At 46.0% G+C, this 57434-nt stretch carries 55 protein-coding genes, 1 tRNA gene and 1 pseudogene (2 of these 57 running past the window's edge); 26 read left to right on the top strand and 31 right to left on the bottom strand.

The genetic code is table 11. The features are described from left to right. From ilvB to ACNOGP_RS21510, 5 genes are all read left to right on the top strand, one after another. Window positions 1–612: the final stretch of a biosynthetic-type acetolactate synthase large subunit gene (gene ilvB, locus ACNOGP_RS21530; protein ID WP_055278377.1), read on the top strand. 1086 nt of this gene lie to the left of the window's left edge; only the last 612 of its 1698 coding nucleotides appear in the window; its start codon lies beyond the left edge, outside the window; it ends in the stop codon at window positions 610–612. 34 nt (window positions 613–646) lie between these two features. Next, window positions 647–1213, top strand: coding sequence for an acetolactate synthase small subunit (gene ilvN / locus ACNOGP_RS21525; RefSeq protein WP_195474993.1), 567 nt, complete (start codon window positions 647–649; stop codon window positions 1211–1213). Further along, the gene (locus ACNOGP_RS21520; RefSeq protein WP_195532692.1) at window positions 1210–1953 is read left to right on the top strand and encodes an acyl-[acyl-carrier-protein] thioesterase; all 744 of its coding nucleotides are present in this window, start codon (window positions 1210–1212) and stop codon (window positions 1951–1953) included. Before ilvN ends, ACNOGP_RS21520 begins: the two co-directional genes overlap by 4 nt. A 65-nt stretch (window positions 1954–2018) precedes the next feature. Further along, entirely contained in the window at window positions 2019–3062 is a 1044-nt protein-coding gene (gene ilvC / locus ACNOGP_RS21515; RefSeq protein ID WP_007766808.1) for a ketol-acid reductoisomerase, read from the top strand. Between the two features lie 193 nt (window positions 3063–3255). Continuing rightward, complete coding sequence (locus ACNOGP_RS21510) at window positions 3256–5139, top strand: LruC domain-containing protein (protein ID WP_418213688.1); 1884 nt, start codon at window positions 3256–3258, stop codon at window positions 5137–5139. Between the two features lie 85 nt (window positions 5140–5224). Here ACNOGP_RS21510 and ACNOGP_RS21505 read toward each other — a convergent pair whose 3' ends face one another. After that, window positions 5225–7111 carry an AAA domain-containing protein gene (locus tag ACNOGP_RS21505; protein WP_418213687.1) on the bottom strand — a complete coding sequence of 629 codons (1887 nt, stop codon included), beginning with the start codon at window positions 7109–7111 and terminating at the stop codon, window positions 5225–5227. Window positions 7112–7228: 117 nt separating this feature from the next. Between ACNOGP_RS21505 and ACNOGP_RS21500 the strand changes: the two genes are divergently transcribed. The 7 genes from ACNOGP_RS21500 (at window position 7229) to ACNOGP_RS21470 (ending at window position 17198) form a co-directional block, all read left to right on the top strand. Next, window positions 7229–9472, top strand: a complete 2244-nt coding sequence (locus ACNOGP_RS21500) for an aconitate hydratase (RefSeq protein WP_418213686.1) — start codon at window positions 7229–7231, stop codon at window positions 9470–9472. 28 nt (window positions 9473–9500) lie between these two features. Continuing rightward, window positions 9501–10691, top strand: a complete 1191-nt coding sequence (gene icd / locus ACNOGP_RS21495; protein WP_418213685.1) for an NADP-dependent isocitrate dehydrogenase — start codon at window positions 9501–9503, stop codon at window positions 10689–10691. A gap of 24 nt (window positions 10692–10715) precedes the next feature. Then, window positions 10716–12059 carry a citrate/2-methylcitrate synthase gene (locus ACNOGP_RS21490; protein ID WP_007751677.1) on the top strand — a complete coding sequence of 448 codons (1344 nt, stop codon included), beginning with the start codon at window positions 10716–10718 and terminating at the stop codon, window positions 12057–12059. Between the two features lie 167 nt (window positions 12060–12226). Continuing rightward, window positions 12227–13960: an ATP-binding protein gene (locus ACNOGP_RS21485; RefSeq protein WP_418213684.1), complete on the top strand. Its 1734-nt coding sequence runs from the start codon at window positions 12227–12229 to the stop codon at window positions 13958–13960. Window positions 13961–14298: 338 nt separating this feature from the next. Continuing rightward, window positions 14299–15060 (top strand): DUF1295 domain-containing protein, encoded by a 762-nt coding sequence (locus ACNOGP_RS21480; protein WP_418213683.1) that lies wholly within the window; start codon window positions 14299–14301, stop codon window positions 15058–15060. A gap of 63 nt (window positions 15061–15123) precedes the next feature. Continuing rightward, window positions 15124–16347, top strand: a complete 1224-nt coding sequence (locus ACNOGP_RS21475; RefSeq protein ID WP_418213682.1) for an NADH:flavin oxidoreductase — start codon at window positions 15124–15126, stop codon at window positions 16345–16347. Further along, window positions 16344–17198 (top strand): SDR family oxidoreductase, encoded by an 855-nt coding sequence (locus tag ACNOGP_RS21470; RefSeq protein WP_418213681.1) that lies wholly within the window; start codon window positions 16344–16346, stop codon window positions 17196–17198. The genes ACNOGP_RS21475 and ACNOGP_RS21470 overlap by 4 nt, the downstream gene beginning before the upstream one ends. A gap of 103 nt (window positions 17199–17301) precedes the next feature. Here the strand turns inward: ACNOGP_RS21470 and pfkA are convergent, their stop codons facing one another. The 3 genes from pfkA to cmk all read right to left on the bottom strand — a co-directional run bounded on the left by pfkA (window position 17302) and on the right by cmk (window position 19992). Further along, window positions 17302–18282: a 6-phosphofructokinase gene (gene pfkA / locus ACNOGP_RS21465; protein ID WP_007766801.1), complete on the bottom strand. Its 981-nt coding sequence runs from the start codon at window positions 18280–18282 to the stop codon at window positions 17302–17304. Between the two features lie 116 nt (window positions 18283–18398). Then, on the bottom strand, window positions 18399–19277 hold the full coding sequence (locus tag ACNOGP_RS21460) for a 4-hydroxy-3-methylbut-2-enyl diphosphate reductase (RefSeq protein ID WP_418213680.1): 879 nt from the start codon (window positions 19275–19277) through the stop codon (window positions 18399–18401). Window positions 19278–19299: 22 nt separating this feature from the next. Next, window positions 19300–19992, bottom strand: a complete 693-nt coding sequence (cmk, locus tag ACNOGP_RS21455; RefSeq protein ID WP_418213679.1) for a (d)CMP kinase — start codon at window positions 19990–19992, stop codon at window positions 19300–19302. Window positions 19993–20211: 219 nt separating this feature from the next. On the opposite strand from cmk, the gene ACNOGP_RS21450 reads away from it, so the two are divergent. From ACNOGP_RS21450 to ACNOGP_RS21410, 9 genes are all read left to right on the top strand, one after another. Next, window positions 20212–20895 carry an energy transducer TonB gene (locus ACNOGP_RS21450; RefSeq protein ID WP_007766787.1) on the top strand — a complete coding sequence of 228 codons (684 nt, stop codon included), beginning with the start codon at window positions 20212–20214 and terminating at the stop codon, window positions 20893–20895. Window positions 20896–20967: 72 nt separating this feature from the next. After that, window positions 20968–21942: a polyprenyl synthetase family protein gene (locus tag ACNOGP_RS21445; protein WP_186967399.1), complete on the top strand. Its 975-nt coding sequence runs from the start codon at window positions 20968–20970 to the stop codon at window positions 21940–21942. Window positions 21943–21957: 15 nt separating this feature from the next. Then, a complete protein-coding gene (locus ACNOGP_RS21440) occupies window positions 21958–22662 on the top strand; it encodes a hypothetical protein (RefSeq protein WP_007751639.1) in 705 nt (234 codons plus the stop codon). A gap of 5 nt (window positions 22663–22667) precedes the next feature. Then, window positions 22668–23444: a TatD family hydrolase gene (locus ACNOGP_RS21435; protein ID WP_418213678.1), complete on the top strand. Its 777-nt coding sequence runs from the start codon at window positions 22668–22670 to the stop codon at window positions 23442–23444. 120 nt (window positions 23445–23564) lie between these two features. After that, window positions 23565–23652 (top strand) — tRNA-Ser (locus ACNOGP_RS21430). A 75-nt stretch (window positions 23653–23727) separates the two neighbouring features. Beyond that, window positions 23728–24531 carry a MotA/TolQ/ExbB proton channel family protein gene (locus ACNOGP_RS21425; RefSeq protein WP_007751637.1) on the top strand — a complete coding sequence of 268 codons (804 nt, stop codon included), beginning with the start codon at window positions 23728–23730 and terminating at the stop codon, window positions 24529–24531. 6 nt (window positions 24532–24537) lie between these two features. Then, window positions 24538–25023 carry a hypothetical protein gene (locus tag ACNOGP_RS21420; RefSeq protein WP_007766780.1) on the top strand — a complete coding sequence of 162 codons (486 nt, stop codon included), beginning with the start codon at window positions 24538–24540 and terminating at the stop codon, window positions 25021–25023. A gap of 34 nt (window positions 25024–25057) precedes the next feature. Next, a complete protein-coding gene (locus ACNOGP_RS21415; protein ID WP_007766779.1) occupies window positions 25058–25651 on the top strand; it encodes an ExbD/TolR family protein in 594 nt (197 codons plus the stop codon). Between the two features lie 3 nt (window positions 25652–25654). Then, window positions 25655–26125, top strand: coding sequence for an ExbD/TolR family protein (locus ACNOGP_RS21410; RefSeq protein WP_005678886.1), 471 nt, complete (start codon window positions 25655–25657; stop codon window positions 26123–26125). A gap of 79 nt (window positions 26126–26204) precedes the next feature. On the opposite strand, the gene ACNOGP_RS21405 is transcribed toward ACNOGP_RS21410, so the two are convergent. Continuing rightward, window positions 26205–26741, bottom strand: coding sequence for a GNAT family N-acetyltransferase (locus ACNOGP_RS21405; RefSeq protein ID WP_007766778.1), 537 nt, complete (start codon window positions 26739–26741; stop codon window positions 26205–26207). A 61-nt stretch (window positions 26742–26802) separates the two neighbouring features. Further along, a complete protein-coding gene (locus ACNOGP_RS21400; RefSeq protein ID WP_186967396.1) occupies window positions 26803–28080 on the bottom strand; it encodes an IgA Peptidase M64 in 1278 nt (425 codons plus the stop codon). Between the two features lie 151 nt (window positions 28081–28231). Here ACNOGP_RS21400 and ACNOGP_RS21395 point away from each other — a divergent pair, with 151 nt between their 5' ends. Next, window positions 28232–28711, top strand: a complete 480-nt coding sequence (locus ACNOGP_RS21395; RefSeq protein WP_007766776.1) for an Lrp/AsnC family transcriptional regulator — start codon at window positions 28232–28234, stop codon at window positions 28709–28711. Between the two features lie 64 nt (window positions 28712–28775). On the opposite strand, the gene ACNOGP_RS21390 is transcribed toward ACNOGP_RS21395, so the two are convergent. From ACNOGP_RS21390 to ACNOGP_RS21365, 6 genes are all read right to left on the bottom strand, one after another. Then, window positions 28776–29270, bottom strand: a complete 495-nt coding sequence (locus tag ACNOGP_RS21390) for a dihydrofolate reductase (RefSeq protein WP_143865020.1) — start codon at window positions 29268–29270, stop codon at window positions 28776–28778. A gap of 4 nt (window positions 29271–29274) precedes the next feature. Then, window positions 29275–30069, bottom strand: coding sequence for a thymidylate synthase (locus ACNOGP_RS21385; RefSeq protein WP_418213677.1), 795 nt, complete (start codon window positions 30067–30069; stop codon window positions 29275–29277). Window positions 30070–30152: 83 nt separating this feature from the next. Further along, window positions 30153–31424 (bottom strand): cardiolipin synthase, encoded by a 1272-nt coding sequence (cls, locus tag ACNOGP_RS21380; RefSeq protein WP_007766774.1) that lies wholly within the window; start codon window positions 31422–31424, stop codon window positions 30153–30155. Between the two features lie 167 nt (window positions 31425–31591). Then, a complete protein-coding gene (locus ACNOGP_RS21375) occupies window positions 31592–31924 on the bottom strand; it encodes a DUF5056 domain-containing protein (protein WP_418213676.1) in 333 nt (110 codons plus the stop codon). Continuing rightward, a complete protein-coding gene (locus tag ACNOGP_RS21370; RefSeq protein ID WP_143865022.1) occupies window positions 31911–32456 on the bottom strand; it encodes an RNA polymerase sigma factor in 546 nt (181 codons plus the stop codon). The genes ACNOGP_RS21375 and ACNOGP_RS21370 overlap by 14 nt, the downstream gene beginning before the upstream one ends. Then, entirely contained in the window at window positions 32453–33028 is a 576-nt protein-coding gene (locus ACNOGP_RS21365; protein WP_143865023.1) for a DUF6249 domain-containing protein, read from the bottom strand. Before ACNOGP_RS21365 ends, ACNOGP_RS21370 begins: the two co-directional genes overlap by 4 nt. Before the next feature lie 109 nt (window positions 33029–33137). Between ACNOGP_RS21365 and ACNOGP_RS21360 the strand changes: the two genes are divergently transcribed. Further along, window positions 33138–34655: a methyltransferase RsmF C-terminal domain-like protein gene (locus tag ACNOGP_RS21360; RefSeq protein ID WP_418213675.1), complete on the top strand. Its 1518-nt coding sequence runs from the start codon at window positions 33138–33140 to the stop codon at window positions 34653–34655. A 32-nt stretch (window positions 34656–34687) separates the two neighbouring features. Here ACNOGP_RS21360 and ACNOGP_RS21355 read toward each other — a convergent pair whose 3' ends face one another. From ACNOGP_RS21355 to ACNOGP_RS21320, 8 genes are all read right to left on the bottom strand, one after another. Further along, window positions 34688–35500, bottom strand: a complete 813-nt coding sequence (locus ACNOGP_RS21355; protein ID WP_418213674.1) for a hypothetical protein — start codon at window positions 35498–35500, stop codon at window positions 34688–34690. 263 nt (window positions 35501–35763) lie between these two features. Further along, complete coding sequence (locus ACNOGP_RS21350) at window positions 35764–36144, bottom strand: DUF86 domain-containing protein (protein ID WP_007766758.1); 381 nt, start codon at window positions 36142–36144, stop codon at window positions 35764–35766. After that, window positions 36137–36430: a nucleotidyltransferase family protein gene (locus ACNOGP_RS21345; RefSeq protein ID WP_195474973.1), complete on the bottom strand. Its 294-nt coding sequence runs from the start codon at window positions 36428–36430 to the stop codon at window positions 36137–36139. The genes ACNOGP_RS21350 and ACNOGP_RS21345 overlap by 8 nt, the downstream gene beginning before the upstream one ends. Window positions 36431–36491: 61 nt before the next feature. Continuing rightward, window positions 36492–37676, bottom strand: a complete 1185-nt coding sequence (locus ACNOGP_RS21340) for a TolC family protein (RefSeq protein WP_143865026.1) — start codon at window positions 37674–37676, stop codon at window positions 36492–36494. 31 nt (window positions 37677–37707) lie between these two features. Further along, entirely contained in the window at window positions 37708–40806 is a 3099-nt protein-coding gene (locus ACNOGP_RS21335; RefSeq protein ID WP_418213673.1) for an efflux RND transporter permease subunit, read from the bottom strand. A gap of 59 nt (window positions 40807–40865) precedes the next feature. Then, a complete protein-coding gene (locus tag ACNOGP_RS21330) occupies window positions 40866–42101 on the bottom strand; it encodes an efflux RND transporter periplasmic adaptor subunit (protein WP_418213672.1) in 1236 nt (411 codons plus the stop codon). Between the two features lie 167 nt (window positions 42102–42268). Next, a complete protein-coding gene (locus ACNOGP_RS21325) occupies window positions 42269–42676 on the bottom strand; it encodes a DUF6769 family protein (protein WP_195474969.1) in 408 nt (135 codons plus the stop codon). Window positions 42677–42739: 63 nt separating this feature from the next. Then, window positions 42740–44377 (bottom strand): ABC-F family ATP-binding cassette domain-containing protein, encoded by a 1638-nt coding sequence (locus tag ACNOGP_RS21320; RefSeq protein ID WP_418213671.1) that lies wholly within the window; start codon window positions 44375–44377, stop codon window positions 42740–42742. A gap of 170 nt (window positions 44378–44547) precedes the next feature. Between ACNOGP_RS21320 and ACNOGP_RS21315 the strand changes: the two genes are divergently transcribed. Continuing rightward, the gene (locus ACNOGP_RS21315; protein ID WP_195475049.1) at window positions 44548–44946 is read left to right on the top strand and encodes a response regulator; all 399 of its coding nucleotides are present in this window, start codon (window positions 44548–44550) and stop codon (window positions 44944–44946) included. A 219-nt stretch (window positions 44947–45165) separates the two neighbouring features. On the opposite strand, the gene ACNOGP_RS21310 is transcribed toward ACNOGP_RS21315, so the two are convergent. The 8 genes and pseudogenes from ACNOGP_RS21310 to ACNOGP_RS21275 all read right to left on the bottom strand — a co-directional run bounded on the left by ACNOGP_RS21310 (window position 45166) and on the right by ACNOGP_RS21275 (window position 53724). Continuing rightward, window positions 45166–45750 carry a lipid-binding protein gene (locus ACNOGP_RS21310; protein ID WP_418213670.1) on the bottom strand — a complete coding sequence of 195 codons (585 nt, stop codon included), beginning with the start codon at window positions 45748–45750 and terminating at the stop codon, window positions 45166–45168. Window positions 45751–45786: 36 nt separating this feature from the next. Next, the gene (locus tag ACNOGP_RS21305; protein WP_418213669.1) at window positions 45787–47280 is read right to left on the bottom strand and encodes a SusD/RagB family nutrient-binding outer membrane lipoprotein; all 1494 of its coding nucleotides are present in this window, start codon (window positions 47278–47280) and stop codon (window positions 45787–45789) included. 15 nt (window positions 47281–47295) lie between these two features. Continuing rightward, window positions 47296–50502 (bottom strand): SusC/RagA family TonB-linked outer membrane protein, encoded by a 3207-nt coding sequence (locus ACNOGP_RS21300; RefSeq protein WP_143865032.1) that lies wholly within the window; start codon window positions 50500–50502, stop codon window positions 47296–47298. Between the two features lie 276 nt (window positions 50503–50778). Further along, complete coding sequence (locus ACNOGP_RS21295) at window positions 50779–51801, bottom strand: DUF4373 domain-containing protein (RefSeq protein ID WP_418213668.1); 1023 nt, start codon at window positions 51799–51801, stop codon at window positions 50779–50781. Between the two features lie 37 nt (window positions 51802–51838). Continuing rightward, window positions 51839–52279, bottom strand: coding sequence for an N-acetylmuramoyl-L-alanine amidase (locus ACNOGP_RS21290; RefSeq protein ID WP_007766717.1), 441 nt, complete (start codon window positions 52277–52279; stop codon window positions 51839–51841). Next, the gene (locus ACNOGP_RS21285; protein ID WP_195474964.1) at window positions 52276–53055 is read right to left on the bottom strand and encodes an HNH endonuclease; all 780 of its coding nucleotides are present in this window, start codon (window positions 53053–53055) and stop codon (window positions 52276–52278) included. The genes ACNOGP_RS21290 and ACNOGP_RS21285 overlap by 4 nt, the downstream gene beginning before the upstream one ends. Before the next feature lie 151 nt (window positions 53056–53206). After that, window positions 53207–53356: pseudogene (locus ACNOGP_RS21280) on the bottom strand (molecular chaperone DnaJ); the annotation flags it as partial. Beyond that, a complete protein-coding gene (locus tag ACNOGP_RS21275; RefSeq protein ID WP_336314532.1) occupies window positions 53353–53724 on the bottom strand; it encodes an SH3 beta-barrel fold-containing protein in 372 nt (123 codons plus the stop codon). The pseudogene ACNOGP_RS21280 and the gene ACNOGP_RS21275, both read right to left, overlap by 4 nt. Window positions 53725–53895: 171 nt before the next feature. Between ACNOGP_RS21275 and ACNOGP_RS21270 the strand changes: the two genes are divergently transcribed. After that, a complete protein-coding gene (locus ACNOGP_RS21270; RefSeq protein WP_418213667.1) occupies window positions 53896–54390 on the top strand; it encodes a hypothetical protein in 495 nt (164 codons plus the stop codon). A gap of 292 nt (window positions 54391–54682) precedes the next feature. On the opposite strand, the gene ACNOGP_RS21265 is transcribed toward ACNOGP_RS21270, so the two are convergent. Together ACNOGP_RS21265 and ACNOGP_RS21260 are read right to left on the bottom strand one after the other, a co-directional pair. Continuing rightward, a complete protein-coding gene (locus tag ACNOGP_RS21265) occupies window positions 54683–55897 on the bottom strand; it encodes an IS256 family transposase (protein ID WP_121765586.1) in 1215 nt (404 codons plus the stop codon). Between the two features lie 199 nt (window positions 55898–56096). Then, window positions 56097–56330, bottom strand: a complete 234-nt coding sequence (locus tag ACNOGP_RS21260) for a DUF4248 domain-containing protein (protein WP_007751567.1) — start codon at window positions 56328–56330, stop codon at window positions 56097–56099. Window positions 56331–56579: 249 nt separating this feature from the next. On the opposite strand from ACNOGP_RS21260, the gene ACNOGP_RS21255 reads away from it, so the two are divergent. Then, a complete protein-coding gene (locus tag ACNOGP_RS21255) occupies window positions 56580–57098 on the top strand; it encodes an HU family DNA-binding protein (protein WP_007766705.1) in 519 nt (172 codons plus the stop codon). 288 nt (window positions 57099–57386) lie between these two features. On the opposite strand, the gene ACNOGP_RS21250 is transcribed toward ACNOGP_RS21255, so the two are convergent. Then, on the bottom strand, window positions 57387–57434 hold the final stretch of the coding sequence (locus ACNOGP_RS21250) for an inorganic phosphate transporter (RefSeq protein ID WP_195474960.1). 2196 nt of this gene lie beyond the right edge of the window; only the last 48 of its 2244 coding nucleotides appear in the window; its start codon lies off the right edge, out of view; the stop codon is at window positions 57387–57389.

The raw sequence follows: 57434 nt of genomic DNA, 5'->3' as shown, positions 1-57434 counted from the left end.
GAGCTTCATCCTGCCACCGACTCGTTGAGCATGGGTGAGGTGGTACGTGCGGTAAGTGACGCTACCCGCCACGAAGCAGTTCTGGTGACAGATGTAGGACAAAATCAAATGATGTCCGCACGTTACTTTAAATATACGAAAGAACGCAGTATCATTACTTCCGGCGGGCTCGGAACAATGGGCTTCGGCCTTCCCGCCGCTATCGGAGCTACTTTCGGAGCACCGGAACGTACCGTATGTGTATTTATGGGAGACGGTGGATTGCAGATGAATCTTCAGGAACTGGGTACGGTTATGGAGCAGAAGGCTCCGGTGAAGATTATCTGCCTGAACAATAACTTTTTGGGCAACGTGCGCCAATGGCAGGCTATGTTCTTCAATCGCCGTTATTCATTCACTCCGATGTTGAATCCGGACTACATGAAAATTGCTTCGGCGTACGAGATTCCTTCCAAACGTGTCTTTTCTCGTGAAGAGCTGGCGGACGCTATCCGTGAAATGTTGGCAACAGACGGTCCGTTCCTGCTCGAAGCCTGTGTAGTAGAAGAAGGTAATGTACTACCGATGACTCCTCCGGGAGGCTCTGTCAATCAGATGTTGCTGGAGTGCTAGGAGAAGTTGAGAGTTGAAAGTTAAATTAAGGATTATGAGTGAAAAGACATTATATACTATCATTGTTCATTCGGAAAATATAGCCGGATTGCTGAATCAGGTTACGGCTGTTTTTACCCGTCGGCAGATAAATATCGAGAGTCTGAATGTATCTGCTTCTTCCATCAAGGGGGTGCATAAGTATACCATTACCGCTTGGACTGATAAAGATACGATTGAAAAAGTGGTGAAGCAAATAGAAAAGAAGATTGATGTAATTCAGGCGCACTACTTTACGGAAGATGAGATCTACTTCCATGAGATTGCTTTATATAAGGTGTCTACCCCCGAATTTCAAGAGACACCGGAGGCCTCTAAGGTGATACGTAAATATAACGCCCGCATAGTGGAAGTAAATCCGGTATTTTCTATTGTCGAGAAGAATGGAATGAGTGAAGAGATTACCTCGCTTTACGGTGAACTGAAGGCTTTGAATTGTGTTTTGCAATTTGTACGTTCGGGGCGGGTAGCGATTACCACCAGTTGTTTTGAACGGGTGAATGAGTTTCTTGACGGACGGGAAGCCCGTTATAACCAAAATAAAAAACAGCAGGAAGAATGAGCGAATCAAATAAAATAGGAACTTATAAGTTTGTTGCAGAACCGTTTCATGTTGATTTCAACGGTCGCCTGACAATGGGGGTACTAGGCAATCATTTGCTGAATTGCGCAGGTTTTCATGCCAGCGATCGTGGCTTTGGCATTGCATCTCTGAATGAGGACAATTATACGTGGGTACTTTCCCGCCTGGCAATCGAATTGGATGAAATGCCTTATCAGTATGAGGACTTTTCGGTTCAGACTTGGGTGGAAAATGTTTATCGCCTGTTCACCGATCGTAATTTTGCCATTATGAATAAAGAAGGCAAGAAAATCGGTTACGCTCGTTCCGTGTGGGCGATGATCAGTTTGAATACTCGTAAACCGGCTGACCTGTTGGCATTGCACGGGGGAAGCATTGTAGACTATGTATGCGATGAGCCTTGTCCGATAGAGAAGCCTTCGCGTATCAAAGTGACTAATACACAACCGTTGGCCACGCTGACTGCGAAATACAGTGATATTGATATTAACGGTCATGTGAATAGTATCCGTTACATCGAGCACATACTCGATTTGTTTCCGATCGATTTGTATAAAACCAAGCGCATTCGTCGTTTTGAGATGGCGTATGTGGCCGAAAGTTATTATGGAGACGAACTGACTTTCTTCTGTGATGAAGCCAATGAAAATGAGTTTCACGTAGAGGTGAAGAAGAACGGCAGCGAAGTGGTTTGCCGGTCGAAAGTGATATTTGAATAAAATAGAATATAAAATCAATTAATAACGGATGGCGTAAGCCATCAAAACTAAAAACAAAAAGAAAAATGGCACAGTTGAATTTTGGCGGTACTATTGAAAATGTAGTGATCCGTGATGAATTTCCATTGGAGAAAGCTCGTGAAGTATTGAAAAATGAAACAATCGCTGTAATCGGTTACGGCGTTCAGGGTCCCGGACAAGCATTGAATTTGCGTGATAACGGTTTCAACGTGATCGTTGGTCAGCGTCAGGGAAAGACATATGATAAAGCAGTAGCTGACGGATGGGTTCCGGGGGAAACTTTGTTCGGAATCGAAGAAGCTTGCGAAAAAGGTACAATCATCATGTGTCTGTTGTCTGATGCGGCTGTTATGTCTGTATGGCCGACAATGAAACCTTACCTGACTGCCGGAAAGGCTCTTTATTTCTCTCATGGTTTTGCTATCACTTGGCATGATCGTACAGGGGTGGTTCCTCCTGCTGATATTGATGTTATCATGGTTGCTCCTAAAGGTTCGGGTACTTCATTGCGTACCATGTTCCTCGAAGGTCGTGGCTTGAACTCTTCTTACGCTATCTATCAGGACGCTACGGGTAAGGCTTACGATAGAACAATTGCTTTGGGTATCGGTATCGGTTCAGGGTATCTGTTTGAAACAACTTTCCAACGTGAAGCAACTTCCGACCTGACAGGTGAACGCGGTTCGTTGATGGGTGCTATTCAAGGTCTGTTGTTGGCACAGTATGAGGTGTTGCGTGAAAACGGTCATTCACCTTCCGAAGCCTTCAATGAAACAGTAGAGGAACTGACTCAGTCGCTAATGCCGTTGTTTGCAAAGAACGGTATGGACTGGATGTATGCGAACTGTTCTACTACTGCTCAACGCGGTGCTCTCGACTGGATGGGCCCGTTCCATGACGCTATCAAACCGGTAGTTGAAAAACTGTATCACAGTGTGAAGACCGGTAACGAAGCACAAATTTCTATTGACAGTAACTCACAGCCGGATTATCGTGAGAAACTGAACGAAGAACTCCGCCAGTTGCGTGAAAGCGAAATGTGGCAAACTGCTGTTACTGTACGCAAACTTCGTCCGGAGAACAATTGATTTGATAGGATTATACAAGTTTGATACAAAAGGGGAAAGGTTAACTTTCCCCTTTTATTTTGCTGAAAAGTCTTTCTTAGGTTAGTGCTAAGGGGTGCTTTTAATCAGATCTTCTAAAAATTATCAATAGAAAGGATAAAATATACAAGTTTTTGTTTATCTTTGCACCCAGTAAGTTGAAACAAATAATAAAATGAAAGCTATTTTATCTACCTCTAAATTATTTATGGCACTGGGTATCTGTACTCTTAGTGCTTGTGTGATGATTGGTTGTGTTGATAAGGATAAAGATTATTCACAACCAAGTGATGGCTCAAATCTGAATTCTTTTACTTTTAGTACGACCCAAGAAATTCAGTTGGCTGTAAAGTATGCAATTCCCGCTAAGGATTATCAAGTGCTTTTCGAGGTTTATTTTGAAAATCCTTTTGAAAACAAGGATGGACAAATTGTGAAGCGTAGTGATGTTGAACCTAAGGTAATAAGAATGACTGATGGCAACGGTAACTATGCTGGTAAGGAAGTTCTTCCCGGTTATTTATTGAATGAAGGAGAAGAAGTCTATATTTACACTTCATATATCGGAGTGCCTACTTTATATAAGACGACTGTACAAGGAAATATGATCCGGGCTGATATCAATTGGGATACAATGTATGATTTGAATCCTAAATCTCAGACACGTGCAGGAGGTAGCTTTGCAATTCCTGATGGTTTTATGACATTAGGTGAGTGGAATATAAAAGGCCGTCCGAATTATTTAGATGATGGAGGTGCAATGGAATTGTCGGAATCACTATTGAGAACAATTAATAAAGTTATTCCTGAAGGGGGAAGTTGTCCGAGACAATATCGTCAGTCTGTTGATTTTGAGATAAAGGAAAAGGCTAATGTGAGAGTTCGTTTTATTGGTGGAACAAGTTCGGCAGCCAGTACTTTCGGATATTATTGCTATAAAGAAGGAGATTCTTCGGAAAAAATAGAAAAAGCAAAGAAATACATTATATTTCCTAATACAAAAACCGGACAAGGTATAAAAGGCGGTGAGTGTGTACAATTGCATTATATTGATGAAAATGGTGAAGACCGAGGAGTTGATTTTCCTGCTGGAGTAAGAATCGGTTGGTTTATTAGAAATGATGCGTTTAAAAATGGAAATATAGATAAAGGGTATGGAATGTTTTACTCTACCACACATTTGAATAAAGATAGACGCACGCATACTGCTGCTTTTAAGGTGAGTGAATTTATTGTTTTATCTTTTGAAGATTGGACTGAAGACGATGACTATAATGATGTGATGTTCAACGTTTGGTCGAATCCGGTACAGGCTATACCTGATGTTCCGGAAGTTCCGGATAAAGGAGATGATTCTTCTGTCGCTTATAAGATGTCATATAAAGGAATTGTGGCATTTGAAGACAATTGGCCATCTAAAGGAGATTATGACTTGAATGATGCTATAGTGAAATATAAATCTGAATTGAGCTACAATACAAAGAATGAGGTGCTTGCTGCGAAAGATGAGTTTACTGCAGAGTGGGCAGGAGCGGCCTATTTGAATAGTTTTATATATCAGTTGAATACAGGACGTGCCAATGTAGAGTGTACAAAAGATGAGAAACCGTATTCGTTAGACAATGATTTGTCTCTGGCTACTATTACAGTTTTTGATGATATGAAGGAAGCTACAGGAGACAATAGGAAAACTACCACAGTGACGATTTCTAACAAATTTAAAACACCGGTTGATCACGAAGTATTTGGGGTAGCTCCTTATAATCCGTTTATCAGTGTGTTTAAAAAGACAGGTTATAATCGTACAGAAGTACATTTTATTAATTATAAGCCGACAGAAAAGGCTGATAAAGCATTATTCCATACAGAATCCGATTTGTCTGATTTAAGTAAGGGCATTTATTATGTATCGAATTCTAGTTATCCTTTTGCTATCCATTTGGCCGATGCGCAACGTTTCTCAACAACGGAAGGTGAATCTGTAGATAAGACATTCCCTAAATTTGCCTCTTGGGCTGAGTCTAAAGGAACAAAGGATAAAGATTGGTATTTGAAATAGTATAAAAATATTGTTTGTTTTGTTTGTGTTAAAAAAACGGAGTTCGGTTTCGTGAGAAAGGGGACTCCATAAAAGGAGGATTATTTTAATCCTCCTTTTTTATGAATGCCATAAGTCTTTTGTAAAAAGGATGTTTGGTAAGTGTGGCGGCTTCTCCCAGAATCACCAGTTTCATGCGTGCTCGTGTGATCGCTACATTCATTCGTCTTAAATCATTCAGAAATCCGATTTGCCCTTCCTCGTTGGCGCGGACGAGACTGATAAAAACGACATCACGTTCCTGTCCTTGAAAACCGTCCACTGTATTTACTGTGATGAGGCTTCGGAGAGGGCGCAAGAAACTGCTTCCTTTAATTTTGCTTCTCAAATATTGCACTTGTGCTTTGTAGGGTGAAATCAGTCCGAAATCAATCCTTTCCTCTAAAATTCGTTCCTTTCCGATCCGGTTGATATAGGCTTCCAGCTCCTCCAAGAGCAGATTAGCCTCCTGCTTGTTGATGCGTCCGAAACTTTCGCCTACAAATTCCTCGTGAAATTCCATTTCAGAAGTGTCAATCCAACTCATGGGGCTGTCGAAATCAAGGATTCCCCGATAACGTACCTCCGGAGCAGCCTCCAGTTCTCCCTGATAAAACCAGTCGGAAGGGAACTGCATGATAGCTTCGTTCATTCTATATTGCACTTTCAGTAACGAGATAGAGGACGGTTTTTGCCGAACCACCTTCTCCATTAATGTATATTCCAATCCTCCACGAGCGGCTTCTATACATTTTATGGTAGGCGGAAGCTGGCAATGATCTCCGGCGAGAACCACCCGGTCTGCTTTTCGGATGGCTATCCAGCAGGCAGCTTCGAGTGCTTGCGCAGCTTCGTCGATAAATAAAGTCGGGAAACGGCGGCCATTGAGCAGGCGATGGTTGCTACTGACTAAGGTCGAGGCAATCACGCGGGCACTGTCGAAGAGGTCGGCGTTAATTTGAATCTCAAGTTCGGTAGCACGGTCGCGTAGACGGCTCATACGACTGCGCATCCCTTCCCGTTCCTCATAACTTCCCCGCCGCATTCGTCCTCCCATTTCGCGGATGGACTTGCGGATTCCCCAAAGTTCCGGATACGCCGGATGGCTCTCAAACCAGCGTTCGTAGGTGAAGGATAACATTTTGTCATTTACGCGGGTAGGATTTCCAATGCGGAGCACCGGAACACCCCGATCTACAAGTTTCTCGCAAATCCAGTCGACGGCAGTATTACTTTGAGCGCACACCATCACTTGTGGTTCGCGGTGCAGTGTCTCATAAATCGCTTCGACAAGTGTTGTTGTCTTTCCCGTTCCCGGAGGACCGTGCACAATAGAGACATCACGTGCGCAAAGCACTTTATTGACAGCCGTCTCCTGCGTACTGTTCAACCAAGGAAAACGTACGGGGTATAATTCGCGAAATCCGGGCTTTAGCGTTCCCAGCAACGTGTCGCGCAGTTCGGCAAGGCGATTGCCTTTGGCACGGATCACGTCCTCCAGTGCTTCAAACATAGCGCGATAGGAAGTCTCATCAAAGTAAAGCTGTACGCCCAGCACACCGTCGGTTTGTAGTTCCATCAATGCCCCTGCTCCGGGGAGCACGACTACCATTCGTTCTTCGTCTGCATAACTGACGGTTGCGGTGAAATTCAGATATTTCACTTTTCCGTCGAATGACTGGTGGAAAAAGGAAACGGGACGGCCGAATTCAAAAGAGTGTTCTATCTCTTTATTTTCGCTTCTTGTAATATCTACAACAAATTGATTTAGAGAATTATAGTAACTTCGGCCGAGAGAGACAGGATACCAGCAAAGACCGCGTTTCACTTTTCGGGCAATACCCATCGTTTCAGTCTGCCGTTTGAATTCCTCTTTCTCATATTCGTACTCCATCCGTAAGAGGAGTTGTTGTTGCTGAAGGTCGGCTATCGGATTTTTCGGATTATTATTCATAATAGGCGCAAAGGTAACAATTCTTCTTCCCGAGACGAAAATTTATTTCATTTTGTTAAACATTACTCGAACGTCATTCGTTATTTTAATAGATAGACTAAAAAAACAAAAAGTGATATGGTATACGATGCAACTATGTTAGAAGCTTTCTACACTGCTTATAAAGGAAAGGTAGAACACGTACGGGCTATATTGAAACGTCCTTTGACGTTGGCCGAAAAAATACTGTATGCCCATTTGTATGATGTGGCTGATGTGAAAGATTACCAGAGAGGGGAAGATTATGTGAATTTTCGTCCCGACCGTGTTGCGATGCAGGATGCGACAGCCCAGATGGCTCTGCTTCAATTTATGAATGCGGGCAAAGATCAAGTTGCTGTGCCTTCTACGGTGCATTGTGACCATTTGATACAAGCGTATAAAGGTGCAAAAGAAGATATTGCCACTGCAAGGCTGACCAATGAAGAAGTGTACGATTTCCTTCGTGACGTATCTTCCCGCTACGGAATCGGTTTCTGGAAACCGGGAGCCGGAATTATCCATCAGGTTGTACTCGAGAACTATGCTTTTCCCGGTGGAATGATGGTAGGGACCGACTCGCACACGCCAAATGCGGGTGGACTGGGCATGGTTGCTATCGGGGTTGGCGGTGCGGATGCGGTGGACGTCATGACCGGTATGGAGTGGGAACTCAAAATGCCGAAAATCATCGGTGTCCGCCTGACCGGAAAACTGAACGGCTGGGCTTCTCCGAAAGATGTGATTTTGAAACTTGCCGGAATTCTTACCGTAAAAGGGGGAACGAACGCCATTATCGAATACTTTGGTCCAGGAACCGAATCGCTCTCGGCTACCGGGAAGGCGACCATTTGTAACATGGGGGCCGAAGTGGGGGCTACCACCTCATTGTTCCCGTTTGACGAGCGCATGGCCACCTATTTGAAAGCTACCGGAAGAGAGCGGGTGGTTGAATTGGCAGAGACCGTTGCCGCCGACCTTCGTGCTGACGATGAAGTGGCTGAGGAACCGACTAAGTATTACGACCGCGTCATTGAAATAGACCTGTCTGAACTCGAGCCTTATATAAACGGTCCTTTCACACCGGACGCTGCCACTCCTATTTCCAAGTTTGCGGAGAAGGTGTTGTTGAACGGTTACCCGCGTAAGATGGAAGTGGGATTGATCGGTTCGTGTACCAATTCGTCCTATCAGGACTTGAGCCGTGCCGCTTCTCTGGCGAAGCAGGTTGCCGAAAAGAACCTGAGTGTAGCCGCTCTGTTGATTGTGAATCCGGGTTCGGAGCAGATTCGTGCCACTGCCGAGAGGGATGGAATGATAGAAGCTTTTGAACAGATAGGAGCTACAATTATGGCAAATGCCTGTGGCCCTTGTATTGGGCAGTGGAAACGTGAGACGGATGATCCGACGCGGAAAAATTCAATTGTCACTTCCTTCAACCGTAACTTTGCCAAACGTGCCGACGGCAATCCGAATACATACGCTTTTGTCGCTTCTCCGGAACTGACGATGGCACTGACAATTGCGGGTGACCTCTGTTTCAATCCTTTGAAAGACAGACTGGTGAATCATGACGGCGAGAAGGTGAAGCTGTCCGAACCGGTGGGAGATGAACTTCCTTTGAACGGCTTTGCGCAAGGAAACGAGGGTTACGTTGCTCCTCATGGAGGAGAGACGGAAATCAGGGTGAAGCCGGATTCACAACGCTTGCAACTGTTGGCTCCTTTCCCAGCTTGGGATGGTCAAGATTTATTGAATATGCCTTTATTGATCAAAGCGCAAGGCAAATGTACTACTGATCATATTTCGATGGCAGGTCCGTGGCTCCGTTTCCGGGGACATCTGGAAAATATTTCGGATAACATGTTGATGGGAGCTGTCAATGCCTTCAACGGTGAGACGAACAAGGTTTGGAACCGTTCTACCAACACTTACGGAACTGTTTCCGGTACGGCAAAAATGTATAAGTCCGAAGGAGTGCCGTCTATTGTCGTGGCCGAAGAAAATTACGGTGAAGGCTCTAGTCGTGAGCATGCGGCTATGGAACCGCGTTTTCTGAATGTACGTGTCATTCTCGCCAAGAGTTTTGCCCGTATTCATGAAACGAATCTGAAGAAACAGGGTATGCTTGCCCTCACTTTTGTAGACAAAGCCGATTATGATAAGATTCGTGAACACGACCTTTTGTCCGTGCTTGGTTTGGTGGACTTCGCTCCGGGACGCAATCTGACTGTCGTTCTCCATCACGAAGACGGGACGAAAGAGAGCTTTGAAGTGCAACACACTTATAATGAACAGCAGATAGCTTGGTTCCGTGCCGGTTCTGCCTTGAATGCCAGATAATTTAAAAAAGACAAGAAAAATAAAAATCATGAGCAAAATAATTATGCAAGCAGATGGTATGCTGTCAGTGCCCGATGTGCCTACCGTACCTTATATTACCGGTGATGGAGTGGGAGCGGAAGTTACTCCCTCCATGCAAGCCGTAGTCAATGCAGCTGTTCAGAAAGCGTACGGTGGCAAACGCCGTATCGAGTGGAAAGAAGTGTTGGCGGGAGAACGTGCCTTTAATGCGACAGGTTCTTGGCTACCGGAGGAGACGATGAAGGCATTTCAGGAGTATCTGATTGGTATTAAAGGTCCGTTGACGACGCCTGTCGGAGGCGGTATCCGTTCGTTGAATGTGGCGTTACGCCAGACGCTTGATTTATACGTCTGTCTTCGTCCCGTCCGTTGGTATCCGGGAGTACAGTCGCCGGTGAAAGCACCCGAAAAAGTAAATATGTGCGTGTTCCGTGAAAATACGGAAGACATTTATGCAGGTATTGAATGGGAAGCAGGCACTCCGGAAGCGGAAAAGTTTTATAAATTCCTGAAAGACGAGATGGGTGTGACAAAGGTACGTTTCCCGGAGAGCTCCTCTTTCGGTGTGAAACCGGTTTCGCGGGAAGGTACGGAACGTCTCGTGCGTGCTGCTTGCCAATACGCGTTAGACCATCATCTGCCCTCCGTCACGTTGGTTCACAAGGGAAATATAATGAAGTTCACCGAAGGCGGTTTCAAGAAATGGGGCTACGAATTGGCGCAGCGTGAATTTGCCGACGCGTTGGCAGACGGACGATTGGTGATTAAGGATTGCATTGCCGACGCTTTCCTGCAAAATACGCTTCTGAGCCCTGAAGATTACTCGGTCATAGCCACTCTGAACCTTAATGGAGACTACGTTTCTGATCAATTGGCGGCAATGGTGGGTGGTATCGGGATTGCTCCCGGAGCCAACATCAATTATAAAACGGGGCATGCCATCTTTGAAGCTACGCATGGAACAGCGCCTACTATTGCGGGCAAGGATGTGGTGAATCCTTGCTCTATCATACTTTCGGCAGTCATGATGCTTGAGTATTTGGGTTGGAAAGAAGCGGCAACTCTTATCGAGAAAGCTTTGGAACAGAGTTTCTTGGATGCGCGTGCCACCCATGACCTCGCCCGTTTCATGCCGAATGGAGTCTCCCTCTCCACTTCCGCTTTCACCCGTGAAATCGTGGAAAGAATAGAAAAATAGAAGTAACGAATAAAGACAAAGAAAATGAAGAAAGAGTACTTGATTTACAAGCTTTCCGAAGAGATGAAGGAAGCTACCCGGATTGACAATGAATTGTTCCCCAAATTTGACGTGAAGCGCGGACTGCGTAACGAAGACGGCACAGGAGTTCTGGTAGGTCTGACTAAAATCGGTAACGTGGTTGGTTACGAACGTGTTCCGGGAGGCGGATTGAAGCCTATACCGGGAAAATTGTTCTATCGCGGTTATGACGTGGAAGATATTTCTCATGCCATTATCAAGGAGAAACGTTTCGGCTTTGAGGAAGTGGCCTACCTGCTGCTTTCGGGACGCTTGCCGGACAAGGAAGAACTGCTTTCTTTCCGTGAACTGATCAACGACAACATGCCGTTGGAGCAGAAGACGAAAATGAATATTATTGAGTTGGAGGGAAGTAATATTATGAATATTTTGTCGCGCAGCGTGCTCGAGATGTACCGTTTTGATGCGAATGCGGACGATACCTCCAGAGACAACCTGATGCGCCAAAGTATTGAGCTGATTTCGAAGTTTCCCACTATCATTGCATACGCTTATAATATGCTTCGTCATGCTACTTTCGGGCGTTCTCTGCATATCCGCCATCCGCAGGAAAAGCTTTCTATTGCCGAAAATTTCTTATATATGCTGAAGAAGGACTATACCGAATTGGATGCTCGCACACTCGACTTGTTATTGATTCTTCAGGCAGAGCACGGTGGAGGTAACAACTCTACCTTTACGGTCCGTGTCACTTCCTCTACCGGAACGGATACCTACTCGGCCATCGCTGCCGGTATCGGTTCGTTGAAAGGTCCGCTTCATGGAGGAGCGAATATCCAAGTGGCGGATATGTTCCACCACTTGAAAGAAAATATCAAAGATTGGACGAATGTGGATGAAATAGATACTTATTTCACTCGTATGTTGAACAAGGAAGTGTACAATAAAACCGGACTTATCTATGGTATCGGTCATGCTGTCTACACCATTTCCGATCCACGTGCACTTCTGCTGAAGGAACTTGCCCGTGACCTTGCCCGTGAGAAGGGCAGAGAGAGTGAGTTTGCTTTCCTCGAACTGCTGGAAGAACGTGCTATCGCTACTTTCGGACGTGTGAAGAACAATGGAAAGACAGTATCCAGCAATATTGATTTCTATTCCGGTTTTGTGTACGAAATGATCGGACTGCCGCAGGAAATTTTCACTCCTTTGTTCGCAATGGCTCGTATTGTCGGCTGGTGTGCACACCGTAATGAGGAACTGACCTTTGACGGAAAACGTATTATTCGTCCTGCTTATAAGAACGTTCTTGAGGAACTGGCCTATGTTCCGATCAAGAAACGCTGATCCGCATCGATCCTTTTTCTATATAATGTAAAATGTTCCCCGAATAGATATTGAGTCTCGATTCTGTTCGGGGAACAGTGTGAATGAAAACAATACTTCCGCTAACGTTGTTTTATTCGGTAGAATAGATTAACTTTGCCAATACATCTATAAAAGTCAGTCGGATTATGAGTCAAGTGAAAAGAATACCTTACGGAATATCGGATTTTAACCAATTGAGAAGTGATAATTGTTATTTGGTAGATAAGACCAGGTATCTGCCGCTGATTGAGCAAATGCCCAATTATTTGTTTCTTATTCGTCCGAGACGATTCGGGAAAAGTCTTTTCTTAAGCATGATGCGTACTTATTACGATATATTGCAGCGGGACAACTTCGACAAGTATTTTGGCGATTTATGGATTGGCACGCATCCCACTGAAGAACGCAATCGTTTTCAGGTTCTTTATTTCGATTTTTCCAAAGCCGGTTGTTCAGGCGTAGGCGACGGGTTGATGACGAGTTTTAATGAGTATTGCGGTTTGGTCATTGATAAGTTTGCCCAGCAATATGCCTCATTCTACAATGATGATTTTGAATCGAGAGTATTGAGCATTGAGAATCCGAAAGCTAAATTGGCTTATATTGAATTGGAAGCAAAGGAAAAGGGATATCCTTTGTATCTGATAATTGACGAATATGATAACTTCACGAATGTCATATTGAGCGAACACGGTCAGAAAATGTTTCATGATCTGACACACGCCAGTGGATTTTATCGGGAATATTTCAAGCAATATAAGGGAATGTTCAACCGCATTTTCCTGATGGGAGTTAGCCCGGTCACACTGGACGACTTGTCTAGTGGATATAATATAGATTGGAATATATCGACTGATTCTCGCTTCAATGCAATGATGGGATTCAGTGAAACGGAAGTGCGTGAGATGTTTACTTATTATAAATCAAATGGTTTGTTGACCGGTGAGGTGGAAGCGATGATATCGGAGATGAAGCCGTGGTATGATAATTATTGCTTTGCACGGATGAGCTTGAATGATGATAGAGTTTTTAATTGCGACATGACGTTATACTATTTGCGTAGCCAGATTGACTTTCATCGTTCTCCCGAAGACATGGTAGATAAAAATATTCGTACCGATTACAGTAAACTGAAGATGCTTGCCCGTATCGATCATGACAGTAGCCGTGAAGGAAGTCGTATGAGCACGATTGAGGAGATTGCTGCAAAAGGAGAGATTCTGGTGAACCTTCACACTTCATTTCCGGCGGAGAGGATAGTGGATATTGATAATTTTCGTAGCCTGCTCTATTATTACGGATTGCTTACAATTTGTGGCACACGTGGTGACCGGCTGCGGATGTGCATCCCCAATCATTGTGTACGCGAGCAATATTTCGGATTCCTGCGTGATTATTATCAACAGATTCATCCGTTAAATCTTTCTCATTTGAAAGACCAGATAGACGATTTGGTTTACGACGGTCATTGGAAACCGTTCTTTGAGTCCATAGCCAGTGCTTATCATGAGAATTCCTCTATACGTGACGGAATGGAAGGGGAAAGAAACCTGCAAGGTTTCCTCAAGGCCTATCTGGCACTCGCTTCCTATTATCTGGTAGAGCCTGAGCTGGAGATGAATTATGGTTACTGTGACTTTTTCCTTCTGCCTGACAAGCAGCGTTATCCAGATATAGAGCACAGCTATATTCTGGAGTTGAAATACGCGGCACGTACTGCTACCGATGCGGAACTTGCGGCACAAGCAGAGGAAGGGCGCAGGCAGTTGCATCAATATAGTGAAGATAAAATAGCTCGCCAATTGGCGAAAGGCACAACTCTTCATCGTTTACTTCTTCAATTCCGGGGATGGGAGATGCTGAGATGCGAGGAAATATAAAATTGGAAATAATAACATAATTAACATTTCGAATAGCTCCCTCGTCTCCTCTTATGGAGAAAAGAGCGTTCTTGGTGTCAAGGAAAGGCGGTTTCTGCCTACCAAGAAAGGCGTTTTAACATCGTGTTAAAACGCCTTTTCTCTATTTGATAACTTGCCCTTTGTATACTGGTGTAAATCAGTGAATTATGTGCAATCGTTGCCCGCGAGTCCTTCGATGGTAAATTCTTGAATCCAAAGTGTAGTTGTTATTTTGGTAAGTTTAATATTTAAAAGACATTTTGTGTGGCTATTATTTTCATTTTTGCTATTTTTGTGCATTACAAAAGAACTTCAATATGAATTTAGCAGCTTTTAATCTGTTTTTGGGTGTAATGAGCTTGATTGCCCTGATTGTTTTTGTCGCTCTCTACTTCGTGAAAGCAGGATACGGAATCTTCCGCACGTCTTCGTGGGGAGCGGCTATTTCAAACAAACTGGCTTGGATACTGATGGAAGCTCCGGTCTTCCTCGTGATGTGCGTGATGTGGATGTATTCGGAACGCCGCTTTGAGCCGGTGATATTGACCTTCTTTTTATTCTTCCAACTGCATTATTTTCAACGGGCTTTCATTTTCCCTTTGTTATTGAAAGGAAAAAGTAAAATGCCGTTGGCCATCATGTCAATGGGAATCCTTTTCAATCTGTTGAATGGATATATGCAAGGAGAATGGATTTTCTACCTTGCCCCCGCAACGATGTACCAGTCCGATTGGTTCATCTCCCCGTACTTTATAATAGGTACTTTGCTGTTTTTCACGGGTATGCTGGTGAACTGGTCGTCCGATTATATCATCCGCCATTTGCGTAAACCGGGAGACACACGGCATTATCTGCCACAGAAAGGCATGTACCGCTATGTGACTTCCGCCAATTATTTCGGTGAAATCGTAGAATGGGCAGGCTGGGCAATTCTTACCTGTTCGCTTTCCGGACTTGTTTTCCTTTGGTGGACGATTGCAAACCTCGTTCCGCGAGCCGACGCCATCTGGAAACGTTATCGCGAGGAATTCGGCGACGCGGTAGGCACACGGAAGCGGGTGTTTCCTTTTCTCTACTAGGAGATTTTTTTATCACGAATTGAATTAAGACTAGAATTAAGACTTGAATAAATATAAACTACTATGGAATCTAAACTTTTCACTCCGGTCACTTTCGGCCCTTTGACGTTGCGGAACAGGACGATACGTTCGGCAGCGTTTGAAAGTATGTGTCCGGGCAATACTCCCTCGCAGATGCTATTGGATTACCACCGCTCGGTTGCTGCGGGAGGAGTGGGGATGACGACCGTAGCTTATGCCGCCGTGACGCAAAGCGGGCTCTCTTTCGATCGTCAGTTATGGATGCGTCCGTCCATAATTTCCCGTTTGAATGAATTGACAAAAGCCGTGCACGACGAGGGTGCTGCGGTAGGTATCCAGATAGGGCATTGCGGAAATATGTCCCACAAAAAGATTTGCGGTGTCACGCCTATATCCGCTTCTTCTGGTTTTAACCTCTATTCGCCTACGTTTGTGCGTGGAATGGAACAGGAAGAACTTCCGGAAATGGCACAGGCTTACGGAAACGCTGTCAACTTGGCACGGGAAGCGGGGTTTGATGCGGTGGAAGTGCATGCCGGACACGGTTATTTAATCAGCCAATTCCTCTCACCTTACACCAACCATCGCAAAGACGAGTTCGGAGGCTCGCTGGAGAACCGGATGCGTTTTATGGATCTGGTGATGGAAGAGGTGATGAAAGCGGCGGGCAATGACATGGCGGTGATTGTCAAAATGAATATGCGCGACGGTTTCAAAGGCGGAATGGAAATAGACGAATCCATTCAGGTGGCGAAGCGGCTTCTGGAGCTGGGTGCTCACGGACTGGTGCTGAGTGGAGGCTTTGTCAGCAAAGCCCCGATGTATGTGATGCGGGGAGCGATGCCGATTCGCTCGATGGCGCACTACATGGACTGTTGGTGGCTGAAATACGGCGTCCGGATGTTCGGAAAATGGATGATTCCGTCCGTACCTTTTGAAGAGGCTTATTTCCTGAAAGACGCCTTAAAGTTCCGGGAAGCTCTTCCGGAAGCTCCCTTGATTTATGTTGGCGGACTCGTTGCCCGTCAGAAGATAGATGAAGTGCTCGATGCGGGCTTTGAAGCTGTGCAGATGGGACGTGCCTTACTCAACGAACCTGGATTTGTGAACCGGATGAAGCAGGAGGAGCAGGCCCGTTGCAACTGTGGACACAGTAATTACTGCATAGGCCGTATGTATTCGATAGAAATGGCTTGCCATCAACATTTAAAAGAAACGTTACCTCCTTGTCTGCAAAAGGAGATTGAAAAATTGGAAAAGAAATGAATGAAATAAAATGGGCTATCATTACCGGTGCGGACGGAGGGATGGGAACGGAAATCACGCGTGCCGTTGCCAAAGCCGGTTATCAGGTAATAATGGCTTGTTACAACCCCCAAAAGGCGGAGACTGTCCGCGCTTGTTTGATTGAAGAAACCGGGAACCCGAATCTGGAAGTTATGGCTCTTGATTTGGCTTCCATGCAATCCGTAGCTTCTTTTGCCGACCGGATATTAGAACGTAACCTTCCTGTTTCTCTGCTGATGAATAATGCGGGAACGATGGAAACGGGACTTCATATTACCGTAGATGGGTTTGAGCGAACGGTTAGCGTGAATTATGTAGGACCTTATCTGCTTACCCGGAAACTGATTCCTGCGATGGTGCACGGTGCGCGAATTGTAAACATGGTGTCTTGCACGTATGCGATCGGGCGTATTGAACTTCCCGATTTCTTTCACAGAGGCAAGGTCGGAGAATTTTGGAGAATTCCCGTTTACAGCAATACGAAACTGGCTTTATTGTTGTTTACCATTGAACTGTCCAAGCTACTCCGTGATAAAGGAATTACCGTCAATGCCGCCGATCCGGGCATTGTTTCTACTAATATTATTACTATGCATAAGTGGTTTGACCCGCTGACGGACATTTTTTTCCGGCCTTTTATTCGCAAGCCCGCACAAGGGGCTTCCACCGCTATCGGTTTGTTGTTGGATGAGAAAGAAGCCGGAGTGACGGGGCAACTGTATGCTAGCAATCGTCGGAAAGCATTATCGGATAAATACGTTCATCACGTGCAGAGGGAGCTACTGTGGGAAGTCACGGAACGTTCGTTGGCACGATGGATTTCTTCCTAAGAGGAAAAAAGGAAACGCGGATTAACGCGGATTTGCGCAAAGAAAGATTAAATTCTATTTGCGTTATCCGCGTTAATCCGCGTTTTATTTATTATTCCGAGCCTTAGATAGAAAGCTCTTTCAATACATTCACAAGATCTCTTTTTATCGGCTTGTCATTTTTAATCGCTTTGCTGAACGGTACGTAAACAATTTCGTCATGTTCGATACCGATCATTACGTTACGTTGGTCTTCCATGATAGCGTCGATAGCGGCAGCCCCAAGTCGGCTTGCCAAAATACGGTCGTGAGCAGTCGGGCTACCTCCGCGTTGCAAGTGTCCCAAAATCGTTACACGTACGTCGTATTGCGGGTATTCGTTCTTTACACGTTCGGCATAGTGCATCGCTCCTCCGGTCAGTTCGCTTTCCGCCACTAGTACGATACTACTATTCTTTGATTTGCGGAATCCGTTCTTGATAAACTCTTCCAATTGGTCGACTTCCGTACTGAACTCCGGAATGATGGCGGCTTCGGCTCCCGAAGCGATTGCTCCGTTCAGCGCAAGGAAACCTGCGTCGCGTCCCATTACTTCGACGAAGAACAAACGTTCGTGCGAGGTTGCCGTGTCGCGAATTTTATCCACAGCGTCCAGAATCGTATTCAATGCCGTGTCATATCCGATAGTGGTATCCGTGCCATAAAGGTCGTTGTCGATTGTTCCCGGAAGTCCGATACAAGGAATATCAAACTCCTGTGCAAAAATGCGGGCCCCCGTCAACGAGCCGTCTCCACCGATGACTACCAAAGCGTCAATACCTTCTTTTTTCATGTTATCGTAGGCTAGTTGACGTCCTTCCGGAGTGGTAAACTCCTTACAGCGCGCTGTTTTCAGGATAGTACCGCCCAGTTGGATGATATTACTTACGTTCTGACTTTTGAACTCTTTGATTTCGCCTGTCACAAGGCCCTTGTACCCTCTATATATACCTTTAACTTGCAATCCGTTGTAGATGGCCGCACGTGTCACCGCACGTATAGCTGCGTTCATTCCGGGGGCGTCACCTCCGGAAGTCAAGATTCCGATACACTTAACTGTTCCCATAACACAATCTTTTCATTAATTAGTTTGACGTGGCAAATGTACAATAAAAAGTTGAAAGCAATGGTTATGAAGTTTCTTTTCGTATGAAGAAAACATTAAAAATGTTCAAATTGCAGCTATTTGCTTTCTTCTATAAGCGACTGAATGTGGTTATATATTTTTTCCATCAGCCATTTGGGGGTGGAGGTAGCTCCGCAAACCCCGATTGACTGTACATTTTGGAGTAGGGAAGGGTCTATTTCCTTTTCATTGTCAATTAAATGTGAATTGGCGTTCACTTTCAGGCACTCTTCAAACAACATCTTTCCGTTTGAACTTTTCTTCCCGCTGACGAAAAATATCAGATCGTGTGTAGCTGCAAACTCCCTTAACTTGGGCATACGGTTTGCCACCTGGCGACAAATCGTATCGTAGTATTCGAATGTCGCTTCCGGTGAAATATTCTGTTTGATATACGCTACAATTTCCTGAAACTCATCCAGAGACTTGGTGGTCTGCGAGAAGAGACGGATACTTCTATTCAAGTCCAGCTTCTTTACTTCCTCTGCCTTCTCGATGACAATCGCTTTCCCGTCGGTCTGTCCCACTAGTCCCAGCACCTCCGCATGACCGTTTTTGCCATAAATCACAATCTGCTTTTCATCGTTGGCGGCGTCTTGCAGAAACTCCTGTTTGATACGTTTTTGCAAGCGTAACACCACCGGGCAAGTCGCGTCGATGATTTCTATATTGTTCTCGCGGGCGATCATATAAGTTTCAGGCGGTTCTCCGTGCGCGCGGAGCAGTACTTTTGCATTCCGCAACTGCTTGAATTCCTCCCTATTGATGGTGATTAATCCCATCGTTTTGAGTCTTTCCACCTCTCGGCTGTTGTGAACGATGTCTCCGAGACAATAAAGTGTTTCTCCTTTTGCCAATTCCTCCTCTGCCTTGTTGATGGCCGTCACCACACCGAAGCAGAAGCCGGAACCTTCGTCAATCTCTACCTTAATCATAATTTGCGGTCGTTATCTGCGGTTATTGAATGCCACTTACTTTGTTGAACTGTTCAAACAGCCATTCTTTCTGCTGCTCGATTGTCAGGTTCGTATTGTCCAGCAGCAGAGCGTCCTCTGCTTTCCGCAATGGGCTGACGTCCCGATGCTGGTCGATATAATCCCGTTGTTTCACGTTCTCCAGAATCTCGTCGAAGCTGGCTTCCTGGCCTTTCGTCTTCAACTCGTCGTAACGGCGTTGGGCACGGATCTCGGGTGTGGCGGTTACGAAAATTTTCAACTCGGCTTCCGGGAAAACGGTCGTTCCGATGTCACGTCCGTCCATCACAATGCCTTTTTCCTTTCCCATTGCCTGTTGCTGCGCTACCATTTCTGTGCGTACGAAATCGAGTGCGCTGATGGGACTGACTTTAGACGACACCTCCATCGTCCGGATTCTGTTCTCCACATTTACACCGTTGAGGTACGTGTCCGGCCGTCCGGTCGCCGGATTCAGGCGGAATGAAATACGGATGTTTCTGATTTCTTTTCTCAGCTTTTCCGTGTCGATGTCGTTCCCGTCGAAAATGCCGTTTTCTATACTATATAAGGTGACCGCGCGATACATAGCTCCGCTGTCAATGTAAATGTATCCTACTTCGCGGGCAAGGTCTTTGGCCATTGTACTTTTTCCGCAAGAAGAGAAACCGTCGATTGCTATTGTTATCTTTTTCATATTCAGTTCTTCTGATTTGTCCGCCAAAGATACATTTATTTTGAAAATCAACCATGCATTTGCCGTTAAAAGGAGCCGGATAAGTCCGAAAGAATTAAAAAAGTTAAAAAGCCGGATAAAAAGACGGGAAGAGGTGGACGGTTATCTGAAAATGTACTATATTTGCCCGGAGACACATAGGAAGACACTTTTTTTATTAATCATTATATTAATTATTTTATGGAAGTTAAAAAATCACCCAAAGCAGACCTGGAAGGTAAGAAGTCTACATGGCTGCTCGTTGGTTACGTGGTAGTGTTGGCTTTCATGTTCGTGGCGTTCGAATGGACCCAGCGTGACGTGAAAATTGATACAAGCCAGGCAGTAGCTGACGTTGTGTTTGAAGAGGAAATCATTCCTATCACCGAGACCCCTGAACAACAAGCTCCACCACCACCCGAAGCTCCGAAGGTGGCTGAATTGCTGGAAATTGTCGACGATAAAGCCGAAATTGATGAAACAACTACCATTATCAACGAAGATAATGTGGCTCCGGTAGAAGTAAAATACGTTCCGGTGCAAGTAGTTGAAGAAGAGCCGGAAGAACAGACTATCTTTGAAGTTGTAGAAAACATGCCGGATTTCCCCGGCGGTCAGGCAGCTTTGATGCAATATCTGGCTAAAAATATCAAATATCCGACTATCGCTCAGGAAAACGGAACTCAAGGACGTGTTATCGTACAGTTCGTTGTCAACAAGGACGGTAGTATTGTAGACGCAAAAGTAGTACGTAGCGTTGACCCGTACTTGGACAAGGAAGCCCTCCGTGTGATTAACACCATGCCGAAGTGGAAACCAGGTATGCAGCGCGGAAAACCGGTACGTGTTAAATTTACAGTTCCTGTAATGTTCAGATTGCAGTAATTTGTAACACAATAATTTGGGAGGCTGCTTTCGGCAGCCTCTTTTCATTCATTAAATATTTTCTCCATCCTCATGTATACAGCTTCTCAACTACTTGATAAAATAAATAAATATATTGCAGATATCCAATTTACCCGGACACCGAAAGGACTTTATGAACCGATCGAATATACTCTTTCTCTGGGTGGGAAGCGGATACGCCCCGTATTAATGTTGATGGCGTACAATTTGTATCGGGAGGATGTTGCTTCTATCTATGAGCCGGCTACTGCTATCGAGGTGTACCACAACCACACGTTGTTGCATGATGATTTGATGGACCGTTCGGATATGCGTAGGGGAAAACCGACCGTGCACAAAGTCTGGAATGATAACACGGCTGTGCTGTCGGGAGACGCTATGCTGATTCTGGCATTCCGCTATATGACGGCTTGCCCGGCGGAACACTTGAAAGAGGTGATGGAGCTGTTCAGCCTGACTATGCTTGAGATTTGCGAAGGACAGCAGCTGGACATGGAATTTGAATCCCGCGGTGATGTGACGGAAGACGAGTATATTGAAATGATCCGCCTGAAAACAGCGGTGCTGCTTGCGGGCAGTCTTAAGATTGGCGCTATCTTGGCGGGGGCGACTGCCGAAGATGCGGAAAATCTATATAAATTCGGAATGCAGATAGGCGTTGCATTCCAGTTGCAAGATGACCTGTTGGACGTTTATGGAGATCCGGAAGTGTTCGGAAAGAAAATAGGCGGAGACATCCTGTGCAACAAAAAAACATATATGCTCATCAAGGCATTGGATCGTGCGGATGCGAAACAGAGGGAGGAACTGAACCGTTGGCTGAATGCGGAAACTTGTCAGCCGGCCGAGAAAATAAAAGCGGTGACTGAACTGTATAACCAACTGGACATTCGTAGTGTCTGCGAAAACAAAATGCGCGGCTATTACACGCTTGCTATGGAAAGCCTTGCCGCAGTGGGAGTGGCTGAGGAAAGAAAAAAAGAACTGAAGAACCTGGTGAAATTGTTAATGTACCGTGAAATGTAGCTAAGTCCTTGAAGCATGCCTTATAGACGATTACCAAATACAGATCAAGCGAGAGTTCGGGCGCTGAAAGCGGCGGTCGAAAAAGGGGATGTATATAATGTACGCGATTTGGCTATTTCATTAAAGACGCTGTTCGAGGCACGTAACTTCCTGCAGAGGTTCGAGGCTGCGCAAATTTACTATACGCAATGTTACGAGAATCAGTCTCGGGCTAGTCGCAAGCACCAGGCAAATGTGAAAACCGCCCGGTTGTATATTTCTCATTTTATCCAAGTGCTCAATTTGGCTGTGCTTCGTGACGAGATAAAAGCGGTACACAAAAAACTGTACGATCTGCCCGATGCCAATGTTGTGCCCGATCTGTTGAGTGAGGCTTCGTTGGTGGAGTGGGGGAAGAAAATTATTGAAGGCGAGCAACGCCGGACAGGACAGGGCGGTATACCTATTTATAACCCGACCATTGCACGTGTAAAAGTGCATTACGATATTTTTCTGGACAGTTATGAACGGCAAAAGAATTATCAGGCATTGACCAACCGTAGTCTTGATGAGCTGTCCTCTATGCGTGAGCGTGCCGATGAACTGATTCTGGATATCTGGAATCAGGTAGAAGCGAAATATCAAGACGTTACTCCAAACGAGGATCGTTTGGATAAGTGCCGTGACTATGGACTGATATATTATTACCGTTCCAGCGAGAAAGTAAAAGAAGAAAATTAGTTATCATGTTGATAGACACCCATTCACACCTTTTCTTAGAAGAATTTGCCGAAGACTTGCCGCAAGTTATGGAGCGTGCGCGCAATGCCGGTGTCTCGTCTATTTTTATGCCCAATATTGACAGTACGACGATTGACGCTTTATTATCCGTTTGTGCGAAATATCCGGATCTTTGTTATCCGATGATTGGATTGCACCCTACTTCGGTGAATGAGACGTATGAGCAGGAATTGGCAATTGTACGTGAACGTTTGTCGGCTCCCAATCATTTTGTGGCTATCGGTGAGATCGGTCTGGACCTCTATTGGGACCGGACTTTTCTGAAAGAGCAGCTTTTGGTCTTTGAAAGACAGATCGAATGGGCGCTTGAATATGAATTGCCGGTTGTTATTCATACGAGAGAAGCATTTGATTATATATATAAGGTAATGGAACCCTATAAGAAAACCGCATTAAGAGGGATTTTCCATAGCTTTACCGGAACGCCGGAAGAAGCGGCTAGACTGCTGGAGTTCGATGCTTTCATGCTGGGCATTAACGGAGTGGTCACTTTCAAAAAGTCGACGTTGCCGGAAACCCTGTTGACCGTTCCTTTGGAGCGTATTGTGCTCGAAACCGACTCTCCTTATTTGACCCCCGTTCCGAATCGCGGGAAGAGAAATGAAAGCGCCAACGTGAAAGATACCCTTGCCAAAGTAGCGGAAATTTATCAGAAGAGCCTTGAATACGTGGCTCAGGTCACTTCTGAAAATGCGCTAAAAGTGTTCGGATTCCGCAAATAAGGCACGAAAGGTTTTAAATTATATTAATTTGCAGTATTTATTCGAGATAAAAAAGGGATAATGCTTCAAGAAAAGAAAAAAAAGGATACATTTGTAGCTGAAAATACAGAAAACCCATAGGGAGAGGTGCTCGAGTGGTTGAAGAGGCACGCCTGGAAAGCGTGTATACGCCAAAAGTGTATCCGGGGTTCGAATCCCCGTCTCTCCGCAGAAATTGAATGTGAAACGAGAAGTAAAAACAATAATAATAATCAATTAATTAATCTTAAAAATTAGACACACAATGAAAAAGTTATTCGCAATTGTTGCTGTGATTGGGGCCTTAACATTTGGCTCAACTCAACTTGCTCAGGCTCAAGACGCTCCTGCAGCAGAACAAACTGAACAACAAGCTGTTGCTCCTGCTGCTGAAGCTACAACTGCTGCTGCTCCTGCTGCAGAAGAAGGTGGTATTCACAAGGAAATCAAAGTTAAATTCATCGAAGGTACTGCATCTTTCATGAGTTTGGTAGCTATCGCTTTGGTGATTGGTTTGGCTTTCTGTATCGAACGTATCATCTATTTGAGCTTGGCTGAAATCAACACAAAAAAATTCATGGCATCTATCGAAGCTGCTTTGGAAAAAGGTGACGTTGAAGCTGCAAAAGACATTGCTCGTAACACTAGAGGTCCTGTTGCTTCTATCTACTACCAAGGTTTGATGAGAATCGATCAAGGTATCGACGTAGTTGAGAAGTCAGTTGTATCTTACGGTGGTGTACAGGCTGGTTACCTTGAAAAAGGATGTTCTTGGATCACACTGTTTATCGCAATGGCTCCGTCACTCGGATTCTTGGGTACTGTAATCGGTATGGTGCAGGCATTTGATAAAATCCAGCAGGTAGGTGATATCTCTCCGACAGTTGTTGCAGGTGGTATGAAAGTGGCCTTGATTACAACAATCTTCGGTTTGATCGTAGCATTGATCCTTCAGGTATTCTACAACTACGTACTTTCTAAGATTGAAGCTCTTACAAGTGAAATGGAAGATTCTTCTATCTCTTTGCTTGACATGGTGATCAAATATAACCTGAAATATAAAAAATAATTCGAAATGAGTAAGTTAACATATAGAATATCGTATTACGCATTGTATGCGATGTTTGCTATTATCCTGATCGTGATGGGGCTCTTCTTCTTCGGAGGAGACGCTACTGGAGCGGCAGTGATCCCGGGAGTAGATCCCGAAATGTGGCAACCGGCCCAGACAGATGCCTTACTCTATTTGATGTATGCTTTGTTTGGTATTGCTATTGCCGCTACTTTAGTTGCCGCAGTATTCCAATTTGGTGCAGCTTTGAAAGACAGCCCGGCAGCCGCTATTAAGTCTTTGCTTGGTCTGGTTCTTTTGGTTGTTGTATTAGTTGTAGCTTGGGCTATGGGTGACGGTACACCTATGCAGATTCCGGGTTATGATGGTACTGACAACGTTCCTTTCTGGTTGAAGCTGACTGATATGTTCCTTTATTCTATTTACATCCTGTTGTTTGTAACAATTGTTGCAATCATTGCAAGTGGTATAAAGAAAAAATTATCATAATCAATTGAGAGTACTCAATTAAAAAGTAATTACAATGGCAAAAGGAAAAAGAAAAGTTCCTGATATTAACTCAAGTTCTACGGCGGATATCGCTTTCTTGTTGCTGATCTTCTTCTTGATTACAACATCAATGGATACGGACCGTGGTTTGGCAAGACTTTTGCCTCCACCTCCCGAAGATGAAAAGAACGAGAATACGGATAAAATCAAAGAACGTAACATCTTGCAGGTGTATCTGAATAAGGATGATGCTTTGATGTGCGGAAATGATTATATCGGTGTTGATCAGTTGAGACAAAAGGCCAAAGAATTTATCGCTAACGTTGCTAATGCAGAAAATATGCCTGAGAAAACACAGAAGAATGTAGAATTCTTCGGCACATGCATGGTTAACGACAAGCACGTAATTTCTTTGCAGAATGACCGTGGATCTTCTTATCAGGCATATATCAGTGTGCAGAATGAATTGGTTGCTGCATACAATGAATTGAGAGATGAGTTGGCTAAAGAAAAATTTGGGGTTACTTATGCGGAACTGAACGATCTACAACAGAAAGCAGTCCGTGAGATTTATCCGCAACGTATTTCTGAGGCAGAACCTAAAAAATACGGAGAAAAAAAGAGGTAAGTAATGGGAAAATTTAATAAGACTGGTAAACGTGAAATGCCGGCATTGAATACTTCTTCGTTGCCTGACCTTATCTTTACCTTGTTGTTCTTCTTTATGATTGTAACAACAATGCGTGAGGTAACATTAAAGGTGCAGTTTACGCTTCCGCAAGGTACTGAGCTCGAAAAACTGGAGAAGAAATCATTGGTGACATTCATTTATGTAGGTGAACCTACACAAGAATACCGTGCGAAAATGGGTACTGAAAGTCGTATTCAGCTCAACGACAGCTATGCTGAAGTGGGCGAGGTGCAGGACTTCATTTTCCAGGAACGCGCTAGTATGAGTGAAGGTGACGCCGCTAAGATGACTGTGTCTCTGAAAGTAGACCAAAAGACAAAGATGGGTATTGTTACTGACGTAAAAAATGCCCTCAGAAAATCTTATGCTTTGAAGATTAACTATTCTGCTACTAAACGTGGTGAGAAATAATTAGTTAATTCTATTATATAAAGAAAAGGCTTCCAAAATGATTTGGAAGCCTTTTCTTTGTTCTGTTATTCTTTCTACTTCACTCTTTTACTCCGTAGACGACCGTGTGCAGTTTATGCTTTATATCTTCGTAGTCTTTTTCCGGATCAAGGTTGCCGTGTACCATTAGATACATTGGGAGGAAGTGATCACCGGGCTTGTAAGGAGGCTGGTGGTAGTCTTTCTTCCATAAGACAAATCCTTGACGTTGGTAGAAGCCGATACGTCTCTTTGCCATTTCTTCTACCGGACGCTCCACTTCGAGTACAATGGGGAGTTTTAAGTAGTCGCATAGATATTCCAGCGTACGTTTGCCGTACCCTCCGTTGCGCAAAGCAGGATTGGTTGCAAAGTGCTCTACGTAATAGAAGTTACCGAAGTCCCAATAGGTGATGAAGCCTATCGGCAAGTCGTCATCAAAAATAATGTTATTATGGAAATTGCCTGTCCGGTCGGTGAATTCACGTAACTGTTCTAATTGGCGGTACTCTTCTGGTGGAAAAGAATCTACCAGCAGTTCTTCCATAAATTTGTAATGTTGTAGGTCAGATGTACTGATTGGTTGAAGTCTGATCATGAGGTTCGGGTTTTAAAATTAGATAATATTTCTGTTTTACAATTTCATTCTTATCGTTGCATCAAGGAACGTAGAATTCGATTATACGCCGGATGGCACGTTGGCAAACCGGACAAAATTCCTTGTATTCGTTTGTTTTCATGCGGCAATTATGGGCAGGGCGATAAATACCTTTGGCAGAGTAACCTCCACCTTCGTATACCCCGATAGGGAACTTCTCCCATTTGTTGGCAGGAGTAGGTATCGGAGTGCCTGCCGGAAGCAAGTCTTCCCATTTGGAAGAAAAATTCACCCGTGTTGATATATTTTGCTCCCACGGTTCGACATCCAGTGGATAAGTATCCGTCATGGTATCGTTTTCGTAAAAATATTCATCTGCCAACCCGGCAAAACTGTGGCCGAACTCATGGACTACCACCGGTTTAAACATGGGATGATGGGCGGTGGTCAGTGTGTAGGAGTTATAGATTCCTCCTCCGCCGTAGACGTCCGTGTTGGCAAGGATAATAATGTGCTCGTAGGGGATACCCGCCAAAGCGTTATGGATAGACTTTACCCGGCTGGTAGTCAGATAGCGGTCTGAATAGAACGTGTCGAAGTGTGAGTGGACAGCCGTCTGTTTCCATTGATTCTCGCGAGGAACACTAACACCGCTATCAGTGGACGGGCTGGCTACGGCAACAATATTGAATTTATCCTTCATTGAGCGGAACGGCTCATGCGAAAACAGGCTTTCGCAGGCACTTTCGGCATCTTGGTAAAACAGATCCATCTCTTTATCCGTATAGCCTTCAGCAAGTATGGCAACGTCAATGCAGTCTTTCTCGTTTCCGTTCCGGAGCAGATACCGGTGCGGAGTGACGTGGGACACGCCTCGTTGATGAATCAGTATATCATCCGGACGGACAAGGTGTTTGTAGCGTGCCATAACCTCTTTGCGGGGAGAATACAAAGTAATCTCCACTTCAGCAGGCTGTTTGGGAAATGGCAGGAGAAATGTATTTTCGAAGCCCTTAGCAGTCTCTTTTGCTTCGTCTGTGCTCAGCCATTCATGGAACAGTGAAGAGAAAGAAGTCTTATAAATAGTTTGTTGGGTAGCGAGATCCTTAACGATGATTTGTCCGTTGCCCTCCAATGGAAGTTCCGAAAGGTGGTGTTGCCGTCCTGCCCAAGACGGAAGTTGCGATAATTCATCCAGGTAAATATTTTGTCTTTCCGCATTTCCGGTAAAGATATAATCTACTCGTAAAGTTTTGTTCTGAAAGTAATCCGCAAAATTTTGTGCATGGCTTCCTGCAAAAGCGAAGAATAGTAGGATGGTACAGCAAATTTGTTTCATATAAATAGTATATTTATGTTTTTACAAAGGTACAAACTATTGGCGACTTATCCGCCTCCTATAAATAAAAGTAATAGTTTATAGTATTTGTTGCCGAAAAATCGCTAACTTTGCACAAAAGATTCATCGTTTTAAACAATTTGATTTGAAAATGGGACATCATCAAATAGATATTTTGGATGAGCAAATCCTGAAACTGATTGCAGGAAATGCGCGTATTCCTTTTCTTGAAGTAGCAAGAGCGTGTAATGTTTCCGGCGCTGCCATTCATCAACGTATTCAGAAGTTGACAAATCTTGGAATCCTGAAAGGTTCAGAATATATTATTGATCCTGAGAAAGTAGGGTATGAGACTTGCGCCTACATCGGTATATATCTGAAAGATCCCGAATCTTTTGATTCGGTGACGAAGGCTTTGGAAGCTATACCCGAAGTAGTCGAATGCCATTTCACTACCGGAAAATATGATATGTTTATCAAGATTTACGCTAAAAACAATCATCACCTGTTGAGCATTATTCATGATAAATTACAGCCGCTTGGTCTGGCCCGTACTGAAACATTAATATCTTTCCATGAAGCCATCAAGCGACAGATGCCGATAGATATAGACTTTGATGATGAAGATTAGTCAAATCATCTCATCAACCGATAGTGACAGATGAGATGATAAGATTGCGCTAAGCGGAAGTCAGTTATTTCCTTGTGTAATCGACAAAAGCATACGAGCAGAGATGTTTCTCGTCCGCAGGGTGAGTCTCTCTGCTTTTTTCTTGCCACACGGCCGGAGAGACCTCCGGAAAGTACACATCCGCTTCGGGAGCCGTACTGTCTATTTCCGTCAGACAAAGTTCGTCGGCGAATGGTAACGCTTGTTGATAGATACTTGCTCCTCCTATGATATATACGTGTTCATCTTCTTTGCAACTCTGCAAAGCGGCGGTGAGCGAAGGAAACACTTCCGCACCGGGACATTGCATTGCCGGATTGGAAGAGATAACTACATTTCTGCGATTCGGTAATGCACCTTTCGGAAGTGACTCAAAAGTTTTCCGTCCCATAACTATGGTGTTTCCGGTAGTCAATGCCTTAAAACGTTTCAAGTCGTTGGGCAGCCAGAACAAGAGTTTATTTTGGAAACCTATTGCTCTACGGCGGTCTACGGCAGCAATTATTGATATTTTACTCATATTGTCATACAGCTACTGCACCCGCTATGTGAGGATGCGGGTCATAATTTACTAACTCAAAGTCCTCGAATTTGAAATCGAAAATGCTTTTTACATCTGGATTGATGCTCATTTGCGGTAACGGACGAGGTTCGCGTGTAAGTTGTAGTTTCACTTGTTCCAGATGATTCAGGTATATATGAGCGTCCCCCAAAGTATGGATAAAATCTCCTGCTTTTAGCCCCGTCACTTGCGCCATCATCTGCAACAATAATGCATACGACGCGATATTGAAAGGAACACCTAGAAAAATATCGGCGCTGCGTTGATAAAGTTGCAGGCTCAATCGACCGTTCGCCACATAAAATTGGAAAAAGGCGTGGCAAGGCGGCAAGTTCATGTTGTCTAAGTCCGCTACATTCCAGGCGCTAACAATGATACGGCGTGAGTCCGGATTGTGTTTGATCGTTTCCACCGTTTCACTGATTTGGTCGATAAATCCCCCGTTGTAGTCAGGCCACGAACGCCACTGATACCCATAAATATGCCCTAAATCACCGTTTGCATCCGCCCATTCGTTCCAGATGCGCACTCCATGCTCTTGCAGATACTTCACATTGGTATCTCCTTGCAAGAACCAGAGTAATTCATATATAATTGATTTTAAATGCAATTTCTTGGTCGTCAGGCAAGGGAAACCGTCCTCAAGGTTAAAACGCATTTGATGACCGAAGACGCTGATGGTTCCGGTTCCGGTACGGTCACTTTTCTCTGTGCCTTCGGTTAATACACGATTTAATAAATCCAAATATTGTTTCATAATGAATAAATTTCAAATACTATACGTACGCTTGCGCAAAATTATATATACGTTCGCTCAAGACTATATACGCTTGCGCAAAATTACAAAAATGGAGTGAATAAATTAGCAAACCATCCTACGAACTTCTTCCAGGGCGAACGCTTTTTCCAGAATTCGGGAGTCAGCTGGGTGCAATCCCGGATGTCTTCGTGAAACATCGTGTTCAGTTCGCCCGTTATCCGTTTGTCAAAAATAAAAGCATTGGTTTCGTAGTCATACCGCAGGCTGCGGCTATTCAGATTGGCAGTCCCCACTGTGCAAAACAGATCATCGACCATCATGATTTTAGAGTGATGGAACCCGCCGTTGTACATATAGACCGTTGCCCCTCTTTTCATCAGTTTGTGAAGTTTATAGAGTGCAGCGTCTGGGGTAAATGGAATATCGGAAGCGGAAGAAACCATGATTGTCACATCCACCCCCCGATCAATGGTTCGGTAAAGCGCCTTTTTGATTGAAGAGGTCGGCACGAAGTAAGGATTTACGATGTGAACGTTTTTTTGTGCCGAATAAATACTCATCGCATACGCATGGCTCAGCATTCGGCTGTTCTTTTTCGGAGTACGGTCAACGATTGCGACAATGATGTCGGTACTATCCGTCTTGCTCTCGTGGAGTGGAAAGTAGGCAGCTCCTCCTACATTTTGTTTGGTCTCTTTGTTCCAGATTGTCAGGAAGATTTCCTGTAAGTCATTGACCGCGTCTCCCTCTATGCGCATATGCATATCACGCCAGGTCCCTATTTTAGGCAGACCGTTGATATAGTAATCTGCTATATTCATGCCTCCCGTATAAGCTATTTTTCCATCAATGACAGCTATTTTCCGATGGTCGCGGTGGGCAGCGTGGTTGATATAAGGGAATGTGAACGGATCGAACTTTACAATTTCAATGCCCTGCTCACGTATTTTCTTGAGATGTTTCTTTTTTAGAGGTTTGTTGTTAGACCAGTTGCCAAAAGCATCGAACATAGCACGTACCTCAACCCCCTCTTTCACTTTCTGAGCCAGCAAGTCGAATAGGGCATTGGCGATGGAATCGTTGCGGAAGTTAAAGTATTCCAGATGAATATGATGTTTGGCTTCCCGGATAGCTTCGAATAAATCGATAAACTTTTCCCGTCCGCTTTTCAGTAACTTTACTTTATTGTTGTCGGAAATGGGTATACCGGACTCTTCCAGAAAACGCAATACAAGTGAGTCACTTGTAAGTCCGATCGAGTCTCTGGGTTGTGTCTTTAGACTGTCTATGATGTCTGCCTGAGCGTGTAATAAAGACAGGAACAGGAATAAAATAAATATACGTAATTTCAAAACTCTTCTCTCTGTTTTAGTTTACAGTCCAACAAAGATACGACATCTATGTTTGGGCTTGCTTGGGAGAAAGGGTATATTTATTATTGTTTAACAGACGAGGCGCTTTTATAGCTCTTATGCCATCATAATCTTATGCTTCGATAACTTTTAGCCATTGATAACTTTTATGCCATCGATGCAACTTTTCGTGTCGCTATAAACAGCAGGACGACAGAGGCGATAATAATCGATTTCGGATCTAGCTCCGCAGTGCCCTGATTAATCATGCTTATGAACACTTCTCTGATTGTTCCCCAAGCAGCTTCCAAGCCGCCCATCCAAATGAAAAGCACAGCTCCCGCAACCACCACGGCAGCGTTCCAGATGCGTACCAACCGATTGCTACGATCGGGCAAGCGATGCATGACACGGTGGCTGAAGCCATTATCAGCTATTTCCTGTTTGTTAGCCGTGAAGAAATCCTTCAAAAGCTTCTCGTCATTTTCAATTTTTGTCATAACCGTTTTGTTTTAAATACGTTGCCAACTTTTCTTTTCCACGCGACAGATGGCTTTTCACCGTTCCTGTCGGTATTCCTGTAATTCCCGCAATCTTTTCGATGCTTAAATCTTCCATATAAAAAAGCGTGATGCAGGTTCTTTCTATTTCTTTAAGCGTCTTAAGCGATCGGTAGATATCCATCTTTTGACCGACGTTTTCCTGTTCGGCACTGTTGACGGCATCTATTTCTCTGGCGTCAAGGTCTGCCGTTTCTTTGCGACTGCGAATATAATCATAAAATATATTGTACGCAATTCGATACAGCCACGTGGAGAAACTGGACAAATTTCTGAAAGAAGCAATATTTGTATACGCTTTGATAAACGTGTCTTGTGCCAGGTCGTCACTCAATTCGCTGTCTCCGCAAGTCAGATTCAGGAAGAACCGCCGGACCGGTGATTGGTACTTCTTCACCAACTGGTCGAAGGCCTTAGTGTTTCTGAACACCACGACCTGCGCGACTAGCGATATATCATTGAGTTGATTCATCTTTGACTGTCATTCTCTTGATTTTCATCTTTCTTTCTACCGATGATCCACTGCCCGATTCCCATGAAAGTGATTAGCAGACCGATAGTGCCGATTGAAAATTCACCGGTAATAGCCCAGAGGAAGATGAAAAGTCCGATTCCCGTAAAGATGTTTTTGATGCCTTGCGTACGCGGATCATTCGGCTTGTCCTCTTTGAGAAAATCTTCCGGAAGCGGCTGTCCGGCAGCAAGAGCCTGTTCGACAAGGCGATAGCGTGCTTTCCGGTTCTTGTAGCGGAAGAAGAAAATGATGAATAGGATAAACACCGGAAAACCGAAGACTGCAATGATTGCGATGATAGGAATCAGAACATCCTCCATCGCATTGGATAGGCTGTACAGAACACTATGATTACTTGTGTCCGTAGCAGTAACATTCTCTTTGGCGATAGAGTCGGTTGTGTCTGTGTCAACTACCAGAGTCGGTTCCGCCTGACTGATGGAGTCGTGGGCAACAGGATTCTGATTTTGAGCGACAGCCAGTGTGCAAGTGGTCAATACAACCATCAAAGCAAGTAGAAAATTTTTCATATAGATCGTTTTTTAATTTGTTTCTTTGTTTGTTAGACGTAGTTAATGACTTAGAAAGTTGCAAAGAGACGAAATATTTTTGATATTTGCGGAAATTAATAAATGAAAAATGGAATTACCCGCTTCTTTTGTAGACTATACCCGCTCTTTATTAGGTGAAGAAGAATATGAAAAACTGGCCGTTGCCCTGCAGCAAGAACCACCTGTCAGTATCCGCTTCAACAATGAAAAATGGAAAATGCAGGATGAAGGGGTATCTGCTGTCCATTCTCCCTTCGACCGAGTTTCTTGGTCGTCCGAAGGGGTTTATCTGGACGAACGCCTGACTTTTACATTCGATCCGTTGTTTCATGCCGGTTGTTTCTATGTTCAGGAGGCCTCCTCGATGTTTGTAGAGCAGGCATTACGCCAATACATCAAAGAACCGGCAATAATGTTGGATCTTTGCGCCGCTCCCGGTGGAAAGTCTACCCATGCCCGTAGCGTGCTGCCCGAAGGAAGCCTGCTGGTGGCTAATGAAGTCATACGGAACCGTTCACAGGTTTTGGCGGAAAATCTTGCGAAGTGGGGACATCCGGATGTGGTGGTTACCAATAATGATCCGGCGGATTTCTCGGCTTTACCGTCTTTTTTTGATGTCATTCTCACCGACGTTCCTTGTTCCGGTGAAGGAATGTTTCGCAAAGACCTTGTGGCAATAGAAGAATGGACTCCGGAGAATGTAGAGATTTGCTGGCAGAGGCAGCGGAGGATTATTGCAGATATTTGGCCTTGTCTGAAGCCCGGAGGCATTCTTATATATAGTACCTGTACATTTAATACAAAAGAAGATGAAGAAAACGTACGCTGGATTCAGCAAGAGTTCGGGGCGGAACTGTTGCCGTTGGAAGTTCGGGAAGAATGGAATATAACAGGAAATCTGTTGAAAGATGAATCGGCCGGGACCGTTCATTGGGAGGACATTCCCGTCTATCACTTCTTTCCTCATAAAACGAAAGGAGAGGGATTCTTTCTGGCTGTTCTTCGGAAACCGTGCATAGAAACAGATGAAAACGAAACGAAGAAGGCATGGGAAACCATCAATTCAGAGAAGTCTGCAATCTCAAAATCTACGATAGCGCGAGCTGCAAAGAAAAAAGGGAAACACGCTGGGAAAGGAGTCCCGTCTGTCGCTAAAGAGTTGATGGATGTAGCCCGGAGCTGGGTGAGGGACATCGGCAACTATTCTCTTCTGACCGATGCAGAAACCGTTTACGCCTTTCCCAATGCTCGTCTGGAAGAGTTGGAAGCACTTCGACAGAAATTGAAAGTGATCCAGTCCGGTGTGTCGGTGGGTGAAGTGAAAGGGAGAGATTTGGTTCCCGCTCATGCGCTGGCACTGTGCCCTGTGCTGTTGCGTGACGGCGCTTTTGTCGTTGAGGACATTAGCTATGAGCAGGCGATAGCTTATTTGCGCAAAGAAGCTATTGTACTTCCTGCTACGGTGGCTCGCGGGTTCGTGTTGCTTACTTATAGAGGCGTTCCGTTGGGCTTCGTGAAAAATATCGGTAACCGGGCTAACAATCTTTATCCGCAGGAATGGCGTATTCGTAGCGGCTATCTGCCGGAGGAACTTCGGATACTGTAAATTTCTCGGCACAATTAAAACATAATATTCGCCTAAGGCAAAATCCCTACCGGCATTTCAATTTCGGAAAATGCAAAGATGACCTTGCTCGTTTCGCTTTCTTCGATGCTGTTGGAAGCGGGAGGAGTGACAGGAGAAGTGCGCGTACTGTTTAGCGGTGGTGTCCCCCAATTCAGTGCCAGATTTTTGTCGAGTCGGTGAAGGCCGTATGCATTGCATCGCAGGGTGTATGTATAGCGTTTGGTGTCGGCATTCCCTTCTTTTTCCGGCAGGACAAAAGCGAGTGAAACTTTCTCATCTGCCTCCTGTGCCAGTTCGTAAGTACCTTTAACGAGGAGTTTCAATCCGGAAGAAAAAGCCGTCTGTTCACCTCGTTCAAAGAAGTAAGCTTCACGGCTCGGAGTGTTGATCAGAAAGATAAAATCTACCCCCTGCAACGGTTGGGGCGTTGTGATACCTTCCTCGCCTAAATAATCGGCAGGAAGCAACTGCAACGCTTCGTAATTGTCCACCACTTTGATATTGAGCACACAACTCTCCGAAGTCGCATAGTCCGTCACCCGCAGGCGAGTTTTCCCGGTGAGGTAGCCACGCACATATATATTCGTGCCGTTTGGCACTCCGCTCCAACCTTTTTCAATTCCCGCGGCGGCAATTTGTGTGTGCTCCATTTCCAGATTGTAATCACCGTTTCCGCTTTTCGGACCAATATACCGTATACCGCCCATAGGTACTTCGTAGTAACTGTCATAAAATTCGAGTGGCTGGTTGTCCTCGTCTTTACAAGCATTCAATGAGGCTAAAAGACAAAATAATGTAGCTAAGTAGTAGAGTTTTCTTTTCATGGCAATTTAGGTTGTGTATTAGGTGCAAATATAGGGAAATAATTAAAAAACAGGATAAGATCAGTTCGATTTTGTTTGTGGGAGATTATAAAGAAGATAAAAACTTAAAAGTGCAAGAATGACAGAGATGCGATAGAATTAAAAGCCCTTCACCCGCCAACTTTATGTTCGAACCTTAATATATTCAAATGCTGATGCGGATAACTAAAAAATGCCGATTGACATAGTAATGTGTCAACCGGCATTTATAAATTCCTTGAATGTTACTTTATATCATTTATGTCTTTTATTATTTCCCTGATTACTGATAGCATTTGCGGAATGTCCTGTCTTACAGTCTTGAATACAACTTCCGCGTCAATCTCGAAATAATGATGAGCTATTTTATCTCGCATCCTCATTACACCGCTCCAGTAAATAGTAGGATAATGAGGTAAAAGCTCTGCATGAGTAATTTTATCAAGTCCTTTTACCGTTTCTCCTAAAGCGATTAAATTCATACAGATGGCGTCTAATCTCAACATTCCATCAGGAGAACAGAGAAAATCATTCGGAGTTTGAATCATTGATGTTCGGCTGATGATTAATTCTAGTGCATTTTCGATATTTTGTAAACTATCAGATACTAATTCTTTGTCAAACATAAATGGCCTCCTTTATGATATGTCTCTTTAAAGCTTCATTCATTTGTTCACGTATTCTTACTAAATCTACCGGGCAACCAAGCAGTTCTTCCAATTCGCATTGTATACGGTCCAATGTAAGAAGAGATGGAGCTTCTCCTTCATAACAAATATCCACATCACTTTGCTCTGTCTGTTCGTTTCGAGCTACCGAACCGAAAATGCCCAATCGTGCAAAACCATATTTTAAGGCATTAGCCGCTTTATAAGATTTTAATAATGCTAATATTTCAGATGTAGATTTCATATTCTTCCTCCATTCGTGTACAACAAAGATAAGCAATTTGCATGAATAATGCAATACTCTCTTATAATTTGCTCTTGTAGATCCGCGCCATTGCCTTCTGGTATTGATTCTCCAGTTGCAGATAATTCTGGTGGCTCTGATAGAGCACGGACACCTCCACAAAGTACTCAATCATGCTGATTTGTCCTCCGGTCAAGGCCTGTTTGAGCAAGGCAAGATCTTGTTGCGACCGGAAAGTCCTCGTGTACTCCTCCATAGAAGCATGAAGCGTTTTGGCTTCCCGGTAAAGCTGTGCCAGTTCGGATTCTACCTGCAAGGCGGCATTATCCCTTTGCAGATCTATGTTCAGAGCCTGTGCTTTGGCAATCTTCACCTTGTTCCGGTTTTCAAAAAGAGGGAAAGAGAATCCCACCACTAGGCCGTTGAAAGGAGTACCCGATTCCGTGTTCCGGCGGTAGCCCAGCTCCAGTTTCGGCAACCATTGCGACTTGTTGACAGCAATTTGTTTGCGGGCGACGAGGCTCTCGTTGCCAAGCGCCATCAACGTGCGGTCTGCCGATAACACCTCCGATTTCAGTATCTGATAATCAGTCGGGAAAGGCACGGCCGGGTATTGGCTCTCCTCGAAAACAACCGGAAGATTTCCGTTCAACGTACTCAGTTCCTGCAATTTATTGCGCAGCGCCGTTTCGTTTAGAGACACTTCCGTCTTGACATTCAGCAACTCCAGATTGATCTTGTTCGTTTCGAGCGCATTGGCATCTCCTGTCTGCAGGCGTTTGGCGTACATTTTAGCAAGTTCTTCCGCATTGCGCAGGCGTTCTTCTAAAATCTGCTTCTGCTGGCGAAGCATGATGATGTCCAGGCAAAGCTCCTTTGCCTGCAATAACTTCTCCTGCCGAAAAACATCCGCCTGGCTGTCGTAAGCTCCGATTTTCAGACGGTTCAGCTTGTTGCGCGTGGCATATAAGCTGGGGAAGTCGAAGCTCTGCGAAACCACCAACTCACCGATTGTTTCACTTTTATCTTTCGAGCCCCAGAGGTGTGCATAGGAAAGCGTGGGATCGGGCAGATTGTTGTCCGTTCTAGCCTCCAGCTTTTGCGACTGAATCAGCTGCTTGTTAGCCTGCAATTCCTTGTTGTTCGTTTCGATATTTCTCAAAACCTGCTCAATGCTGTTCTGGGCTTGCGCACTGCCTGCGGTCAGGAGCAGAAGTGCCGCGCCGATAGTTATGATTTGTTTCATTTTCATCTTCTTTATTGGTTGTAAATTGCAATTACAGACTTGCTGAAGCCTTCTTGCGGTGCATCATCAGATAAACAATCGGGACGATGAATCCGTTCAGGAAAGTAGAGGTTAACAAGCCTCCCAAAATCACTTTTGCCATCGGACTCTGAATCTCGTTGCCCGGAAGATCACCTCCCAGAGCCAGCGGAATCAATGCCAGAGCAGAAGACAAAGCCGTCATCAGGATCGGGTTCAGACGGTCGAGCGAGCCTTGCATCACGCTGTCGTACACGTTCAACCCCTCCACTTGCTGGAGATGATTGTAATGGCTGATGAGCAGCATACCGTTACGGGTAGCAATTCCGAACAGAGAGATGAACCCGATGATAGCGGGTATACTAACTTCCCCCGTTGTAAGTACCAATGCGAAAACGCCACCGATCAACGCGAGCGGCAGATTCAGCAGGATGACTCCCGACTCCTTGACGCTGCGGAACTCATGGTAAAGCAATAGAAAAATCACAACGATGCTGATAAATGAAGTCAGCGCTAATGTTCTGCTCGCCGCCTGTTCGCTCTCAAACTGCCCGCCGTATTCGATGTGGTAGCCTTCGGGTAATTGCACGGATGCGTCGATCTGCTTCTGGATGTCGTTTACCACACTGCGCAAGTCGCGGTCGGCAACGTTGGCGGAAATCACGATTTTCCGTTTCACGTTCTCACGGTTGATAGTGTTAGGCCCCATAGCCGATGTCACTTCCGCCACATAGCTTAGGGGGACTTTGCGTCCGTCGTTCGTGTCCACCATCAAGTTGCGGATTTTCTCCATCTCGTCACGGGCGTCGTTCTTCACCTTCACAATCAGGTCGAAACTCTTGCCTTGTTCGTACACCTGCGAGATCACTTTTCCCGCCAGAGCGACATTCACGTACTCGGAGAACTCCGGCAGTGTGATTCCGAACTTGGCCAGCATTTCGCGTTTGGGCTGTATTTTTAACTGCGGACGTTCGATCTGCTGTTCCACATTCAGGTCGGCAATGCCGGGAATTGCGCCGATCGCCTCTTTGATCTGATTGCCGATGGAAAACATCTTGTTCAGGTCGTCGCCGAATAGCTTGATGGCAATATTTGCTTTCGTACCGGACAACATGGCGTCAATCCGGTGGCTGATCGGCTGTCCGATTTCAATGTTTGCTCCTGTAATTGTGCCCAGCTTTTCACGTACATCCGCCACCAGTTCGCTGCGCGAGCGCTCGCCCAGTTCAAACGGAGCCTCAATTTCGGACACGTTCACACCCAATGCGTGCTCATCCAGTTCGGCACGTCCCGTTTTGCGGGCAACGGTTTGTATCTCCGGAATGGTCAACAGCAACTCTTCCGCGCGCTGTCCCATTTTGTTGCTCTCTTCCAGCGATATACCCGGCAGAGAACTGATATTGATTGTGAACGAACCTTCGTTGAAAGAAGGGAGGAAGCTACGTCCCAGCGTGAAGAACACACCGAGCACCACGACGAAGAGAGCGATAGTTCCACCCAGTGTCACCCGTTTGTGCGCCAGCACCCAAGACAGTGCCTTTTCATAAATCCCTTTCATCCAGCGGGCTACGAAAGACTCTTTCAGTTCCTTGTTCGTCTTGTTGCTTCCCAACAGATAAGAGCAGAGCACCGGAGTCAGTGTCAATGCTACCACCGTCGAGGCGAATAACGCCACGATGAAAGCAATGCCCAGCGGGACCAGCATTCGGCCTTCCATGCCACTCAGGAAAAATAAGGGAACGAAACTGACTACGATAATTAAAGTTGAGTTCAAAATCGGCATACGAACCTCCTTCGAGGCGTTGAACACCACTTCGAGCGTGCTCAATCTTTCCGCTTCCGCTTTCAGCCGGTTTTCACGCAAGCGCTTGTATACGTTCTCCACGTCAACGATGGCATCGTCCACCAGCGAACCGATGGCGATTGCCATACCTCCGAGACTCATAGTGTTGATAGTCAGTCCCATATAATGCAGTGTCAAGATCGATACGAGCAGTGAGAGAGGCAGTGTCACCAGCGAAATAAGCGTAGTGCGCACATTTGCCAGAAACAAGAACAGAACGATAACGACAAAGATACCTCCTTCAAAGAGCGATTTTTTCACGTTGCCGATAGAACTTTCGATGAAGCGGCTTTGGCGGAAAATGTCCGTAGAAACCTTTACATCCGGTGGCAGGTTCTTCTGAAGGTCTTTTAGCGAAGCCTCCAGCTTGTCCGTCAGTTCCAGTGTACTGGTGGCGGGCTGCTTGGTCACAGTCAGCAGGACGGCAGGTTTTCCCCGTTCCGAAGCCGTACCCAATTTCGGCGCTTTGGGGCCTATCGCCACGTCTGCTATATCTTCCAGAGTGACCGGAAAGTTGTTCACCGTCTTTACCACCGCCTTGCCGAGCTGTTCCGTCTGAGTGGTGGAAAGCACGCCTCGCACTATATATTCATTTCCGAACTCGTAAAGCACTCCGCCGTTGGCGTTCAGGTTCATGTCTTGCGTCACCGCCATCACCTCACCCATCGAAACACCGTAGTGGCGCATCCGCTCGGGATCAAGCTGAATCTGGTACTCTTTGATGTCTCCTCCGAGCACCGCTACTTGCGCCACTCCTCCGGTAGACAGCAGACGCGGGCGGATAGTCCAGTCGGCAATCGTACGGAGGTCGAGCATGGAGGTAGAGTCGGCCGTCAGCCCGACAATGAGCATTTCGCCCAGAATAGAAGATTGCGGGCCGAGTGTCGGTTTTCCAACGTTGACCGGAAGCGATTCACTGACTACAGCGAGCTTTTCACTCACAATCTGTCGGGCAAGATAAATATCTGTTCCCCAGTCGAATTCCACCCAGACAACAGAAAAACCATTGGTGGAAGAAGAACGGACACGGCGTACACCGGTAGCTCCGTTTACGGCGGTTTCCACAGGGAAAGTCACGAGTTGTTCAACCTCTTCGGCGGCCATACCATTGGCTTCGGTCATGATGACAACCGTAGGCGCGTTGAGGTCGGGAAACACGTCTACTTCCGTGTGCATGGCAGTGTAGCTCCCCGCAATGAGCAGAAGAATGGAAGCGCAGAGCACCAGCAACCGGTTGTGCAGGGAATAATGTATGATTTTATTAAGCATCTTTTTAAATTAAGAATTATGAATGAGGAATTAAGGATGAAGATTCATTCTTCATTTAATCAGTGTTCGTGGCTGTGTGCGGGGATGGCATTGCTTGCACTGGCCAGTCTTACCTGGTACGCTCCTTCGGTCACAACGCGGTCGCCCGCTTTCACGCCGGACAGGATCTGGACATTTTTTCCGTTGTCGGCTCCTACGGTCACTTCCTGTTTCTTGTACCCTTCCTCATCCAGTTGCAGATATACAAAGTAGATCCCTTGTTCCTCCGTCAATGCGGTGCGTGGAAGGGAAATTACGTTTTCCATTGGCGACGAGAGCAGGAAAACCTCTACGAATGAGCCGGGAATCACTTCACCTTTGTTATCGAACTCGAAGGTGACAGGCACGTAGAAAGAATTGTCTCCGGCAGTTTTCCCGAAAGACAGGAGTTTGCCGTTGAGCGCTTGCAGTTTGTATACCTTATTATTATAAGGAGTCTGGAAATTGGCGGAGCTGATTGTGCGGAGGTACGGGTAGTACTTTTCCGACACTTCGGCGCGGAGGAACAGACGGCGGTTCTGCGTCACGCTAACCAGTGGTTGTCCGATGGTCACGTAGTCCCCCTCTTTCACCAGTATACTTTTCACATAGCCTGCGATGGGAGCTGTGATATTTTGTCCGATAGCCGAATGGTTCTTCGAAAGGGCCTCGTAGCTGATGCGGGCGTTTTCGTAATTCTGCTCCGCCTGTGCAAATTCCTTGTCGGATACGATTTTGTTTTTGACAAGGGCTTTCATCCGTTCGTACTCTTTCTTCGACACCTCGTAGGCGATGCGGGCACGTTGTACCGGGTCACCGTCGGCTATATTGTTTGAAGAAATGGTGACCAACGGTGTGCCGCTGCCGACGCTCATTCCTTCCGTCACTTTTCCACGAAAAGAAACAACGCCGGCTACGGTAGCTACGGCAACCGATTCGTCCCCCTGAGCAGCAAGTACTTGTCCGCTGGTTTTAATGACCTGTTGGAAAGGAGCGGGCTCGATGATACTAGCCTTTACTCCGGCTGCTTCGGCTTTCACTTTCGGAAGGATGATCTCGTCACTATGCGCTTCGGCCGTTTCGAGGTGGCTGTCTGCTGTTTCGTGACTGTGCCCTTTACCGGATTCATCCCCGTGGGCGCTGTGGTCGTGATCTTCTGTGGCATGATTATGTCCTTCCGCCTCATGATCATGCTCGTTGTGTGTATGTGTGACGGTACTATTACAAGAGGCAAGGATAAATAAACCCAGCACTCCGAAAAAAATAAGTTTCTTCATAAATGATATTTCCTACTTAAGTTTTTTGTTTTCTTTTTGTTGTTGCAGATTCATACTGCAAAAATACGGCAAGGTTCTTGCAACTGACTTGCAAAGATGAATTGACGTTCCAACTGACTTGCAAAGATTAGCTACAACGCCTTTGCAACTGACTTGCAAGAGCGTTTTTAAGCGAAAACAGAGTAGGGAGGTGCGCGAAGCGAGGTGGCACGGTAGAAATCCGTGCCATGCAGAGAGTCTCGGAAGACGTAATAGTTCTTTACCCGTTTCTCCTGCGGGCGTAGTAAATGTTCGATAATGACATCGGTGAACAGCGTAGCGATAAATACATAATCCGGACTGCTATAGCTGTGTATGGATGGGATGGACGACTGAAAGCGTGTCAGACACTCGCTGTTGCAACAGGCGTCGCTCCCCTGATGATGGTGCTTGGGGCATTGTTGCTCTACGGGCAAGTCCTGCTTCATGCAAATCATTCCGTTAGGGTGGTGATGATGGGGAATAACGGCTGCCACCAACATGATAATGTTGATAAAAAACAGCAGAGTTACTATGATTCTTTTTTTCCCTTTCATCCTGTGCAAAGATACAAATTCTTTATCTTCTCCCGGAAGCCGACCCCTTCTTTTTATTATTTATTATTTCTTTTCCAGCTCTTGCAACGAATCCATCTTTTTCTTTTCGAGGAATTCATAGATACCGCAGAGGTGTTCCGTCACCTTCTGATTGCCAAACTCATAAACCTTTGATACCAGTCCGTCGAGGAAATCGCGGTCGTGCGAAACGACAATCAGCGTGCCGTCAAAATCGAGCAACGCCTGTTTCAGGATGTCCTTTGTTTTCATGTCGAGGTGATTCGTCGGCTCGTCCAGAATGAGAAGGTTGACCGGCTCCAGCAATAGCTTGATCATTGCCAGGCGGGTACGCTCTCCACCCGAAAGCACTTTCACTTTCTTCATCGACTCCTCCGGACCGCCAAACATGAAAGCACCCAGCAAGTCGCGGATCTTGTTTCGGATTTCCCCTTTCGCTACGTCGTCAATCGTCTGGAACACAGTCAGATTCTCGTCCATCAGTGAAGCCTGATTCTGTGCAAAATACCCGATTTGTACATTATGTCCCAGCGTCAGCGTGCCATCGTGCTCTATTTCCCGCATGATACATTTGACAAGCGTAGACTTACCCTCGCCGTTCTTGCCGACGAACGCCACCTTGTCTCCGCGCTCAATCGTCAGATTGGCGCCCTTGAACACCACCTTCTCTCCATACGTTTTCCCAACATTCTCCATGATGACCGGATAACTGCCCGAACGGGGGGAAGGCGGGAATTTCAGACGCAAAGCGGAAGTGTCCTCTTCGTCCACCTCCAGCAGTTCCAGTTTCTCCAGCATTTTCACACGGCTCTGTACCTGCAAGGTCTTCGAGTACGTCCCCTTGAAACGTTCGATAAACTCCTTCGTCTCGGCGATGAACTTCTGCTGCTCATCGTACGCCTTCTGTTGCTGTTCGCGGCGTTCCTTGCGCAGTTGGAGATATTGTGAGTAGTTTACTTTGTAGTCGTAGATGCGCCCCATTGTCACTTCGATGGTGCGGGTCGTGATGTTGTCGACAAACTTGCGGTCGTGGCTGATGACAATCACCGCCTTGCCGTTATTGATCAGGAAATCTTCCAGCCATTGGATAGACTCGATGTCGAGATGGTTCGTCGGCTCGTCGAGCAGCAGCACGTCCGGTTTCTGCAACAGCAACTTCGCCAACTCGATGCGCATCCGCCATCCGCCACTGAAATCACTTGTCTGACGTCCGAAGTCTTCCCGGCGGAAACCGAGTCCGAGCAACGCTTTCTCTACATCCTCCTCGTAGTTCGTGGCGTCGATTGAATAATACTTCTCGCTCAGGGAGGATACTTCCTCGATCAGAGCCATATAACTGTCGCTTTCGTAGTCCGTCCGTGTCTCCAACTCCTTGTTCAGGTTCTCGATTTGCGCTTCCATCTCGTGCAGATGCGCGAAAGCTTGTGCCGTTTCGTCGAACACCGTGCGTCCGTCCTCCGTCATCAAGTGCTGGGGCAGATAGGCCACCACGCACTCTTTCGGTGCGGAGACCTTGCCGCGTGTAGGTTGCCTCACGCCTGCCAGAATCTTGAGCAGTGTACTTTTTCCCGCTCCGTTTTTCCCCATCAGGGCGATGCGGTCTTTTTCATTAATAACGAAAGAGATATCACTAAATAAAGTCGTGCCGCCAAATTCTACGGCCAGTCCGTCTACAGAAATCATATTATTCTTTTAAATTGAGGCGCAAAGATAGCGAAATATATGAATATTTTTTATATCTTGCGGGCTGAAATAGGATATTAACTTGTTGGAATAGGATATTAACTTGTTGAGACAGGATATTAACTTAAGGATATAGAAGGATATAGATGGAAAATAATATACTAAATAATATGGAAGGTACGCAAACATCTGAATTCAGACCGCTTATACTTGTGGCTGAAGACGACGACAGCAACTTTAAACTGATTAAAGCGATCATAGGTAAGAAATGTGATATCATGTGGGCACGGAACGGAGAAGAAATGGTAACATTATTTCAAACACACGGGGAAGATGCCAAAGCGATGTTGATGGACATTAAAATGCCGCTGATGAATGGGCTGGAAGCGACGAAAATTATTCGTGAGTCCAACACTACGATTCCCATTATCATGCAGACTGCCTACGCTTTCAGTTCGGATAAGGAAAATGCGATGAAGGCGGGAGCTACGGAAGTGCTGGTGAAGCCGATTACGCTAGGGGTTCTTCGCGGTACACTAAGTAAATATCTGCCCGACTTGCAGTGGTAAATGAATAATAAAACGCAGATTAACGCAAATTATCATAGAAAAGATTCTATAAGTCATTGATTAATATGTCAATTGAATATCAATTGAATATCTATTGAATATCTATTGAAATGGATTAGTCAAGACTTGGAGTCTGTTTAAATAATCTATGCTAACTTGCGTTAATCTGCGTTTTGATATATCCCCCCCCCCTTTTGGGAGGGGGGGAGAAATTAGTTCTTATGGTTGAGAACCGGATGCATCATCGTCAGTAGTAATAGGTTCAACCCACGTTTCATCGTCATCCCATCCGGTGCGGCGGAAGCCTTTGATGGTGTACGTTTTGCCTTCCAGCGTATATTTCACTTCGATGCCGTCCGCTTTCCCGTTTGTCGGAGTCGTAACGCTTTCTAAAGTGACTTTTCCGGAAGTGACTGTAAATTCCCCTACGGGAGTCGTTCCGTCGGCAACCATATTGCCTGCTGTTCCGTTAAAGGTGAGTTCTTCCACATTACAACTGATTTTGCCTAGAATACCACTTTGGAATTTATTACCGTTCGGCAACTTGATCCACAACTTGTCCTTATCATTATCCGCTGTATTGTACAGATACAGATAAGTTCCGTAGACGTTGTATGATTCGTCATCGTCCTTTGTTGTGCTTATAACCAGTTCCTCATTGTTCTCGTCCAGCACTTTGACGTAATATTGTCCGCTCAGCGGGTATATAGGGGCAAACTCCTGCTCATAGTCTCCATAAGTGTCGCATGACACGAAAGTGACCATTGTGAACATCAGGACTAATAAATAATTAATAGGTTTCATGTATATATCCTTTCTTTCTATTGTTCAATATCCTTATTATTTTTTATGCCACCACAGCGGTTCGGTAATTGCCGGAACTTTCGTAGGCGCATTCGTATTATAGTCCAACGACTCTTTTGAGTAGATGAAGCGGTGAGCAAACTGCCCCATAGCTAACGAACTGTTGGGGTTATATGCCAGTGTACCCAAAACGTAAGTCGCATCGTCTGTTGTTTTTTCGCTGACTTCCGGAATACCGGTGCGGTTGATATCGAACCATGCATCCCAAGCCTGGCAACGGGTACTGGCAATCCATTTCTGGGTAAGGATACATTTCAGCATACTTTCTTCGTCGGTGTCTTGGAATTCGTAAAGACCTCCGTTTGCAGTAAATTCAGCAGCTTTGTCGCCATGATTCCATCTAGCGAAAGAGAGTTCAACAGCATCGTCATAGTGAGTCTTTGCATTATCTTTGTCTCCTAACCGTGCATAGCATTCCGCCAACAGGTATTCGGCTTCGGCCGCTGACATATAATAAACAGGATCGGTAGCACCGATTACGGCACGCGAAGTTGTTGAAATGCTATATGTGCTGGAAGTTCTGTTCCCATAAGGAATCGCTCTATATTCGGTTCTCTCAGATGCGACAGTCATTTCGTAAAAGTCTCCGATGCGCGGATCTTTATGCTCTTTATCTTTTTCTAGATAATTGAGCAGCGTCGTACAAGCGCGTACATTATTTGTCGTATTCAACTGTCGGCGGTCATTCTCATAGAACGGATTGGACTTATTTACGACGTCCTCGAAGCAGTGTACCGTTGCGTCGTCTTCCAGGAAATCACCGGCAGCGAGCATTGTTTCTATCTCCGCCTTGTTCGTGTCAAAGTCTCTCATGAGCAACTTCAACTTTAAAGTTTTGGCAAATCTGATCCATTTCGCGATATCCCCGTCATAGATATAATCTTCCACGTTCATGGTTTTCAGACCTTTGGCAGAGGCTTCCGCTTCCTTGTCGATAGCGTCGTCCAGCATTTTGATAATGCCGGGATAAACCACCGTTTTACTATCATCGTATTTGCAGTTCTGACCTTTCAGAGCTTCGGTGAAAGGAATATCTCCATAAGCGTCGGTGAGCACGTGATAGGTAAACGCGGTCATGATTTTTCCGACCACCCAATAGTTCCACGCACCTTCCTCTTCTGATTTCTTGATAACGAGATCGAGATCAGGCAAAACGTCCGCGTACGGAATTCTCCACAGACGGAGGTCGCTGGAAGAAGTCATCGCATAGTTGACCAGCGTGATATATTGGCTGGATGACGGATTCTGCGTGTAGTGCTGTGACCACATAGAACCGTAGAGTTGGTACAAATACCCCATTACGGCAGCCGAGCCGGTGAATGCGGACGGCAGTAACGTCGTTACCGTCACTTGTGATTCGTCCGGATAATTCGGATTCTTGTTGACGTCCAGATAGTCCTCGCAAGAGGTGAACGTGCCGGACAGGATGGCGCTTAATACACCTATATATAAATACTTGAATTTTTTCATCTTCGATCGTTTTTTTTAGAATACAACTTTAATACCTCCACCTATATTGCGCGTAGAAGGCAAGGCGGCAAATTCTCCCAGTTCGGAAGCGATATCGTTACCGAAAGTTGTGGTTTCCGGGTCTACGTAATTGTTAGCTTTCGGAGTCCACATAAAGAGGTTGCGTCCGATCAGGCTCAGGTCTAGCTGCTGGATACCCAGTTTGGAAATCCATGCTTTCGGGAATGAGTAAGACAAGACCAGTTCCCTCAGTTTCACATAACCTTTCGGGATGATGAAGTTCTCGAACTGGCTGTCCGAGTAAGAGTCGCTGTAATAACTGCTCATGTTGTCGCTGGTCACGGGACGGTTGTTTTCGGCGTAGCCTCCGTCCTTGAGGGCGATTACGGAGTTGGGCACGACGAACGGTTCGCGGTTGTTGAACAGCGAGCGGGTAGTGTTGCCGACGAAGTGCATCAGCTGTGCGGTGTAGGAGTACATATAACCGCCTTTACGCCAGTCGGCCACAGCGGAAAGGGTGAATCCTTTGTAGCTCACGCGGGTGTTGAAACCCATATTGAAATCGGGAGCGGACGAACCGATCGTCTTCATTTCGCTGTTGCTGGTAGTCGGGATACCGTTGGCGTCGACAATCACTTTGCCGTAGTAAGGGCTGTTCTCGTCCTGTACGGTAGCGAGGGCGGGCACTTGGAAGATTCCGAGCGGTTCGCCGACTTTGGCAACGAAGTTAGCGCTGTAAGCCGTTTTCAATACGTATTCGGTCACAGGCTTGTCCCCCTCGTTCCACAACTTGTTCACCTTGCTCCAGTTCTTGCTGAAGGTGACTCCCAAGTCCCATTCCACCTCTTTGGTGCGGATCGGAGTCAGGTTGAGGGCGATTTCGATACCTTTGTTGGAAATTTCGCCAACGTTGCGCACGGCACTGGTGTAGCGTGTTTCCGGGGCGACGTCTGCCGCGATGATCTGGTTTTTGGTCAGCTTGTCGTAGTAGGCGAAGTCAATGCCGATGCGGTTGCTGAGGAAGTTGGCGGTCAAGCCCAATTCCCATTCGGAAGTCTTCTCCGGTTTCAGGTTGTTGTTGGGCTGGCGGTTGTATTCGGTCAGTCCCAACGCCCCGTTCAGCGGAGTGTCCAGATAGCCGTAGCCGGATGAAATATGATCGGGGATGTAGTATGCCAGCGTTCTGTACACGTCGGCGTCGTTACCCGTCTGTCCCCATGCGGCGCGCACTTTCAGGAAGTCTATCACGTTGTTTTTCAGCGAGGGGAACATATCGGTCAGGATGACGGACGTGTTGATTCCTCCGTAGAAGAAACTGTTGTGGTGGATGGGCAATGTAGATGACCAGTCGTTGCGTCCGGAAAGGTTGACAAACCAGAAATTCTTGTACCCGAATTCCACCTGTGCGAAGGCTCCGATTGTTCTGCGCAAATCGCTGTAATTGGTGCTGACGGGCTTGTCGGTCCCGTTCTGCAGATTGTACCATCCTTCCATGAACAGCCCTTCGAGAAACGACTTCAGATAAGACGATTTCCGTTGGTTGAGGTTCCATCCCGCCGTACCTCCGAGAGTGATGTCCGTGCCGATATTGTAGTTGGCGCTCAGGAAGAGGGTCGCGTCGATCTGGTCGTAATTGTCGGTACGTTCGGTATAAGTACCCTTTTCTTCGGATTTGCCTCCGATGCTGCTATACGAATTGTCGGCGTACGTCAGTTTCGCCGTGCGCAGCTTCTGGCGGGAGTTGGTGAAGTCACCTCCGAGACGTCCTACGGCCTTCAGACCGGGAATGACCTCGTAAGACAATTCCAGCTTACCGTAGATGCGGTCGTCCTGATAGTTGTTCTTATTGTTGGCGAGTACCCAGTAAGGGTTCTGCGCGTACCACGTGTAATAGTTGTCTCCGTTGAACCGTTCGTCGTTGAAATCCTTCATGACGGAATAGTCGATGTCCACCGGGTGCTGTATCAGTTCCTGCTGCATGGTGGCTCCCGCGTTTCCTTGTCCGGCGGCGGCTTTCGTCATGTCTTTGCGGATATACGTGATGCTGGCGTCGGCGGCGAACTTGCCGAATTTCATGTTGCCGCGGAATGACAGGGTGTTACGTTCGTATTTGTCGGCATTGTTGGGCAGCACGCCGTTAGAGGAGGTGTTGCCGTAAGAAAGCATCAAGCCCATCTTTTCGTTGCCGGTGCGGACGCTGATGTTGTTGTTCATCTCGAATCCGGTGGTGTAGAAGTTGCGGAGATTGTCTTTCACGAACGAGTAGTGCTTTTTCATCGGGGTAGTCAGTTTGCTGGAGCCCCATTCGTTGAGCCGGCCGTCCAATGCAGGTCCCCACGATCCGTTCTCGCTTCTGTCCCACGTTCCCCAGCCTTGTCCGAACTTGTCCTGTTCCTGCGGCACGCGGAGCACGTTGGAAGCCATGAAAGAGCCGTCGTACGAAACGGTCAGCTTTTCTTGTTTGGCGCGTTTGGTGGTGATCATCACTACACCGTTGGCGGCACGCGAGCCGTAGAGGGCGGTGGCTGAGGCACCTTTCAGTACGGTGACGGATTCCACGTCGTCGGGGTTGATGTCGTTTGCCCCGTTACCGAAGTCGATAGCGTCGCCGGCCGCGATGACACCGTTGCCCTGGTCGTTGGAGAGGCTGGTGTTGTTGGACATCGGCACGCCGTCGATGACGTATAGCGGCTGGTTGCTGGAGAAAGAGGAATAACCGCGCACGATTACTTTCTGTGAGCTACCGGCCGTTCCGGAGCTGGAAATGTTTACACCGGCTATTTTTCCGGAAAGTCCGGACATCACGGAACCTGACTTGGCTGCGACCAAATCGTCATTTTTCACTGTAGAAGCGGCATAACCCAGTATTTTCTCGCTTCTTTTGATACCTAAGGCGGTAACGACCACCTCGTCCAGCGCCTTCGCGTCCGAACGCAGCACGATGTTTAAAATCCCTTCCTTGATTGTCACTTCCTGGGGGATCATTCCCACATAAGAAACGCGTAAAGTTTTGGAGGAGCTTGGTACGTTGCTGATTGTAAATTTACCGTCAATATCGGTGATTGTACCAAGAGTGGTGCCATTGACTAATACTGAAGCACCTACGACAGGCTGTCCATCTTCTTCGGATGTTACCAATCCGGTCACTTTGGATGTCTGCGCTGTCGCCAGACCTATGCCTATAAATAGGAAGGTCATGAAGAACATCAATTTTCTTTTCATAAATTCTCTCTTAAATTTAACCTAAAAACACATCATTTCTCTCTAACAGGCTGCAAAGATAACACAAATTATAATAATCTAAGAAAAGTAATGTGTTTTTAACTAAATGCTGTCATATTGAAAGTGAATTTCGGTATTGATATGGGGTTTTGAAATGTTATATGGATTATTTGCTTGCTTTTAGATTATTTGACGTGTCATAAAGAAAGCGTTGCGAACGTTTGTTTTGATAATAAAATATCATTGATCCCGCAAAATGGGTGACTTTTTATTATTTTAGCTCCTTCCCCTCACCATTTTCTGTAACATTCCGTTGTAAGTGCTTTCAAATTCGGCCGGATGATTGAGTGCCCAAAGGATGTAATCTCCCGGTTCGTTCTTTTTGAGCAGGGTAGGACGGTATCCGGGACTGAGGATTTTCCATAGCGTGCCGTTGATCCCTCCCAGTTCTTTTCGTCGGGCAAGGGCGAAAATGGCTTTGGCGGTCTGTTCGTTCCGGATGCCGATAGCTTCCATATTTAGTCGTAGTATAGCTTCGAAGTCCCCTCCGGACGAATCCTCTAAAGACAAACCCCTTACAGCAACAGGCGAAGCCTGAGAAACGCCGTTTGGCGGAACGGACGGCTTCTCGCTCTCCTTTCTTATTTTCCCTTCCCTCTCTGTCTCTTTGTCTTTTTGGGTTTCCGATTTGATTTCATTTTCCCTCTCCATTTCCTGTTTACTTTTAATCTCTGTATCCGTTTCTTGTTTTGTTTGTGGCATTGTTGCTGCGGATTTGCCCGGACTTGCTGCAAATTTGCTCGGATTTGCTGCGGATTCATTCGTTTGTTCTCCGTTTTCCCCCTTTCTCTCTTTTGTCTCTTTTCTCTCCTTTGTCTCCTCCTCGTTATCATTCGCTTCTTTCTCCTCCTTGATCATCCAGAAGTTTTCCAAAGGCAATTTGTATTTCCTCCGGCTGTCGATGATGATTTTGTGATACTGCTCTTGGATGGCTTGCGAGGTCAGCACCCCGTACTCCTTATATATATAGGTGTCGAACAATCCCACCGACAGGCAATCGTCGATGATGGCCTGCATTTCCTCCTCCTCGCAACAGGCTTCCTGAGCGATGTCGAACAGTGTGTCCTTGTTCCAAAGGACATAATAGCCTTTTTCTTTGTAGATAAGACAAAGCAGGGAAGTGAGCGCGGCAATTCCCGCCGCGTGATGGCGGCAGGAGATGCGGCGCACTTTCCGGTCTTGCAGGAAATTGACATCTAGGGGGAAATAATCTAATCCGGGTTTGGAAATGCGTGCCATGATAAATTAAGTTTTAAAAAGTGATACATTGTGCGGTTTATCGGAACTCGTTGCGTACGTCGAAGCAGGGGCACATCTTGATAAACTCGTTGGGCGAGATAATACCGTCACCGTTGCGGTCGGGGCTGGTGTCCCGGTGGCCTATCACTTGTCTGATGTCGGGGTAAACGAGCCGCAGGTCTTCCACCAGGCGGATGAGCGCTTCGCGTTGCGCTTCCGTCCGGGTGTCGGCGGGACGGCCTTCCTTGTCCAGCCCGCCCACGTAGCAGATACCTATGCTTCGGCGGTTCCAGCCCGTGCAATGCGCTCCGTCGAGGGAGACATCCCTTCCCGGTTCGATGGTTCCGTCCAGCCGGATTACGAAATGATAGCCGATGGAACGGAAACCGCGCGCACGGTGCCAGCGGTCGATGTCGGCGGCCGTGAAATCCTGTCCCGCACGGGTGGCGGAACAGTGGATGATAATTGTGTCTCTCATTGCAGCGTCCTCCTTTCTTGTTGGTTGCGGCTTGTGTAGATGGCGAATCCGAAAGCGATGGCTTCGTCTTCCGACAGTTGGCGGTAATATTGCCGGTTCACCGGATGCTGGACCGGGATGCAGGGGGATTGTATAGGCGGGACAGGCCGATGATGGGACGACTGCGGAACAGCCGGAGCGGGAGAGGTCTGTGAGACAGCCGGAGCGGGAGACAGCGGTAAGGGTTCTTTCATAATAAAAGCGTCTCCCCTGTGCTGGCTGACGCGTAAGTTGTGGAGGAGCAGTCGTTCCGGATAGCGCAACTGTAGTCTGAGCCAGTTTATGAATGCGGGATTCATGTGTTCTCCTTTGCTCATCGCCTGCATGGACGGGTAGGCGCGGAGTGCATTCCCGCTTGCGTCCGTGACGGCGCAGGGAACACCCGAATACTTTGAACCCGTTTTTCTGGGAGGCCGCAGTCCCATGCGGATGGCGTGCATTATGTTGTCGTGCGCATCACACCATTCGAGGTTCGACACGTGGTTGTTCAGCGTGTTTCCGTCGAGGTGGTTTACTTGCGGCAGATGTTTCGGGTTGGGAATGAACGCCTTGGCTACCAGACGATGCGTGTAGTATTTGGTGTAGATTCCTTTTTGCATGAGCTCTGTCTGCTCGTAGCCTTCTCCTGCGATCGTGGTGCAGAGAATCAGTTTCGACTTGCCTTTAAAACTCAATACCCGTCCATGGTCCGAGACCATGTAGTCGGGATTTTCTTCGATAAATCTCCAATTTTCCATACTTGATATTGGTAAACGTTAATAAAATTATATTCTGTTAAAAAACGGTCTGTTCTTTTGTCTCCGCGTGGAGAAACGGCGTTTCCTGCATTCCAAGAACGGCGTTTCCTGGTGTATAGAAACGGCGTGGACTGGATATGTTAAACGGCGTTTCTTCCTCCTCCGTGCGGGGTTCGAGCCTTTCAGCGCAATGAATAAGAAACTCCAATTCTTCCCGGCAGCCTTGAATGGCTTCTTGCAGGGAGTCTACATTGTACTGCCTGCAAAGGATTTCCCATTCTTCTCGTTCCTGCCGGTTCATTCTGTTCTTGTCTTTTCGGGTTCGTCCTCGACGTCGATGTCCAGGAAGTTTTCCGCATGGAACGTGCGCCATCCTTTTGCCTCGATGTCGTAGTAGACGACGAACGTGTTTTCCGGTCGTGGAATATAAGGTTGGTGGAAACAGTGTTCGTATCCGGTGAGTGTGCCGATGGCGTGGCGGACGCTGCCGTCTTGTTTGGTGTAGCGGAAGCGGACATTTCCGTGATGCATTTGCCGGATGAGGGCGCCTATCCGGTGGGCGGTGACGAGTGCGTCGTGCCGGTTCATACCATTGTTTTGCCGGATGGCGGCTGCCTGTTTCATGAGCCGCACCCGTTGAAAAGAATGCTCTTTTTTAATCTTGGTCATTGTTCTTCGGTTTATTTTGATTATGTGGCAAAAGTAGGGAATGGAAAGGGGAAAGATTGTCCGAGCTTGACACATAAATGAGGAATTAAAGAAGAATGTGTCAAGCGTGAACATGAATGTTAAGAGAAATAGCCGTTCTTTGTGGGAATTTTTAATTAATGCAATAGGAAAATGGCAAAGAAATTGGTAAAAAGAGAGTCGGAAATGACAAGTAATAGTGAAGCAACCTGTAAGGTAACCGGACTTCGGCATTGTGATGATAGCACAAAAAAAGAGATTGTGGACTGTTTGGTGAAAATAGATAAGCAGAATGATATACCGGAAGGTTATATTGTAAATAATTCAAATAGTTCGACTTCTTCGGTGAGACGTGTGTTCAGTTGCGTCTGGGATGGCAGTACTTCAATACCCGATTTTACGACGTTATTTAATATTAGCGCGTGTGTTCTCAAAAAGGCTAAAATCGTTGTAGCCCTTCCTGGATTACTGTGTGCGGTTGTAGGCCTTTTACTGAAAGATTCGGCGAAAGTGAAGTGCCGGATTATAAACCGACATCATCTGGTTGTGGATATCGAACTCTTTGAGGATAAAATTATATCTGTTGAAGATTGGGAGGAGATGAAGAAGGAAGAGGCGGAAAAGAATAAAACTGATAAGAAAAAGTGAAACTCACCACGGTTTAGAATTTTCACCACGGATTACACGGATTACCACGGATTGAAGAAAGATAGATTGGAATTTTCACCACGGATTACACGGATTAACACAGATTGAAGAAAGATGAATTAGAATTTTCACCACGGATTACACAGATTAACACAGATTGAAGAAAGATAGATTAGGGGAAAAACGGGGGGCGTAAAATAAACTGTGTCATGCTCTATTTTCCTTTCAAACTCATCGGTCGGGGAGCGGCCAGCGCCAAGGGGCGGGACCACCCGTCCCGACGAGCGTAAAATTACAATAATTTAAATCTATCTCCAAACTTTATCGCTAATTGCCCAGCGATGGCCGCCCAATTAGCAATGGGCATGGTCCATTTCTTGCGTATGTTGCGGTAAGCGAGGTAGACAAGCTTCTCAAGGGCGGTATCATTAGGGAATACGCCCTTGTTTTTTGTAACTTTCCGTACTTGGCGATGATAGCCCTCGACAGTATTGGTGGTATATATCATGCGGCGTATATCCGGTGTAAACTGGAAGTATTCAGCAAGCCTTTCCCAGTTGTCCTGCCATGACCTGATGACAATCGGATATTTCTCACCCCATTTCTCATCCAGATTAAGAAGCTCTGTTTCCGCGGCTTCCTTGCTTACAGCGCCATAGACACGTCTCAGGTCTTTCATGAACTCTTTTTGATGTTTGCTGCCGACATACTTGACGGAATTGCGTATCTGATGGACGATACAGAGTTGGACGACGGTATTGGGGAACACGCTTTGGATGGCATCGGGGAAGCCTTTCAAACCGTCGACACAAGCTATGAGGATGTCACGCACGCCACGGTTCTGTAAATCGGTCAACACATTCAGCCAGAAGTTTGCGCCCTCATTTTTAGAGATATACATGCCAAGTAAGTCCTTACGTCCTTCCTTGTCTATAGCCAGGACATTGTAGATCGCACGGCTGACGGCACAACCTCTGTCATCCATTACCTTGTAATGAATGGCGTCGAGCCAGACTATCGGATAAACCGGGTCCAGACTCCGGGAACGCCATGCCTTTATCTCCGGAAGTACACGGTCGGTGATGGAACTGATTGTCTCGGCAGATACACGGTTACCCAGATTCTCTTCCATCCAGTCGCTTATCTCACGTGTGCTGTTTCCCAAAGCATAAAGCCCGATGATGCGGTCTGCAACACCCTCGGCAAGAATGGTCTCACGCTTCTTTATAAATTGAGGCTCAAACGTGGCATTGCGGTCACGCGGAGTAGATACGGTCACTTCACCCATGGAAGTCTGTACCTGCTTCCGCATCTTTCCGTTACGACGATTGCCACTCATACGCTCTTCATCGGAGAGATGGGCATCCATCTCGCCTTCAAGGGCCGCATTTAAAATACTCTCCAATAAGGGAGCAAACGCTCCATCCTTTCCCAACAAGGGCTTACCGGCTTTTAGCTGTTCGATGGCCTTGTTCTTGATACTTTCAAAATCAAATTCTTCGCTCATAAATAAACTGTGTTTGCAAAGTTAATATTTTATTCATTCCCTTTGTTGACACAGTTTAATTTACAACCTCGAAAAACGGATTAGAGAAAATCTGCGTTTTTAATCTTCTTTCCTTTATTTTTTTCCTTTAATCTTCTTTTTTTTCTCTAATCTTTCTCTAATCTGTGTTAATCCGTGTAATCTGTGGTGAAAAAGTGAATCAAGGTTCTCCTAAAAAACGGAAAAACAACCCTACTTGCGCCGGAGTAAGCAGGATGGATTTCTCGCTGTATCCCGTTTGGGCGAGTGCAGCCTGTAATTCTGTATTTTTGGCTATCCACCCTCGCAGGGTGCGGCGTGCTGAGGCGGTTTGTATATCGGGCAGGTAGAAGGACGCTAACTGGCTTTTGCTATAAGTCCGGATGCGGATGGAAGGGGATGTTTCTGCTTTCATTGTCGGTTGTCTTTTAAGGGGTTTATCAGATTCTATGTTTGTAAAGGTAAGGCTTTTTAGGCAGATTGGTGATGTGTTGTGCAGAAGCGGTTGTGGGCATGGTTTGTGCGGACTCGTGCCGGGTTGCTGTCTCTTGTGACAGGTCGGTACGTTATGGTTCACGTTTTTTTTCCTTTCGGTTACCTTTGCTTTCGTAATCGGTTACAGAGAGGAATTTAATTTATTAATCATTTAAAAAAAGGAAACAGTATGCCATTAATTTACAAACCTTATCAGGCAACGCTTGCCAACAAGGAAGGACAGAAATTGTATTATCCCCGTCTGGTGAAATTCGGGAAGGCAGTCAATACGCAGAAAATGGCGGAATTGATTGCGGAAAAAGCCTCGCTGACGGCGGGTGATGTCCATAATGTGATTCGTAATCTGATGTCCGTGATGCGGGAACAGTTGCTTAATAGCCGCACGGTACGCCTCGAAGGCTTGGGAACGTTTACCATGATCGCTAAGGCGAACGGGAAAGGGGTGGAGCTTGAAAGTAAAGTCAGCAGCGCGCAGATTACTTCGTTGCGTTGTCAGTTTACACCGGAGTATACACGTGAGGCGAACGGAAGCGCTACCCGTGCACTGACTTCCGGAGTGGAATTTGTACACGTCAAGGATGTGGCGGGCTCGTTTGTCGCTGCCGATGATTCAGGTGAAGATCCGGACGACGGAAAGAATCCGGACGACGGAAACGGTGGCGGAGAAGCTCCGGATCCGGCTGAATAATGAGGAAACGGACTTTAAGAGAGGATTTTAAGAGACCGGATTTAAAAAAAATTAAAAAGAGAAGCTAATGAAATTGTTGTTGGAAAAATTGCTTGACATTCTTGAGGCAATATTGCGCTTCCGCAGACGCCGTAAAGAGTAGATTACTGTTTGTGGAAATTGTGGAAAAATGAAGCTGGCTCGCTTAGTATTTGTAAGTGAAGAGATGAAAAATTCCCCTTACTATTACCTTAGTCCGTTGTGATATTAAGGAATGGTAAGGGGGGATTTTTTTGTGGAGAAATCAGATCAGTCGGTCTCGATCTGGAATTTACGGCTTACTTTCATTAGATTGAT

This window comes from Bacteroides difficilis (assembly GCF_048319815.1).
GTDB classification, from domain to species: domain Bacteria; phylum Bacteroidota; class Bacteroidia; order Bacteroidales; family Bacteroidaceae; genus Bacteroides; species Bacteroides zhangwenhongii.
The sequence above is the reverse complement of the archived record's forward strand: the minus strand, read 5'-3'. Positions and strand labels throughout refer to the sequence as shown.

Bases quoted from the DNA above. Each gene is read 5' to 3' on its own strand.
- ACNOGP_RS21410 (WP_005678886.1), top strand. From the start codon at position 25,655: ATGGGAAAATTTAATAAGACTGGTAAACGTGAAATGCCGGCATTGAAT.
- ACNOGP_RS21420 (WP_007766780.1), top strand. From the start codon at position 24,538: ATGAGTAAGTTAACATATAGAATATCGTATTACGCATTGTATGCGATG.
- ACNOGP_RS21365 (WP_143865023.1), bottom strand. From the start codon at position 33,028: ATGAAAAATTTTCTACTTGCTTTGATGGTTGTATTGACCACTTGCACA.
- ACNOGP_RS21285 (WP_195474964.1), bottom strand. From the start codon at position 53,055: ATGGAAAATTGGAGATTTATCGAAGAAAATCCCGACTACATGGTCTCG.
- ACNOGP_RS21305 (WP_418213669.1), bottom strand. From the start codon at position 47,280: ATGAAAAAATTCAAGTATTTATATATAGGTGTATTAAGCGCCATCCTG.
- ACNOGP_RS21330 (WP_418213672.1), bottom strand. From the start codon at position 42,101: ATGAAGAAACTTATTTTTTTCGGAGTGCTGGGTTTATTTATCCTTGCC.
- ACNOGP_RS21325 (WP_195474969.1), bottom strand. From the start codon at position 42,676: ATGAAAGGGAAAAAAAGAATCATAGTAACTCTGCTGTTTTTTATCAAC.
- ACNOGP_RS21320 (WP_418213671.1), bottom strand. From the start codon at position 44,377: ATGATTTCTGTAGACGGACTGGCCGTAGAATTTGGCGGCACGACTTTA.
- ACNOGP_RS21400 (WP_186967396.1), bottom strand. From the start codon at position 28,080: ATGAAACAAATTTGCTGTACCATCCTACTATTCTTCGCTTTTGCAGGA.
- ACNOGP_RS21510 (WP_418213688.1), top strand. From the start codon at position 3,256: ATGAAAGCTATTTTATCTACCTCTAAATTATTTATGGCACTGGGTATC.
- ACNOGP_RS21265 (WP_121765586.1), bottom strand. From the start codon at position 55,897: ATGAGCGAAGAATTTGATTTTGAAAGTATCAAGAACAAGGCCATCGAA.
- ACNOGP_RS21375 (WP_418213676.1), bottom strand. From the start codon at position 31,924: ATGACAAAAATTGAAAATGACGAGAAGCTTTTGAAGGATTTCTTCACG.
- ACNOGP_RS21450 (WP_007766787.1), top strand. From the start codon at position 20,212: ATGGAAGTTAAAAAATCACCCAAAGCAGACCTGGAAGGTAAGAAGTCT.
- ACNOGP_RS21440 (WP_007751639.1), top strand. From the start codon at position 21,958: ATGCCTTATAGACGATTACCAAATACAGATCAAGCGAGAGTTCGGGCG.
- ACNOGP_RS21355 (WP_418213674.1), bottom strand. From the start codon at position 35,500: ATGAAAAGAAAACTCTACTACTTAGCTACATTATTTTGTCTTTTAGCC.
- ACNOGP_RS21370 (WP_143865022.1), bottom strand. From the start codon at position 32,456: ATGAATCAACTCAATGATATATCGCTAGTCGCGCAGGTCGTGGTGTTC.
- ACNOGP_RS21485 (WP_418213684.1), top strand. From the start codon at position 12,227: ATGAGTCAAGTGAAAAGAATACCTTACGGAATATCGGATTTTAACCAA.
- ACNOGP_RS21475 (WP_418213682.1), top strand. From the start codon at position 15,124: ATGGAATCTAAACTTTTCACTCCGGTCACTTTCGGCCCTTTGACGTTG.
- ACNOGP_RS21520 (WP_195532692.1), top strand. From the start codon at position 1,210: ATGAGCGAATCAAATAAAATAGGAACTTATAAGTTTGTTGCAGAACCG.
- ACNOGP_RS21270 (WP_418213667.1), top strand. From the start codon at position 53,896: ATGGCAAAGAAATTGGTAAAAAGAGAGTCGGAAATGACAAGTAATAGT.
- ACNOGP_RS21335 (WP_418213673.1), bottom strand. From the start codon at position 40,806: ATGCTTAATAAAATCATACATTATTCCCTGCACAACCGGTTGCTGGTG.
- ACNOGP_RS21360 (WP_418213675.1), top strand. From the start codon at position 33,138: ATGGAATTACCCGCTTCTTTTGTAGACTATACCCGCTCTTTATTAGGT.
- ACNOGP_RS21480 (WP_418213683.1), top strand. From the start codon at position 14,299: ATGAATTTAGCAGCTTTTAATCTGTTTTTGGGTGTAATGAGCTTGATT.
- ACNOGP_RS21390 (WP_143865020.1), bottom strand. From the start codon at position 29,270: ATGAGTAAAATATCAATAATTGCTGCCGTAGACCGCCGTAGAGCAATA.
- pfkA (WP_007766801.1), bottom strand. From the start codon at position 18,282: ATGGGAACAGTTAAGTGTATCGGAATCTTGACTTCCGGAGGTGACGCC.
- ilvN (WP_195474993.1), top strand. From the start codon at position 647: ATGAGTGAAAAGACATTATATACTATCATTGTTCATTCGGAAAATATA.
- ACNOGP_RS21395 (WP_007766776.1), top strand. From the start codon at position 28,232: ATGGGACATCATCAAATAGATATTTTGGATGAGCAAATCCTGAAACTG.
- ACNOGP_RS21500 (WP_418213686.1), top strand. From the start codon at position 7,229: ATGGTATACGATGCAACTATGTTAGAAGCTTTCTACACTGCTTATAAA.
- ACNOGP_RS21275 (WP_336314532.1), bottom strand. From the start codon at position 53,724: ATGACCAAGATTAAAAAAGAGCATTCTTTTCAACGGGTGCGGCTCATG.
- ACNOGP_RS21415 (WP_007766779.1), top strand. From the start codon at position 25,058: ATGGCAAAAGGAAAAAGAAAAGTTCCTGATATTAACTCAAGTTCTACG.
- ilvC (WP_007766808.1), top strand. From the start codon at position 2,019: ATGGCACAGTTGAATTTTGGCGGTACTATTGAAAATGTAGTGATCCGT.
- ACNOGP_RS21350 (WP_007766758.1), bottom strand. From the start codon at position 36,144: ATGTTTGACAAAGAATTAGTATCTGATAGTTTACAAAATATCGAAAAT.
- ACNOGP_RS21315 (WP_195475049.1), top strand. From the start codon at position 44,548: ATGGAAGGTACGCAAACATCTGAATTCAGACCGCTTATACTTGTGGCT.
- ACNOGP_RS21385 (WP_418213677.1), bottom strand. From the start codon at position 30,069: ATGAAACAATATTTGGATTTATTAAATCGTGTATTAACCGAAGGCACA.
- ACNOGP_RS21445 (WP_186967399.1), top strand. From the start codon at position 20,968: ATGTATACAGCTTCTCAACTACTTGATAAAATAAATAAATATATTGCA.
- ACNOGP_RS21405 (WP_007766778.1), bottom strand. From the start codon at position 26,741: ATGATCAGACTTCAACCAATCAGTACATCTGACCTACAACATTACAAA.
- ACNOGP_RS21290 (WP_007766717.1), bottom strand. From the start codon at position 52,279: ATGAGAGACACAATTATCATCCACTGTTCCGCCACCCGTGCGGGACAG.
- ACNOGP_RS21260 (WP_007751567.1), bottom strand. From the start codon at position 56,330: ATGAAAGCAGAAACATCCCCTTCCATCCGCATCCGGACTTATAGCAAA.
- ACNOGP_RS21460 (WP_418213680.1), bottom strand. From the start codon at position 19,277: ATGATTAAGGTAGAGATTGACGAAGGTTCCGGCTTCTGCTTCGGTGTG.
- ACNOGP_RS21255 (WP_007766705.1), top strand. From the start codon at position 56,580: ATGCCATTAATTTACAAACCTTATCAGGCAACGCTTGCCAACAAGGAA.
- icd (WP_418213685.1), top strand. From the start codon at position 9,501: ATGAGCAAAATAATTATGCAAGCAGATGGTATGCTGTCAGTGCCCGAT.
- ACNOGP_RS21505 (WP_418213687.1), bottom strand. From the start codon at position 7,111: ATGAATAATAATCCGAAAAATCCGATAGCCGACCTTCAGCAACAACAA.
- ACNOGP_RS21295 (WP_418213668.1), bottom strand. From the start codon at position 51,801: ATGGCACGCATTTCCAAACCCGGATTAGATTATTTCCCCCTAGATGTC.
- ACNOGP_RS21300 (WP_143865032.1), bottom strand. From the start codon at position 50,502: ATGAAAAGAAAATTGATGTTCTTCATGACCTTCCTATTTATAGGCATA.
- ACNOGP_RS21310 (WP_418213670.1), bottom strand. From the start codon at position 45,750: ATGAAACCTATTAATTATTTATTAGTCCTGATGTTCACAATGGTCACT.
- ACNOGP_RS21340 (WP_143865026.1), bottom strand. From the start codon at position 37,676: ATGAAACAAATCATAACTATCGGCGCGGCACTTCTGCTCCTGACCGCA.
- ACNOGP_RS21435 (WP_418213678.1), top strand. From the start codon at position 22,668: ATGTTGATAGACACCCATTCACACCTTTTCTTAGAAGAATTTGCCGAA.
- ACNOGP_RS21425 (WP_007751637.1), top strand. From the start codon at position 23,728: ATGAAAAAGTTATTCGCAATTGTTGCTGTGATTGGGGCCTTAACATTT.
- ACNOGP_RS21345 (WP_195474973.1), bottom strand. From the start codon at position 36,430: ATGAAATCTACATCTGAAATATTAGCATTATTAAAATCTTATAAAGCG.
- ACNOGP_RS21490 (WP_007751677.1), top strand. From the start codon at position 10,716: ATGAAGAAAGAGTACTTGATTTACAAGCTTTCCGAAGAGATGAAGGAA.
- cmk (WP_418213679.1), bottom strand. From the start codon at position 19,992: ATGAAAAAGATAACAATAGCAATCGACGGTTTCTCTTCTTGCGGAAAA.
- ACNOGP_RS21470 (WP_418213681.1), top strand. From the start codon at position 16,344: ATGAATGAAATAAAATGGGCTATCATTACCGGTGCGGACGGAGGGATG.